This window comes from Streptomyces sp. NPDC002640 (genome assembly GCF_053592575.1).
The window spans coordinates 115344-173014 of the sequence record NZ_JBSFVZ010000014.1; the positions used below are offsets into that span (position 1 = coordinate 115344).

The window sequence follows — 57671 nt, forward strand, 5'->3', positions numbered from 1 at the left end:
GTGAAGAACCAGGAGAAGACGTCCCAGCGGATGTCGGCGAGGAGGAGGGCGGTCTCGTCCCGTTCCAGCGCGGTGCGCAGGCCCGCCAGGGCGTGCGCGGGCTCCATGCGGAGGACGCCGTGGCGTTCGAGCACGTCGCCGAAGGTGCCGTCGGCCATGCCGGCGCCCGCCCATGAGCCCCAGGCCACGGAGGTCGCGGTCAGGCCCTGGGCACGGCGGTACTGCGCGAAGGCGTCCAGGAAGGCGTTGCCGGGGGCGTAGTTGCCCTCGCCGGCCGAGCCGAAGACGCCGGCCAGGGACGAGAACAGCACGAAGGCCGACAGGTCCAGGTGCGCGGTGAGCCGGTGCAGGTTGAGGGCGCTGGCGGCCTTGGCGCGCAGGGCGGTCTCGACGCGGTCCGGGGTGAGCGAGTCCACGATGCTCGAGTCGACGACTCCGGCGGCGTGGAAGACGGCGGTCAGCGGGCGGTCGGCGGGCAGGTCCGCGAGGACGGCAGCGAGCGCGTCCTGGTCGGCGGCGTCCACCGCGGCGACGGTGACCTCGGCGCCCGACTCCCGCAGCTCGGCGGCGAGTTCGGCCGCGCCGGGGGCGTCGGGGCCGCGTCGGCTGAGCAGGAGCAGGTGCTCGGCGCCCGAGGCGGCGAGCCAACGGGCGACGTGCGCGCCGACGCCGCCGGTGCCGCCGGTGACGAGCACGGTGCCGGACGACTGCCAGGTGCCGCCGGGCGGGGCCGGCTCGGCCCGGCGCAGGCGGGGCACGAAGACGCCGGTGGGGCGGATCGCGGCCTGGTCGTCGCCGGTGCCGGCGAGGACGGCCGCCAGGCGGGACAGGGCGCGCGGTCCGGGGTCGGCGGGCAGGTCGACCAGGCCGCCCCACTGGGTGTACTCGTGGGCGGCGACCCGGCCGAGCCCCCAGGTCAGGGCCTGTGCCGGACGGGTGACGGTGTCCCCGGGGCCGGCGGCGACGGCGCCGGAGGTGGCGCACCACAGGCGCACCGCCTCACCGGTGTCGTGCACGGCGTGCAGCAGGGTGATGCCGGCGGCGAACCCGGCCGGGGTGGCGGGGTGTCCGGGGGCGGGGTCCTCGGCGAGGGCGAGCAGCGACAGCACGCCGTCCGCACCGCGCAGCCGCTCGGCGAGGGCGGCGCGCTCGTCCTCGGGGGCGACGGTGAGGAGTTCGGGGGTGGCGCCCGCCTCTTCGAGGGCCGCGACGACGGCGGTGGTCAGCGGGTGGGAGTGGTGGTCCGGGTGCACGGCCACCATCCAGCGGCCGTCGAGCCGCCCGGCGGGGAGCTGCGCGGGGGTCCACGCGGTCCGGTAGTGCCAGCTCTCGGCGCGGCTCCGTTCCCGGTCACGCCGGTGCCAGGAGGAGAGCGCGGACAGGGCCTCGGCGAGCGGGGTCCGGCCGCTGACGTCCAGCATCCGCTGGAGGGCCGGCAGGTCCTCGTTCTCGACGGCGGACCAGAACCAGTCCTGCGCGGCGTCGGACGCGGGCAGTTCGGGCTCGACGGTGTCCAGCCAGTAGCGGCGTCGCTGGAAGGCGTAGGTGGGGAGGTCGACGGGGCGGGCTTCCGGCAGGACGGTGGCCCAGTTGACCGCGACGCCGGCCACATGGGCTTCGGCGAGCGCGGTCAGCCAGCGGGTGGCGTCACCGCGGTCGCGGTGCAGGGAGGCCAGGGTGACTCCGGGGAGTCCGGACTCCTCCAGCGTCTGCTCGATGCCGGGGGTCAGAACGGGGTGGGGGCTGCTCTCCAGGAACACCGAACGCCCGTCGGCCAGCAGCGCGTTGGTCGCCTCGCCGAATCTCACCAATGAGCGGAGGTTGTCGTACCAGTACTGCGCGCCCATCTCGGCGGTGTCGAACCGGCCACCGGTCAGCGACGAGTAGAGCGGGATCGTCGACGACGCGGGCGTGATCGGGGCGAGGTCGGCGAGGATCTGCTCCCGCAGCTCCTCCACCTGCACCGAGTGCGAGGCGTAGTCCACCGGTATCCGGCGGGCCCGGACCCCTCGTTCCTCACACGCCGTCATCAGCGCGTCCAGCGCTTCCGGCTCACCCGAGACCACCGTCGAGCCGGGACCGTTGACCGCAGCCAGGGACACGCGGCCGTCGAAGGCCGCCGCCAGTTCCTCGGCGACGTCCGAGCCGGCGGCCAGGGACACCATGCCCCCACGTCCGGCCAGCGCCCGCAACGCACGCGAACGCAGAGCCACCACACGCGCGCCGTCCGCCAGCGACAGGCCACCCGCGACCACGGCGGCGGCGATCTCACCCTGCGAGTGCCCCACCACCGCCGACGGCGTCACACCGGACGCCCGCCACAGCTTGGCGAGCGAGACCATCAGCGCCCACAGCACCGGCTGGACCACGTCCACCCGGCCCCACAGCGCCTCGTCCTCGCTCTCCAGCACCTCCCCCAACGACCAGTCCACGAACGGCTCCAACGCCGCCGCGCACTCCTCCAAGGACGCCCGGAACACCGGCGACCACTGCGCCAGCTCCCGCCCCATCCCCAGCCACTGCGACCCCTGCCCCGGGAACACCAGCACCGGTGCGCCCTGGCCCGAGCCGCGGACGCTGGTGACCACGCCGGGCACCTCGCGGCCCTCGGCCAGCGCCGCCAGCCCCCGCCGGAAGTCCGCCAGGTCGGAACCCAGCACCACCGCACGGTGACCGAGAGCCGCACGCGTGGTCGCCAGCGAGAAACCGATCTCACCGACCGTCGCCCCACCGTCGACGTCCTCGACATGCGCCAGCAGACTCGCCGCCTGCCCCCGCAACGCCTGCTCCGTCCGACCCGACACCACCCACGGCACCGGACCGGAGACGTGCGACTCCGGGGTGTCGGCGGGCGCGTCGGCGGCGGGTTCGGCGGGGCGGTACTCCTCGAGGATCACGTGGGCGTTCGTGCCGCTCACGCCGAACGAGGACACGCCGGCCCGGCGGGGCTCCTCGCCCTCGGGCCAGTCCCGCGCCTCCGTCAGCAGCTCCATCGACCCCGCGGACCAGTCCACGTGCGGCGTCGGCTCGTCGACGTGCAGGGTGGCCGGCAGCACGCCGTGGCGCATCGCCTCCACCATCTTGATCACGCCGCCGACACCGGCGGCGGCCTGCGAGTGCCCGATGTTGGACTTCAGCGACCCCAGGTAGGCCGGTCGTCCGTCCGGCCGTCCCTGCCCGTAGGTGGCGAGCAGCGCCTGGGCCTCGATCGGGTCGCCGAGGTTCGTGCCGGTGCCGTGCGCCTCGACCACGTCGACGTCGGCCGGGGTGAGCCGCGCCGCGTCCAGCGCGGCACGGATCACCCGTTGCTGCGAGGGTCCGTTGGGGGCCGTCAGCCCGCTGGAGGCGCCGTCCTGGTTGACGGCCGTGCCGCGCACGACGGCGAGCACGCGGTGCCCGTTGCGCACCGCGTCCGAGAGCCGCTCCACCAGCAGCACGCCGACGCCCTCGGCCCAGCCCGTGCCGTCGGCATCCGAGGAGAACGCCCGGCAGCGGCCGTCGGAGGAGAGCGCGCCGGACATGCCGAAGTCGATGAAGGTGTTGGGGGTGATCATGACGGTGACGCCGCCCGCCAGCGCCAGGGAGCACTCCCCGCTGCGCAGGGACCGCACCGCCAGGTGCAGGGCGACCAGGGACGAGGAGCACGCCGTGTCCACCGTCAGCGCGGGGCCCTCCAGGCCGAGGGTGTAGGACACCCGGCCGGAGACGACGCTGCCGCTGCTGCCGGTGCCGAGGTGTCCGGCGACCTCCTCGGGGACGGACAGGGCCCGGGAGGCGTACTCGTTGTACATGACGCCGGTGAAGACGCCGGTGCGGCTGCCGCGCAGGGACAGCGGGTCGATGCCGGCTCGTTCCACCGCCTCCCAGGAGGTCTCGAGCACCAGGCGCTGCTGCGGGTCCATCGCCAGGGCCTCGCGCGGCGAGATGTTGAAGAGCGACGGGTCGAAGTCGGCGAGGCCGTCGATGAAGCCGCCCTCGCGGGTGAACTCGACTCCGGCGGCTGCCCCGGCGTCGAAGGGCGCCATGTCCCAGCCCCGGTCCACGGGGAAGCCGGAGACGGCGTCGACGCCGTCCCGGACGACGCGCCACAGGTCCTCGGGCGAGGCGACGCCGCCGGGGTAGCGGCAGGCCATGCCGACGATGGCGATCGGCTCGCGTTCGGCCGACTCCGCGGCGCGCAGCCGTCGCCGCACCGCGGCGAGGTCGGCGGTGGCCCGCTTCAGGTAGTCCCGCAGCTTGTCCTCGGTGGATGCGGCACGTGCGCCGGCTGTCGTGTCCTGCACGGCCTCAGACTCCTGTTTCGTTGTCGATGAAGGCGAAGAGTTCCTCGTCCCCTGCCGCGTCGAGGTCCATGGCGACGCCGGCCGCGTCCGCGTCGTCGCCGGCGTCGTACCGGGCGAGGAGCGCGTGCAGCCGGGAGACGACGCGGGCGCGGGTCTCGTCCCCCGGGCCGGTGCCGGAGAGGGCGCTGTCGAGCCGGTCCAGGTCGGCCAGCAGCGCGGCGGGGCCGGTCGCGGTGTCCTCGACGGCCAGGTTCTCCAGCAGGTGGTCGGCGAGGCGTGCGGCGTTCGGGTGGTCGAAGATCAGCGTGGTGGGCAGCTTCAGGCCGGTGGCGGTGTTGAGCCGGTTGCGGATCTCGACGGCCGTGAGGGAGCTGAACCCCAGGTCGGTGAAGCCCTGTTCGGGTGCCACGGCCTCGGTCGAGGCGTGCCCGAGGACCGTGGCGGCGTGGCCGCGGACGAGGTCGAGCACGGCCTGCCGTCGCCCGGCCGGGTCGAGGGCGGCGAGGCGGGTGACGAGCGCCGCCGCGCCCTCCCCCGCCTCCGCGGCCCGCCGCGCGGGCTGCGGGACGAGGGCGTGGAGCAGCGGCGGCACCGGGACGCTGCCGGCGCGGGCCCGCAGCGTCGCCAGGTCCAGGCGGGCGGCCACCAGGTGCGGCCGGTCGCTGGTGAGGGCGGCGTCGAGCAGGGCGACGCCGTCCGCGTCGGAGAGGGCCGTGCCGTCGCCGGTCGCGCGGCCCCGTACGTCGTCCGAGAGGTGGCCGGTCATGCCGGTGGCGGTGGCCCACATGCCCCAGCCGATGGAGAGGGCGGCGCGGCCCTGGGCCCGCAGGCGGGCGGCGAGCGCGTCCAGCAGGGCGTTGGCGGCGGCGTAGTTGGCCTGGCCGGCGGTGCCGAAGGTACCGGAGGCGGAGGAGAAGAACACGAACGTGTCGGCGTCGGTCAGTTCGGTCAGGTGGAGCGCCGCGTCCGCCTTGGGACGCAGCACGGTGGCCACGCGCTCGGGGGTCATCGCGGTGAGGACGCCGTCGTCGAGGACGCCCGCCGCGTGCACGACGGTCCCGATCCGGCGGCCGGCGAGCACCTGCGCGAGGCCGTCCCGGTCGGCGGCGTCGCAGGCCACGATCTCCGCTCGGGCGCCGACCGCGGCGAGGTCGTCGGCGAGCGCGGCGGCGCCGGGCGCCTGGGGGCCGGAGCGGCTGAGCAGGAGGAGGTCGGTGACGCCGTGCGTGGTGGCGAGGTGCCGGGCCACCAGGGCGCCGAGGCCGCCGGTGCCGCCCGTGATCAGGACGGTGCCGTGTTCCTGGACCCGGACGGGTGTCGTGGGGGCGTCGGCGGCACGGGCGCGGACGAGGCGCGGCACGTGCGGGGTGCCCTTGCGCAGGGCGGTCTCCGGCTCGCCGGGCAGGAGTGCTTCGGTCAGCCCGTCGAGGCCGGCGTCGGCGTCGACGGCGGCGAAGCGGCCGGGGTGCTCGGAGTGGGCCGTGCGCAGCAGTCCGCGGGCGGCCGCGCCGGGCAGGTCGGTGACGTCCTCGCCGTCGTGGACGGCGACGGCCCCGGAGGTGAGCAGGACGATGCGGGACCCGTCGAACCGTTGGTCGGCGAGGAGGGTCCGGGCCGCGGCGAGCACCTCGGTGACGCGGCGGTGCACCTCCTCGGGGGTTCCGCCGTGTCCCGCGGTCCCGGAGAGCAGGACGATCTCGGGCACGGTCATGCCCGCGTCGACGGACTCGATCAGGGCGTCCGGGTCGGCGTGCCACTCGACGGCGTAGGTCTCCTCCGCCAGCCGGTCGGCGGCTACGAGGTCGTCGGCGCCGACCACGGCCCACGAGACGGGGGCCACGCCGGCGGTGGCCGGCGTCCACTCGACGGTGAACAGGGCGTCACGCGGCCCCTGAGCGGAGGCCAGTTGCGCGGCGGTGACCGGGCGGAGCTCCAGCGTCTCGACCTGGACGACGGGGGTGCCCGAGGCGTCCACGGCGTCCAGGTGGAGGGCGTCGCGTCCCTCGGGGCGGCTGATCCTGACCCGCAGCTCGGTGGCGCCCGCCGCGTGGACGGTGACGCCCTGCCAGGCGAACGGAACGCGCACCTCCTCGGAGTCGGGGAACAGGCGGCCGGCTCCGGCGGCGTGCAGGGCGGCGTCGAACAGTGCGGGGTGCAGGCCGAAGCCTGCGCCGGCGGTGCGGGCCTCCTGGGGAAGCGCGATCTCCGCGAAGACCTCGTCCTTCCGGCGCCAGACGGCGCGCAGGCCCTGGAAGGCGGGGCCGTATCCGTAGCCGCCTTCGGCCACGGCCGCGTAGAAGCCGCTCGGGTCGACCGGTTCGGCGTCCCGGGGCGGCCACGGGACCGGTTCCGGGGCGGGCCCGGCCGGGGTGGCCCGCAGGGTGCCGGTGGCGTGGCGGGTCCAGGGACCCTCGTCGCCCTCGGCGCGGGAGTAGACGGTGACGGCACGGCCGTCGTCCGGGGAGGCGTTGTCCGGGGAGGCGCCGTCACCGACGGCGACCTGGAGGACGACCGCCCCGTCGCCGGGCAGGGTGAGGGGCGCTTCCAGGGTCAGTTCGTCCAGGTGCGGGAGGCCCGCCGACTCCCCCGCGCGCAGGGCGAGTTCGACCAGGGCGGTGCCGGGCAGCAGGACCGTGCCGAGCAGGACGTGGTCGGCGATCCACGGGTGGGTGGCGGCGGAGATCCGCCCGGTGAGCAGGACGCCGTCGCCGCCGGCCACGGGCACGGCGGCGCCGAGCATCGGGTGGTCGGCGCGGCCGAGCCCGACGGCGGAGACGTCGGCGGGCAGCGCCCGCTTCTCGGGCCAGAAACGTGCCCTCTGGAAGGCGTAGGTGGGGAGTTCGACCTCGTGGCCCGTGCGGTCCTGAAGGACGGTGGTCCAGTCGACGGGGACGCCGGCCACGTGCGCCTCGGCGAGCGCGGTCAGCCAGCGGGTGGCGTCACCGCGATCGCGGTGCAGGGAGGCCAGGGTGACGCCCGTGCGTCCGGACTCCTCCAGGGACTCCTCGATGCCGGGGGTCAGCACCGGGTGCGGGCTGCTCTCCAGGAAGACGGTCCGCCCGTCGGCCAGCAGCGCGCTGGTCGCCTCGCCGAACCGGACGAGGGAGCGGAGATTGTCGTACCAGTACTGCGCGCCCATCTCGGCGGTGTCGAGCCGGCCACCGGTCAGCGCCGAGTACAGGGGCACCGCGGAGGACACGGGCTTGATCGGGGCGAGGTCGGCGAGGATCTGCTCCCGCAGCTCCTCCACCTGCACGGAGTGCGAGGCGTAGTCCACCGGTATCCGGCGGGCGCGCACGCCCTGCTCCTCACACGCCGTCATCAGCGCGTCCAGTGCGTCGGGCTCACCGGAAACCACCGTGGAACCGGGACCGTTGACCGCGGCGACCGACACGCGGCCGTCGAAGCGGGCCACCAGCTCACCGACCACCTCGGCCCCGGCGGCCAGGGAGACCATGCCCCCGCGTCCGGCCAGAGCGCGCAGCGCGCGGGAACGCAGGGCCACCACGCGGGCGCCGTCCTCGAGGGACAGGCCGCCCGCGACGACGGCGGCGGCGATCTCGCCTTGGGAGTGCCCGACCACGGCCGAGGGCGTCACGCCGGACGACCGCCACAGCTTCGCCAGGGACACCATCAGCGCCCACAGCACCGGCTGGACCACGTCGACGCGGCCCCACAGGGCCTCGTCCTCGCTCTCCAGCACCTCCGACAACGACCAGTCGACGAACGGCTCCAGAGCCGCCGCGCACTCCTCCAAGGACTCCCGGAACACCGGCGACCACGCCGCCAGTTCCCGTCCCATTCCCAGCCACTGCGAGCCCTGCCCCGGGAAGACGAGCACCGGGGAACCACCGGACCGCGCCACTCCCCGCACCACACCCGGGTGCGCCACGTCCCGCGCCAGCGCGCGCAACGCCCCGGCACGGTCCTCCCCCACCACCACCGCACGGTGCTCCAGCACCGCACGGCCGGTGAGCAGGCTCCAGGCGACGTCGGCGGGGTCCTTCTCGTCCGTCAGGGACACGAGCCGCGCTCCGGCCTCCTGGAGCGCACCGGCGCTCCTGCCGGAGAGCAGCCAGGGCGCGGGAACGCCGGAAGGCTGCTCGGCCACGGGCGCGTCGGCGGGCGTGACGACGGGCGTGGCGGCGGCGGAGCGGTACTCCTCGAGGATCACGTGGGCGTTCGTGCCGCTCACGCCGAAGGAGGAGACACCGGCCCGGCGCGGTTCCTCGCCCTGGGGCCAAGCCCGCGCCTCCGTCAGCAGTTCGACCGATCCGGCCGACCAGTCCACGTGCGGCGTCGGCTCGTCCACGTGCAGGGTGGCCGGCAGCACGCCGTGGCGCAGCGCTTCCACCATCTTGATCACGCCGCCGACGCCCGCGGCGGCCTGGGTGTGGCCGATGTTGGACTTCAGCGACCCGAGGTACAGCGGCTCCTCGCGATCCTGCCCGTAGGTGGCGAGGAGGGCCTGGGCCTCGATCGGGTCGCCCAGCTTGGTGCCGGTGCCGTGCGCCTCGACCGCGTCCACGTCGGCCGTGGTGAGCCGGGCGGCGTCCAGCGCGGCACGGATCACCCGCTCCTGGGAGGGCCCGTTCGGCGCGGTCAGGCCGTTCGACGCGCCGTCCTGGTTGACGGCGGAGCCCCGGACCACCGCGAGCACCTGGTGGCCGTTGCGGCGGGCGTCCGACAGCCGCTCCACCAGCAGCACGCCCACGCCCTCGCCCCAGGCCGTGCCGTCGGCATCGGCGGAGAACGACCGGCAGCGGCCGTCCGCGGAGAGGCCGCCCTGCCGGCTGAAGTCGACGAAGACACCGGGGGTGGAGAGCACGGTGACGCCGCCCGCCAGTGCCATGTCGCACTCGCCCGCGCGCAGGGCCTGGCAGGCCAGGTGCAGCGTGACCAGGGAGGACGAGCAGGCGGTGTCCACCGTCATGGCCGGGCCCTCGAGCCCGAAGGTGTAGGAGACGCGGCCGGCCAGCACGCTGCCGGAGGTGCCGGTGCCGAGATAGCCCTCGACGCCCTCGGGCAGCACGGTGATGGTGGAGCCGTAGTCGTGGTACATGAGTCCGGCGAAGACGCCGGTGCGGCTGCCGCGTTGCGAGGTCGGGTCGATGCCGGCCCGTTCGAACACCTCCCAGGAGGCTTCCAGCAGCAGCCGCTGCTGCGGGTCCATCGCCAGCGCCTCGCGCGGCGAGATCCCGAAGGGCACGGGGTCGAAACGGTCGGCGTCGTGGACGAAGCCGCCTTCGAGGACGTACGACGTCCCCGGTCCGTCGGGGGAGGGCACGTCGATGCTGTCGATGTCCCAGCCGCGGTTGTCGGGGAACGGGCCGATCGCGTCGGAGCCCTCGGTCACCAGCCGCCACAGGTCCTCGGGGCTGTTCACCCCGCCGGGGTAGCGGCAGCTCATCGCGACGATCGCGATGGGCTCGTCGTTCCCGGCGGGCGTCCGGGGGCCGCGGCCCGCGGTGGTGGGGGCCGAGCGGCCCGCGTCGGTCAGGAGGGAGAGCAGGTGGGCGGTGAGCGCCTGCGGTGAGGGGTGGTCGAAGACCAGGGTCGCGGGCAGCCGCAGGCCGGTCACGGCGCCGAGCCGGTTGCGGAGTTCCACGGAGGTCAGCGAGTCGAAGCCCAGGTCCTTGAACGACCGGTGGTCCTCCACCTGGTCGGTGCCGGTGTGCCCCAGCACGCCGGCCACCTCGGACCGGACGAGTTCGGCGAGGACCTCGGTGCGCTCCGCCTCGCCGAGCCCGCCGAGGCGCTCGCCGAGCGGGGTGGCGGCGCCGGCGGCGGTGCGCGCCGCCGCCGCCCCCGGCCGTGTGCCGTGGACGACCAGGCCGCGCAGCAGCGGGGGCGCCTGGGCGGCGGGGTCGTCGTCCAGGGCCTTGCGGAGTCCGGGGAGGTCGAGGTGGAGGGCGACCAGGTGCGGGGTGTCGCCGGTGCGGACGCCGTCCAGGATCGCCAGTGCCTCGGCGGTGGTGAGCGGCCCGCCGGCGCGGGTGATCCGGGCCCGGCCCGTCTCGTCCAGTCCGGCGGAGATGCCGGAGGTCTCCTCCCACAGTCCCCAGCCGACGGAGACGGCGCCCGGCCTGCGCGTGGCGAGGGCGTCGAGCACCGCGTTGGCCGCCGCGTACCCGGCCTGGCCGGCGGAGCCGAAGGTGGCCGAGGCGGAGGAGAACAGCACGAACAGCGGAACGTCCCCGACCAGCGCGTCCAGGTGCAGCGCGGAGGTCGCCTTGGCCTCCAGGACGGCGTCGATCCGCTCCGGGGTCAGGCCGGTGACGACGCCGTCGTCCACGATGCCGGCGGCGTGCACCACTCCGGTCAGCGGCCGGTCCTTGGGGACGGTGGCGAGCACCGCGGCGAGCGCCGCGCGGTCGGCCACGTCGCAGGCGACGGCCCGCGCGCGGGCTCCCAGTCCGGCCAGTTCGGCGACCAGCTCGTCGGCGCCGGGGGCGGCGGGGCCGCTCCGGCTCAGCAGCAGCAGCTCGCGCACACCGTGCTCGGCGGCGAGGTGCCGGGCGACGCGGGCCCCGAGGACACCGGTTCCGCCGGTGACGAGCACGGTGCCGTGGGCGGGCGTCGCCTCGGTGGCGGACGTCGCCTCGGTGGCGGGCGGCGTTTCCGCAGTGGGCGTCGTCTCCGCAGTGGGCGTCGTCTCCGCAGCGGGCGTCGTCTCCGCAGCGGGCGGCGCGGAGGCGGTGGCGCGGGCGAGGCGCGGGGCGTGCCACCGGCCGTCGCGCAGCGCGAGTTGCGGTTCGTCGGTGCCGGCCGGTCCCGCGGCGGGCACGGCGCTGTCCGCGGGGTCCAGGTCGAGGAGGACGAAACGGCCGGGGTGTTCGGTCTGCGCGCTGCGGACCAGGCCCCACACGGCCGCGCCGGCCGGGTCGACCGGGGCCGGGCCGGCGGGCACGGCGCCGCGGGTGAGCAGGACGAGGGTGGAGTCGGTGAAGCGCGGGTCGGCCAGCCAGGTCTGGACGCATTCCAGGGCGCGGTGGGCGGCGGCGCGGACCCGGGCGGGCTCGTCGCCGTCGTCCCCGGCCGCCGGGCCGGCGTGCACGGCCACCAGGGCGGGGACCTCGGGCAGCGCCGCCAGGTCCGTGAGTTCGGCCGGTCCGGTGAGGACCGTCCAGGGCCGGTCGTCCGTCGCGGGAAGCGCGGTCCACCTCACCTGGAAGAGCGTGTCGGGCCGCACGGAGCCGCCGGTGGCCCCGGCGGGGCGCAGGGTCAGGGAGGCGACGGAGGCGACCGGCTGCCCCTCGGGGTCGGCGAGGTCGAGGGCGACGGCGTCCGGGCCGGCCGGGGCCATGCGGACGCGCAGGGCGGTCGCTCCGGTCGCGTGCAGGCTGACGCCGGACCAGCTGAACGGCAGCCGGACGGACGGCCCGCCCCGCGCCGTGTCGCCCTGGCCCGCGCTGCCCCGTGCGCCGTCGCCGTGGCCCGCGTCGTACAGGGCCGCTCCGTGGAGGGCGGCGTCGAAGAGGGCCGGGTGCAGGCCGAAGCCGCCGGGCTCCGGGGCGCCCGCGCCGGCGGGCGCGGGCAGCGTGACCTCGGCGTACACCGTTCCGTCGGCGCCGCGCCAGGCGGCGTGCAGGCCCTGGAAGAGAGGACCGTACTGCAGTCCCACCGCGGCGGTGGCGGCGTAGAAGTCGTCGAGGCGCACCGGCTCCGCGTCCTGCGGCGGCCACGCGACGAGCGGGGTCCCGGCGGTGGGGGCGGTGGAGAGGACGCCGCTCGCGTGCCGGACCCAGTCGCCGTCCGCCTCGGGGGCTCCGGTCAGGTCGTCGGGCCGGGAGTAGAGGGCGATCTCCCGGGAGCCGTCGGCGAGGGGCGCTCCCACCTCGGCCTGGATGCGGACGCCGCCCCGCTCGGGCAGCACCAGCGGTGTGTCGAGGGTGAGTTCGTCGACGACGGGGCAGCCGACCTGGTCGCCCGCGTGCAGGGCCAGGTCGACCAGCGCGGTGCCCGGGACCAGGATCGTGCCGGCCACCCGGTGGTCGGCGAGCCAGGTGTGGGTGGCCCGGGAGAGCCGCCCGGTGAGGACCAGGCCGTCGCCGCCGGCCACCGTGACGACCGCGCCCAGCAGCGGGTGCCGGGTGCCGCGCAGCCCCACGGCCCCCAGCGCGGCCGCGCCGCCGAGGGCCGGCCAGTAGCGCTGGCGCTGGAAGGCGTAGGTGGGCAGGTCGATCCGGCCAGGCGTCCACGGGGTGTACACGGCGGCCCAGTCGGGGGTGACGCCGGCGGTGTGGGCGTGGGCGAGGGCGGTCAGCGCGGACTCGGTGTCGTCGCGGTCGCGGCGCAGGAGCGGCACGGCGGGCGTGCCGTCGTGCAGGTGCGGAACCAGCGCCGACAGCACGCCGTCGGGGCCGAGTTCGAGGAAGACCCGCACGTCGGTGAGCGGCGCGACCGCGTCGGCGAACCGGACGGGCTCGCGGATCTGGCCCACCCAGTAGCCGGGGGTCGTGATGTCGCCGGAAGCAGTCGTCACGACCGGGATCGCCGGGGCGTGGTACGTCAGCGACTCGGCGACGGCGGCGAACTCCGCCTGCATGGGCTCCATCAGCCGCGAATGGAACGCGTGCGAGACGACCAGCCGCTTCACGCGGACGCCCTCGGCGCGCAGCCGCTCCTCCAGCGCGTCGACCGCGTCCGCGTCGCCGGAGACCGTGACGGAGGTCGGCCCGTTGACGGCCGCCAGGTCGACACCCTCGGGCAGCTCCAGCCCGTCCTCGGCAGCCTCCACGGCCAGCATCGCGCCCCCGGACGGGAGCGCGTCCATCAGCCGGCCGCGCGCCGACACCAGCCGGCACGCGTCGTCCAGCGACAGCACCCCGGCGCAATGCGCCGCCGCGAGCTCGCCGATGGAGTGACCCACCAGGACGTCCGGGGTCACGCCCCACGACTCCAGCAGCCGGAACAGCGCCACCTCGACCGCGAACAGCCCCGCCTGCGTATACACCGTCCGCGCCAGCAGCTCCGCGTCGTCCCCGAACACCACGTCACGCAGCGGCAGTTCGAGATCGACCCGGGCGCACACCGCGTCGAAGGCCTCGGCGAACACCGGGAAGACGTCGTACAGTTCGCGCCCCATCCCGGCGTACTGGGCGCCCTGCCCGCTGAAGAGGAAGGCGGTGAGTCCCGGCCGGACGGCACCGGTGAGCACGCCGGGGCCGGGCGTGCCGTCCTCGACGGAGCGCAGGCCGGCCCGGACGTCCTCCGGGGTCGAGGCGAGGACGACGGCGCGGTGCTCGTGGGACTGGCGGGTCGCGCCGAGGGAGTAGGCGAGGTCGACGAGTTCGGCGGAGGCGGCGGGGGCGGCGGAGGCGGCGGAGTCGTCCCCCGCCTCGTCGAGGAAGGCGCGCAGGCGTGCCGCCTGGGCGGCCAGGGCCTGCGCGGTGCGTCCGGAGACGGTCAGCGGCACGACGCCGGGGCCGGTGCGGCGCGGGGCGGACGCCGCAGCCGCGGCGGCGGCCGGGGGCGCCTCCTCCACGATCACGTGCGCGTTGGTGCCGCTGATGCCGAAGGACGAGACGGCCGCCCGGCGCGGGCGCTCGCCCGGCTCCCAGGGGCGCGGCTCGGTGAGCAGTTCGATGCTGCCCGAGGACCAGTCCACGTGCGGGGTGGGCACCTCGGCGTGGAGGGTGCGGGGCAGCAGGCCGTGGCGCAGCGCCAGGACCGTCTTGATGACGCTGGCGACTCCGGCGGCGGACTGGGTGTGCCCGATGTTGGACTTCAGCGAGCCGAGCAGCAGCGGCCGGTCGCGGTCGCGGCCGTAGGTCGCCAGCAGCGCCTGGGCCTCGATCGGGTCGCCGAGCGCCGTGCCGGTGCCGTGGGCCTCGACGACGTCGATCTGGTCAGGGGTCAGGCGGGCGTTGGCGAGGGCGGCGCGGATGACGCGTTCCTGGGCGGGGCCGCTGGGGGCGGTGAGGCCGTTGGAGGCGCCGTCCTGGTTGACGGCGGAGCCGCGGACCACCGCGAGCACCGGGTGGCCGGCGGCCCGTGCGTCGGCGAGTCTCTCGACCAGAATCATCGCCACGCCCTCGGCCATGCCCATGCCGTCGGCGTCGGCGGAGAACGCCTTGCAGCGGCCGTCGGAGGCCAGGCCGCTCTGGCGGCTGAACTCGTGGAAGCCGACCGGGTGGGGCATGACGGTGACGCCGCCGACGAAGGCGAGGGTGCAGTCGCCGTTGCGGATCGCCTGCAGGGCGAGGTGCAGGGCGCTCAGCGAGGACGAGCAGGCGGTGTCCACGCTGACCGCGGGCCCTTCCAGGCCCAGCGTGTAGGCGATGCGCCCGGAGAGCACGGAGGTGGCGGCGCCGGTGAGCTGGTAGCCCTCGGTGCCGGCCAGGCCCGCCTGCATGCCGTCGCCGTAGCCCTGCCCGTTGGTGCCGACGAAGACGCCGGTGCGGCTGCCGCGGAGGGTGCCGGGGTGGATGCCGGCCCGTTCCATCGTCTCCCAGGCGGCCTCGAGGATCAGCCGCTGCTGCGGGTCCATGGCCAGCGCCTCGCGCGGGTTGATGCCGAAGAACGCGGGGTCGAACAGGCTCGCCTCGTGCAGGAAGCCGCCCTGGGAGGCGGTGGCGTCGGCGACGCCGTCGGCCGCCGCCAGCGGCACGTCGTCCCAGCCCCGGTCGTCGGGGAAGGGCGTGACGCCGTCCCCGCCGGCGGCGAGCAGCCGCCACAGGTCCTCGGGTGAGCGCACGCCGCCGGGCAGGTTGCACGCCATGGCGACGACGGCCATGGGCTCCGGGTCCCGGGCGCCGGCTTCGCGCAGCTGCCTGCGGGTGTCGTGCAGTTCGGCGATCACGCGGCCCAGGTAGTCGCGGAGTTTGCGCTCGGTGGGGCTCGTGGCGGCTTTGTCGGTCATCGTGTTCTCCTGATGGCCCTCGGGGCGGCGGCGGTCACTTGAGTCCCAGGTCCCTCTCCACCAGGGCGAAGAGTTCGTCGTCCGTGGCGTTGCCGAGCCGGTCGGCCAGTGCGGCCGCCTCGGCGAGGCCGTCGCCGCCCGTGGCGTCGGCGGAGGCGGCCGCGGTGGGCCCGTTGGCGGTCCGGGACAGCAGCGACTCCAGGCGCATCACGATCCGGACCCGGTCGAGGTCGTCGTCCGGGCGTCGGGCGAGCGCCGCCTCGAGTCGGTCGAGTGCGTCGGCCGACGGCAGGGCGTCGGCGTCCTCGGGTGTTTCCGGCAGCAGCAGGCCGCCGAGGTGTTCCGCCAGCGCGACGGGGGTCGGCTGGTCGAAGACGAGCGTGGCGGGCAGGTCCAGGCCGGTCGCCCGCCTGAGCCGGTCGCGCAGGGCGACGGCGGTGAGCGAGTCGATGCCGAGGTCCCGGAAGGTGCTGTCGGGCTCGACCTCCTCGGCCCCGGTGTGGCCGAGGGCGACGGCGGCGTGCGTGCGCACCAGTTCCACCAGGGCGCGTCCGCGTTCCGCGGCGGACAGGGCGGCCAGCCGGTCGCGCAGTCCGTCCTCGTCGCCCGCCGCGTCGTCCGCAGGGTCCTCGTCCGGCCGTCCCGCCGACAGAGCCCGGACCTCGGGCAGGTCGGCCAGCAGCGGGCTGGGCCGCAGCGCGGTGAAGGAGGGCGCGAAGGCCGCCCAGTCCACCTCGGCCGCGGCCACCACCGGTTCCGGGGCGTCGAGTGCCTGGCTCAGCGCGGCCAGGGCGAGCGCGGGCCGCAGCAGGGGGACGCCCCGTCGCCGCATGGTCTCGGCGGCGCCGGCGTCGACCATGCCGCCGCCGTCCCACGGTCCCCAGGCGACGGAGCGGACGGGGACGCCTTCGTGCGCGCGGAGTTCGGCGAGCGTGTCGAGGTAGGCGTTGGCCGCGGCGTACGCCCCGTGGTTCGCCACGCCCCAGACGGCGGAGACGGACGAGAAGTGGACGACGGCGTCGAGTGCCGCGGGGTCGAGGAGTTCGTCGAGGTGCCGGGCGCCGGCGGCCTTGCCGCCCATCAGGCGGGCCAGGTCGGTGACGCCCGTGTCGGCGAGGGGGGCGAGTTCGCCCAGGCCGGCGGTGTGCATGACGGTCCGGACGGTGACGCCGTCGGCGGCGAGTCGCGCGAGGACGCGGGCGACGTCGTCGCGGTCCTGGAGGTCGCAGGCGAGGACGGTGACGCGGGCGCCGAGCGCGGTGAGGTCGGCGGTGAGGCCGTCGGCGCCGGGGGCGTCGGGTCCGCGCCGGCTGAGGAGGACGAGGTGGTCGGCTCCGTCGGCGGCCAGCCGGCGGGCGACGTGGCCGCCGATGGCTCCGGTGCCGCCGGTGATCAGCGCGGTGCCGGTGGGGCGCCATCCGGCGCCGGGCCGCGCGGTGGCGGGTCCGGCGTGGCGCAGCCGCCGTCCGTAGGCGCCACGGGCGCGGAGGGCCATCTGGTCCTCGCCGTCGGTGCGGGTCAGGGCGGCCGCGAGCCGGGCGGCCGTGCGGGGGTCGTCGTCCACGCCGTGGGCGGGCAGGTCGACGAGGCCGCCCCAGTGGGAGGGGTGTTCGAGTGCGGCGACCCTGCCCAGTCCCCAGACGGCGGCCTGGCCGGGGCTGGCGGGCGCCTCGTCGTCGCTGGCGCCGACGGCGCCCGCGGTGAGGGCCCACAGCGGGCCGGGGTCGGTGTCGAGGGCGGCGTGCAGCAGGTGCAGGGTGGCCGCCTGGCCGGCGGTGAGGGACGGGTGGCCGGGGCAGGGCGTCTCGTCGAGGGCGAGCAGCGAGATCACGCCGCGCAGGCGTTCGCCGGGGGCGACGTGGTCGCGGAGCAGGTCGGCGAGTTCGTCCGCGTCGGTGCCGGCCGGGTCGACGAGGAGCAGGTCGGTGTCGCCGTCGCGTTCGGCGAGGGCCCGGCGGCAGGCTTCGGTGGTGGCGGCGGTGGCGGCGGTGTCGGGGGCCACCAGGAGCCAGCGTCCGGCGCACGAGGGCGCGGGCTGTTCCTCCAGGGCGGTCCAGTCGACGCGGTAGCGCCAGGCGGCGACGGTCTCCTGCTCACGGCTGTCGCGGTGCCAGGACGACAGGGCGGGCAGCAGGGGCGCGAGCTGGGCCGGGTCCAGGCCGGCGGCGGCGGCCACGGCCTCGGTGTCCTGGTCGTCGACGGCCGCCCAGAAGCGGGACTCGGCCGGCGAGGCGGTGGCCGTGGGCGCGGTGGCCGGGCCGGTGTCGCGTGCCTTGGGCCAGTAGCGGGTGCGCTGGAAGGGGTAGGTGGGCACGTCGGTGAGGCGGGCGGCGGGCCAGGGTTCCAGCGTGGTGCGCCAGTCGACCGGCGCGCCGAGGACGTGGGCCTCGGCGAGGCCGGTCAGGAGGCGTTCGCGGCCGCCCCGGTCGCGGTGCAGGGTGCCGAGGGCGGCGACGGTGCGGCCCGCCTCGGCGGCGGTCTCCTGGACGGCGGCGGTGAGGACGGGGTGCGGGCCGACCTCGATGAGGAGGGTGTGGCCGTCGCGGAGCGCGGCGGTGGTGGCGCGGTCGAAGCGGGCGGTCTCGCGAAGGCCGGTGAACCAGTAGTCGGCGTCGGCGCCGGCGGTGTCGAAGCGGTCGCCGGTGAGCGACGAGTAGAAGGGCACCTCGGAGGTGCGCGGGCTGCCGGCCGCGGCGGCCAGCGCGGCGGTGACGCCGGTGCGGACGGCCTCCATCTGGGCGGAGTGCGCGGCGTAGTCGAAGGGCAGCCACCGGCACCGGACGCCGTCGGCGGCGAGCCGCGCCTCGAGGTCCGCGAGGGCGGCGGGCTCGCCGGAGACCACGGCGGAGCCGGGCCCGTTGACGAGGGCGAGGGAGATCCGGCCGTCGTAGGGGGTCAGGTACCGCTCGGCGCGTTCGGCGGGCAGCGCCACGGCCAGCATGCGGCCCTGCCCGGCGACCTGGGTGAGGGCCTTGGCGCGCAGGGCGACCACGGCGGCGCCGTCGGTCAGGGACAGCGCGCCGGCGACGACGGCGGCGGCGATCTCGCCCTGGCTGTGGCCGATGACGGCGGACGGGGTGACGCCGTGCGCCCGCCACACCTCGGCGAGCGACACCATCACCGCCCACAGCAGCGGCTGGACGACGTCCACGCGCTCCAGGTCGGGGGCGCCGGGGCGGCGGCGGAGCACGTCGGCGGGCACGAAGTCGACGTGCGGCGCGAGGGCGTGCGCGCACTGCGCGAACCGTGCCGCGAACACCGGTGACTCGTCGAGCAGCCGGGCCGCCATGCCCTCCCACTGGGTGCCCTGGCCGGGGAAGACGAAGGCCACCTTGGGGGTGGTGTCGCGGCCGGTGACGGCGGCCGGGTGGGGCCGGTCCTCGGCCACCGCGGCGAGGGCGTCGAGGAGTTGGCGCCGGTCGGCGCCGACGACCACGGCGCGGTGCTCCGCGGCGGTGCGGGCGGTGGCCAGGGTGAACGCGGTGTCGGCCGGTACGGCCGCGTCGTCGCCGCCGGACAGGTGGGTGTGCAGGGCCGCGGCCTGGGCGCGCAGGGCCTTGGCGGTGCGGGCGGAGAGCACGAGCGGGAGCGCGGCGCCGGTGTCCTCGGGGGCGGGCACGCCGCCCGTGTCCGCGTCGGCGGGCGTGTCGGCGGTGTCCCCGGAGGCGGGCACGTCGCCCGTGTCCCCGGGGGCGGGCAGGTCGCCCGTGTCCTCGGGGGCGGGGGCCTCCAGGAGGACGTGGGCGTTGGTGCCGCTGACGCCGAAGGAGGAGACGCCCGCGCGTCGCGGCCGCCCGGTCTCCGGCCAGGGGCGGTCCTCGGTGAGGAGGGCGACGTTCCCGGCGGTCCAGTCCACCTTGGTGGTGGGCCGGTCCACGTGCAGGGTGCGGGGCAGCAGTCCGTGGCGCATCGCCAGGGTCATCTTGACGATGCCGGCGATGCCGGCGGCGGCCTGGGTGTGGCCGATGTTGGACTTCACGCTGCCGGTCCACAGGGGCTCGGCGCGGTCCTGCCCGTAGGCGGCGAGCAGCGCCTCCGCCTCGATCGGGTCGCCGAGCGCGGTGCCGGTGCCGTGGGCCTCGACGGCGTCCACGTCGGCGGGGGCGAGGCCGGCGTCGCGGAGCGCGGCGCGGATCACCCGCTGCTGGGCGGGCCCGCTGGGCGCGGACAGCCCGTTGGAGGCGCCGTCCTGGTTGACGGCGCTGCCGCGGAGCACGGCGAGGACGGGGTGGCCGTTGCGGCGGGCGTCGGAGAGGCGTTCCAGCAGCAGCACGGCGGCGCCCTCGCCCCAGCTGGTGCCGTCGGCGCCGTCGGCGAACGCCTTGCAGCGGCCTTCGGGGGCGAGTCCGCCGAGGGTGCCGAACTCGGTGAACGGGCCGGGGGTGCTCATCACGGTCACGCCGGCGGCCAGCGCCAGGGAGCATTCGCCGTCGCGCAGGGACCGCAGGGCGAGGTGGACGGCGACCAGGCCGGAGGAGCAGGCGGTGTCGACGGTGACCGCGGGGCCCTCCAGGCCGAGGGTGTAGGAAAGCCGGCCGGACAGGACGGCGCCGGTGACGCCGGAGGTCAGGTGTCCCTCGACGTTCTCGCCGGAGCCGAGCAGCAGGTAGCCGTAGTCCTGGCCGTTGCTGCCGACGAAGACGCCGGTGTCGCTGCCGCGCAGGGAGCCGGGGGCGACCCCGGCGCGTTCGGCGGCCTCCCAGGCGGTCTCCAGGAGGAGCCGCTGCTGCGGGTCCATGGCCAGGGCCTCGCGGGGCGAGATGCCGAACATGGCGGCGTCGAAGCCCGCGACGTCGTCGATGAAGGCGCCGAAGCCGGCCGATCGGGTGCCGTCGCCGGTGTCGAGGAGCGCCCCGAGGTCCCAGCCGCGGTCGGTGGGGAACGGGGTGACGGCGTCCTCGCCGCGGGCGATCAGCTGCCAGAAGTCGTCGGGGGTCCGGACGCCGCCGGGGAAGCGGCAGCCGATGCCGACGACGGCGACGGCTTCGTCGGGGCCCGCGGACGTCCGGGCCCCGGCGGGGGCGGACGGGGCGGACGACGGCGACGTGGGGGCGACCTCGCCCAGCAGCCGGGCGGCGAGGTGTTCGCCGAGGGTGAGGGGCCGGGAGTGGTCGAAGACCAGGCCGGCGGGGAGGGTCAGTCCGGTGCGGGCGGCCAGCCGGTCGCGCAGTTCGACGGCGGTGAGCGACTCCAGGCCGAGGTCGCGGAAGGGGGTGCGCAGGCCGATCGGGTTCACGGACGGGTGCCCGAGCACGGCCGCGGTCTCCTCGCGGACCAGCTCGGTCAGCGGGGCGGAGCGGTCCCGCGCGGGCAGCCCGGCGAGGGTGCGGGCCCATGCGGCCCGTACCGCCGCGGGGTCGTCGGCGGCGGGGGCGGCCGACTCGCCCGCCTCCGGGATCTCCCCGAAGAGGCGGGTGGGCCGGGTCACCTGGAAGGCGGGGGCGAAGCGCCGCCAGTCGACGTCGGCGACGACCAGGGTGGTCTCGTCGCGGTCGAGGGCGGCTCCCAGCGCGGTGGCGGCGAGCTCGGGCGGCATGGGCCGCAGCCCGCGCCGGGCGAGGTGTTCGCGGGTGTCCCCGTCCGCGGCCATGCCGGCCCCGTCCCAGGGGCCCCAGGCGATCGAGGTGGTGGGCAGCCCGGCGGCGCGGCGGCGCTCGGCCAGGGCGTCCAGCTGGGCGTTGGCCGCGGCGTAGGCGGCCTGCCCGCCGCTCCCCCACGCTCCGGCGACGGAGGAGAAGAGCACGAGGCGTGCGGCGCGCGCGGTGTCGGAGAGGAGTTCGTCGAGCACCTCGGCGCCGCGCACCTTGGCGTCGAGGACGCCGGCGAAGGCGTCGGGACCGGTGGTCTCCAGGGCCTCGGCGCCGGTCACGCCGGCGGCGTGCACGACCGTGCGGACGTCGTGCTCGGCGAGGAGCGCCGCCATGGCCGTGCGGTCGGTGACGTCGCAGGCGACCGCGGTGATCCGGGTGGCGGGCGCGAGTTCGGCGGCGAGTTCGGCCGTTCCGGGCGCGTGCGGGCCGCGGCGGCCCGCCAGGACCACGTGGGTGGCGCCCCGTTCGGCGAGGAGCCGTGCCGTGCGGAGGCCGAGGGCGCCGGTCCCGCCGGTGACGAGGACGGTGCCGTCCGGGCGCCAGGAGCCGTCGGGTGCGGCGCTCCCGGTGGCGGGGGTGACGCGCCGGGCGAAGACGCCCGAGGGCCGCAGGGCGGTCTGGTCCTCGCCGGTCGTGCCGGTGAGGAGGGTCACCAGGAGGGCGGCCGACTTCTCGTCGAGGGCGGCGGGCAGGTCGATCAGTCCGCCCCAGCGGCCGGGGTGTTCGAGGGCCGCGACCCGTCCGAAGCCCCACAGGGCGGCCTGGCGGGGGCTGCCGACCCGCTCGGCGGGCCCGACGGCGACGGCGCCGCGGGTCAGCGCCCACAGCGGCGCGTCGATCCCGGCGTCGCCGAGGGCCTGGGTGAGCAGCACGGTCCCGGCCAGGCCCGCGGCGAGGGCGGGGTGCTCGGCGGACGGCGTGTCCTCCAGGCCGAGCAGCGACACCACCCCGGTGCAGGGGCCGTCGGCGGCGAACTGGTGGAGCAGTTCCGCGAGTTGTCCGCGGTCGGTCCCCGTGAGGAGGCCGACGGGCAGTTCGGTGACCTCGGCCCCGGCGTCGCGGAGCGCGGCGGGCACCGCGGCGGTCAGGGGGTCGTGGCCGCGTTCCGCGGGCAGCACGGCGAGCCAGCGGCCGTGGGCCGGGGCGGGGGCGGGGCCGGTGAGGGGCCGCCAGGTCACCCGGTAGCGCAGCGCGTCGGCGCGGACGCGGTCGCGGTGGTCGTGCCGCCAGCGGGTGAGGGCGGGCAGCAGGGGTTCGACGGCGGCCGGGTCGGGCAGGCCCACGGTCTCGGCGAGCAGGCCGGCGTCGCCGGTCTCGACGGCGTTCCAGAACCGCTCCGCGGCCGGGTCGGTGGTCCGGTCCTCGGCCCGGTCGGCGGTGGCGGGCCCGGCGGGGCGCGCGGTGCCGGGCTCGATCCAGTAGCGGTCGCGGCGGAAGGCGTAGGTGGGCAGCGGCACCGGGCGTCCGCCCCAGGAGCCGAAGACGGCCCGCCAGTCGACGGCCGCGCCGGCCGTGTGGGCCGCGGCGAGGGCGGTGAGCAGGGCCTCCGGTTCGGGGCGGCCGGGGCGGAGCGCGGCGGCGACCGTGGGACCGCGCGGCGTCGAGCCGGGCGCCGGCAGGACGTCGCGGGCGGCGGCGGCGAGGGCGCCGCCCGGGCCGAGCTCGATGAAGACCGAGGCGCCGTGCTCGTGGGTCCAGGAGACCGCGTCGGCGAACCGCACGGTCCGGCGGACCTGCCGCACCCAGTACTCCGGGTCGCACACGGTGTCCGCGGTGGCGGGGCCGCCGGTCAGCGTGGAGACGAGCGGCAGCACCGGCGGGTGGTACGTCAGCGAGCGGGCGACGGCGGCGAAGTCGTCGAGCATCGGCTCCATCAGGCGCGAGTGGAACGCGTGGGAGACGGCGAGCCGCTTCACCCGCACGCCCTCGGAGCGCAGCCGTGTCTCCAGCGCGTCGATCGCGTCCGCGTCGCCGGAGACCGTGATCGCGGCCGGCCCGTTCACGGCGGCCAGGTCGACGCCGTCGGGGAGTTCCAGCGCGTCCTCGGCGGCCTCGACGGCGAGCATCGCGCCGCCCTCCGGCAGCGCGTCCATCAGCCGGCCGCGGGCGGCGACGAGGGCGCAGGCGTCGTCGAGGGAGAGCACTCCGGCGACGTGGGCGGCGGCCAGTTCTCCGACGGAGTGACCGACGAGCTGGTCGGGGGCCACGCCCCAGGACTCCAGCAGCCGGAACATCGCGACCTCGAGCGCGAAGAGCCCGGCCTGGGCGTGGACCGTCCGGTCGAGCGCGCCACCGCCGTTCCCCCCGCTCCGGCTCCCGCTCCCGCCGTCTTCCTCGCTCTCGCCGTCGCCGAGGACGAGGTGGCGCAGGCCGGGACCCGTTCCGGTGTCGAGGCGGGCGCAGATCTCGTCGAAGGCGCGGGCGAACACCGGGAACGCGGCGTGGAGTTCGCGGCCCATGCCGGTGCGCTGGGAGCCCTGGCCGGTGAAGAGGAAGACCGTGCGGGCGTCCTCGGGTGCCTCGCCGCGGACAAGCCCCGCGGGGGCGCGGCCCGCGGCCAGCGCCTCCAGGCCGGCGGCGAGACCGGCGCGGTCGCCGGCCAGCACGACGGCGCGGTGTTCCAGCGGCGAGCGGGTGGTGGCGAGGGTGTGGCCGATGTCCAGCAGGTCCAGGTCCGGCCGCGCCCCGAGCGCGGCGCCGAGCCGCCGCGCCTGCTCGGCGAGCGCCTCGGCGGTCCGGCCGGAGACGGGGCAGGGCACCACGGCGGGGGCGGGGGCCGGGGAGGCGGCGCGCGCCGTCCCGTCGAGGTCGGAGCCGGAGCCGGAGCCTGCGTCCGAGTCGGAGTTGGAGCCGGAGCCGGAGTCGGAGCCGGAGTTGGAGCCGGGGTCGGGCGCGGGCGCCTCGCCGAGGATGACGTGGGCGTTGGTGCCGCTCAGCCCGAAGGACGAGACGCCGGCGCGTCTGGGCCGTCCCGTCGAGGGCCACGGTCTCTCCTCGTGCAGCAGCCGCACGGCGCCCGCGGCCCAGTCGATGTGCGGGGACGGTTCGTCGGCGTGCAGGGTGCGGGGCAGGACGCCGTGGCGCAGCGCCTCGACCATCTTGATGAGCCCGGCCATGCCCGCGGCGGCCTGGGCGTGGCCGATGTTCGACTTCATCGAGCCGAGCCAGAGCGGTTCCTCGCGGTTCTGGCCGTACGTGCCGAGCAGCGCCTCCGCCTCGATCGGGTCGCCGAGCCGGGTGCCGGTCCCGTGCGCCTCGACGGCGTCCACCTCGGAGGGGAGCAGTCCGGCGTCGGCGAGCGCGGCGCGGATGACGGCGCGCTGGGCGCGGCCGTTGGGGGCGGTCAGGCCGTTGGAGGCGCCGTCGGAGTTGACCGCGGATCCGCACAGGACGGCGTGGACGTGGTGGCCGTTGGCCCGTGCGTCGGAGAGCCGTTCCAGCAGGACGACGCCCGCTCCCTCGGCCCAGCCGGTGCCGTCGGCGCCCGCGCCGAAGGACTTGCAGCGGCCGTCGGCGGCGAGGCCCCCGTGGCGTCCGAACTCGCCGAACATGCCGAGGTCGGCGAGGACGGCGACGCCGGCGGTGACGGCGAGGTCGCACTCGCCTCCGCGCAGGGCCCGGGCGGCCTGGTGCACGGCGACCAGGGACGACGAGCAGGCGGTGTCGACGGTGACGGCGGGCCCTTCGAGCCCGAAGGTGTAGGCGATCCGGCCGGACAGGACGCTGCCGGCCATGCCGGTCATCAGGTGGCCCTCGGAGCCTTCGGGCAGCTGGGCGCCTCCGCCGTAGCCGGAGGAGCCGGCGCCGACGAACACCCCGGTCCGGGTGGCGCGCAGGGAGAGCGGCGGGATGCCGGCCCGTTCCAGCGCCTGCCACACGGTCTCCAGCAGGACGCGCTGCTGGGGGTCCATGGTGAGTGCTTCGCGGGGGCTGATCCCGAACAGCGCCGCGTCGAAGCGGTCGGCGTCCTCGATGAAGCCGCCCTTGAGGGCGGAGAGCGCCTGGTGTCCCTCGGGCAGGCCCCAGCCGCGGTCGGCGGGGAGGCCGCCGACGGCGTCGCGGCCCTCGTGGACGAGCCGCCACAGCCCGTCGGGGTCGTCTGCGCCGCCCGGGTAGCGGCAGGCCATGCCGACGACGGCGAGCGGTTCGCGGGCCTGGTTCTCGGCGTCGGCCAGCCGCTGCCGGGTCTCGGCGAGGTCGGCCGTGACGCGCTTGAGGTACCGGAGGAGTTTCTGGTCGTCCGCCGTGCCCGCTCCCTGCGCGGGTGCGGTGCGGTCGGTCGTGTGGCGGGAGTTCACGACAGTCCCAGCTCCTTGTCGATGAAGTCGAAGACGTCGGACGCGGAGGCGTCCTCGAGCCGGTCGGTGACGACCGTCCGCACGCCCGCCGGGTCCGTCTCGCCCTCGGCCATCCGGGCCAGCAGGGCGCGCAGCCGGTCGGCGACGGCCCGGCCGTCGGCGCCGGACGCGGTGAGCCGGGCGACGGCTTCCTCGAGCCGGTGCAGTCCGGCCAGTACGGCGCCGGTGTCCTCCTCCTGCTCCGGTTCGGCGGTCCCGGCCAGTTCGGTCCACAGGTGCGTGGCGAGCGCGGTCGGCGTGGGATGGTCGAACACCAGGCCGGCGGGCAGGCGCAGCCCGGTCGCCCTGGTGAGCCGGTTGCGCAGTTCGACGGCGGTGAGCGAGTCGAAGCCGAGCTTGGTGAAGGCCTGGTCGGCGGCGACCGCGTCGGGGCCGTCGTAGCCGAGGACGGCGGCGGCCTGGGCGCGCACCAGGTCGAGGACGGTGCGCCGCTGTTCGGGCGCGGGGAGCCGGGCGAGGTCGGCGGCCAGGCTGCGTTCGGGCGCGGCGCCGGCCCGGGCGCGGGTGGCGGAGGCGCGGACCAGTCCGCGCAGCAGGGCCGGTACCTCCTGCCCGTGCGCCTCCTCGCGCAGCCGGGCGTGGTCGAGGGCGACGGGCACGAGGTGGGCGTGGGGCAGGCCGCGGGCCGCGTCGAACAGGGCCATCCCCGTCTCCGCGCCGATCACGCCGGCCCTCGTCGCCCGGTGGCCCTCGCGGCCGAAGCCGGCCGCCATGCCGTCCTCGGTGTCCCACAGGCCCCAGGCCAGGGACTGGCCGGCCAGTCCGCGGACCCGGCGGCGGTGGGCCACGGCGTCCAGCACGGCGTTGGCGGCGGCGTAGCTCGCCTGTCCGGCGGCCCCGAAGGTGGCGGCGGCCGAGGAGAACAGGACGAAGAAGGCGAGGTCCTGGTGGGCGGTCAGTTCGTCCAGGTGCAGGGCGGCGTCCGCCTTGGGGGCCAGGACCCGGTCGGCGCGCTCCGGGGTGAGCGCGTCGAGCACGCCGTCGTCGAGGATTCCGGCGGCGTGGACGACGCCGGTGAGCGGGCGGTCGAGGCCGGCGAGCAGGGCGGTGAGGGCGTCGCGGTCGGCGACGTCGCAGGCTTCGATCCGGACGGTGGCTCCGGCTTCGGCGAGGTCGGCGGCGAGCCGGTCGGCGCCGGGCGCGGCGGGGCCGCTGCGGCCGGCCAGCACCAGGTGGCGTACGCCGTGTTCGGCGACCAGGTGGCGGGCGAGCAGGCTCGCCAGCGCTCCGGTGCCGCCGGTGATGAGGACGGTGCCGTCGGGGTCGGGGGCGGCGGGCAGGGTGAGGACGTTCTTGCCGATGTGGCGGCCGCGGCCCATGTACCGGAAGGCCTCGGCGGCGTCGCGCAGGTCCCAGGCGGTGAGCGGGAGGAGTTCCAGGACTCCGCTGTCGAACAGGTCGACGATCTCGGTGAAGATCTCCGCGATCCGGCCGCGGTCGCCGGTCATGAGGTCGAAGACCTCGTAGTGGACGCCCGGGTGGGCGGCGGTGACCTGTTCGCCGTCACGGATGTCCGTCTTGCCCATTTCGACGAACCGGCCGCCGGGGGCGATCAGCCGCAGCGAGGCGTCGATGAAGGCGCCTTCCAGCGAGTTCAGCACGATGTCGACGCCGCGTCCGCCGGTGGCTTCGCGCACCCGCTGCTCGAAGTCGGTGGTGCGGGAGGAGGACAGCCGCTCGTCGGGCAGGCCGGTGGCCGGCCACTTGCCCGGGGAGGCGGTGCCGTGGATCTCCAGGCCGAGGTGGCGGGCGAGCTGCACGGCGGCCATGCCGACGCCGCCCGCCGCGGCGTGGACGAGGACGCTCTCGCCCGGGGTGGCGCCGGCGACGTCCACCAGGCCGTAGTAGGCCGTGAGGAAGGGGGTGGGCACGGAGGCGGCCTCCGCGTAGGTCCACTCCTTCCGCATGCGGGCCAGCATCCGCCGGTCGGTGACGGCGGTGGGTCCGAAGGCTCCGGCGAAGAGGCCGAACACGCGGTCGCCGGGGGTGAGGTCGGTGACCTCCGCGCCGGTCTCCAGGACGACGCCGGCTCCTTCGGTGCCCATGCCGCGCTGGCCGGGGACCATGCCGAGGGCCATCACCACGTCGCGGAAGTTGACGCCCGCGGCGCGCATCGCGACCCGGACCTGGGTGGGGCCGAGGTCGGCGAGGGCCTCGGGGGCGGGCACGAACGCCAGCCCCTCCAGGGTGCCTTCCCCGGTGGTGTCCAGGCGGGTCCCGGGGACCGGCTCCTCGGCGAGTGCTGGGCCGGCGCCCTGGGCGAGGCGGGGGGCGAGCAGGGCGCCCGCGCGGATCGCGAGCTGGGGCTCGGGGGATCCGAGGGCGGTGGGCAGCGCGGCGGCCGAGTCGGGGTGTCCGTCCAGGTCGACCAGGGCGAAGTGGTCCGGGTGCTCGCTGTGCGCCGAGCGCAGCAGGCCGTGGACGGCGGCTCCGGCGAGGTCGGGGACGTCCTCGCCCGCGCCGACGGCGACCGCCCGCGTGGTGAGCACGGTGAGCCGGGAGCCGGCGAAGCGCGCGTCGGCCAGCCAGGTCCGGGTGGCGTGCAGCGCCTCGTGGACGGCGGCGTGCACGGCGGCCGGGGTGGCGTTCCCGCCGCCGGGCCGGGAGCCGCACCACAGGACGGTCTCCGGCAGCGGCTCGCCCGCGTCGACGGCGGCGCCGAGGGCTTCCAGGTCGTCGTAGCGGGTCGCCGCCGCGGGGGCGAGGGAGGCGGGCGGCGGGCCGACCAGGACGAGCGGCTGGGCCGTCCCTTCGGCGGCGGGGGTCCAGTCCACACGGTGGAGCGCGTCGAGGTCCGCGGCGCGGGCCGCCCGGCGCAGCGCGTCGGCGGCCATCGGCCGCAGGGTGAGGGAGGCGACCTCGGCGACGGGGGTCCCGGAGGCGTCGTCGGCGCGGAGCGAGACGGCGTCCGGGCCGGCCGGCGACAGCCGCACCCGCAGGGTGTCGGCGCCGGTCGCCCGCAGCCGGACGCCCTCCCAGGCGAAGGGGAGCAGGCCGGGCCGCGTGAGCAGTCCGCCAACCCCGGCCGCGTGCAGGGCGGCGTCGAGGAGCGCGGGGTGGAGTCCGAAGCGCTCGGCGTCCGCGCGGGCTCCGTCGGGGAGCGCGACCTCCGCGCAGAGGTCGTCCCCGGCCCGCCAGAGGGTCCTGAGTCCGCGGAAGGTCGGCCCGTAGGCGTAGCCGGCGGCGGCGAGGTCCTCGTAGCAGCCGTCGACGGGCACCGGTACGGCTCCGGCGGGCGGCCACGGCGCCGGGCCGGCGGGCTCGGGCGGCGTGGCCGCGGAGCCGTCTCCGGCGAGGAAGCCGGTGGCGTGCGTGGTCCAGGCGGGCCCGGCCTCGCCGAGGTCGTCCGCGGTCTCGGGCCGTGCGGAGATCGTGACGGGTCGGCGGCCGTCCGCGGCGGTCTCCCCCACGAGCATCTGCAGGGTGACGGCCGCGCCGGCCGGCACCACCAGGGGTGTCTGGAGGGTGAGTTCGTCGAGTCCGTCGAGGCCGGCCCGCAGGGCCAGTTCCACGAAGGCGGTGCCGGGCAGCAGCACGGTGTCCCCGACGGCGTGGTCGGCGAGCCAGGGGTGGGTGGCGGTGGACAGCCTGCCCGTCCACAGGGTGCCGCCGCCGGCGAGCGGGGCCGCCGCGCCGAGCAGCGGGTGCCGTACGCCGGAGAGTCCGGCGGCCGCGACGTCGGCGGTGGGGCGGATGTCGGGCCAGTAGCGCCGCTGCTGGAAGGGGTAGGTGGGCAGGTCGAGGACGTTCCGGCCGGCGGGGCCGCCGAGCACGCCGGGCCAGTCGACGCCGACGCCCGCGCAGTGGGCCTCGGCGAGGGCCAGGACCCAGCGGCGGACCTCGTCCTCGCCCCGGCGCAGGGTGGTGAGGACCGCGCCCGGGGTGTCGATGTCGTCGAGGATGTCGGTGATGCCCGGGGTCAGCACGGGGTGCGGGCTGATCTCGAGGAAGGCGGTGTGGCCGTCGGCCACGGCGGCGCGGACGGCCTGGTCGAACCGTACGGTGTCGCGGAGGTTGCGGTACCAGTAGCCGGGGGCGAGGTCGTCGCCGGTCAGCGCGGCGCCGGTGACCGTCGAGTAGAACGGCACGTCGCCGGCGGTGGCGGGCGCGCCGGGCAGCGCGTCGAAGACCGGCCGCAGCGGCTCGACCAGGACGGTGTGGGAGGCGTAGTCGACGTCGATGCGGCGGGCTCGGATGCCGCGCCGCTCGCACTCGGCGGCCAGGTCGGCGAGTGCGGCGTTCCCGCCGCCGACCACGGTGACCCGGGGGCCGTTGAGCGCGGCGATCCACGCCGGGCGGTCCAGCGTGGCGAGGAGTTCCGCCGCGTCGGCCTCGGGCATCGGCAGGGACACCATGCCGCTCCGTCCGGACAGTTGGTCGGCGACGGCCCGGCTGCGGGCGGCGACGATCCGCGCGGCGTCCTCCAGCTCCATGGCTCCCGCCACGACGGCGGCGGCCAGTTCGCCCTGGGACGCGCCGATCACGGCGGCGGGCTCGACGCCCGACGCGCGCCACAGCTCGGCCAGCGACACCATCACCGCCCACAGCAGGGGCTGCACCACGTCGACCCGGTCGACGCCGTCGTGCTCGGGGTCCTCGCCGCGGATCACGGCGATGGGCGAGAAGTCGAGGTAGGGGGCGAGGGCGCGCTCGCACTCCTCCAGCCGGGCCCGGAACACCGCTTCGGTGTCGATCAGCCGGGCGGCCATGCCGCTCCACTGGGCGCCCTGCCCGGGGAAGACGAAGACGGGCGCCCCGGTGCGGCGGGCCGTGCCGCGGCGCAGCTGGGGCGACTCGCCGTCCGCGGCGAGGGCGGTCAGCCCTTCGGGTCCGAGGACGACGGCGCGCTCGGTGAGCGTGGCCCGGGCAGTGGCCAGCGTCCAGGCCACGTCGAGCGGGTCGTGGTCCGCCCCGGTGACCGGGTCGGACGCGGCGAGCCGGCGGGCCTGGTCGCGCAGCCCGGCGGGGGTGTCGGCGGAGAGCAGCCACGGCACGGGCGGCGCCTGGTCCGTGGGGGCGGGGGCCGTGGCGGGCGCGGCGGGGGCGCGGCGGGCCTTCTCGGCCTCGGCGGTCTCCTCGGCGGGGGCCTGTTCCAGGATCACGTGGGCGTTGGTGCCGCTCATGCCGAACGACGAGACGCCCACGCGGCGCGGACCGGACCGGTCGGGCCAGGCCCGTTCCTCGTCGAGGAGCCGGACGTTCCCGGACGTCCAGTCGACCTGGGTGGTGGGGCGGTCGGCGAAGAGCGTGCGCGGCAGCCGGCCGGCGCGCATGGCCATGGCTCCCTTGATGACGCCGGCGATGCCGGAGGCGGCCTGCGTGTGGCCGATGTTGGACTTGACGGAGCCCAGCCAGAGCGGCTCGTCGCCGGGCCGGTCCTGGCCGTAGGTGGCCAGCAGGGCCTGCGCCTCGATGGGGTCGCCGAGCCGGGTTCCGGTGCCGTGGGCCTCGACCATGTCCACGTCGGCGGCGGCGATCCCGGCGTCGGCGAGGGCGGCGCGGATGACGCGCTGCTGGGAGGGCCCGTTGGGGGCGGTGAGGCCGTTGGAGGCGCCGTCCTGGTTGACGGCGGAGCCGCGGACCACGGCGAGGACGCGGTGGCCGTTGCGGCGGGCGTCGGAGAGGCGCTCCAGCAGCAGGACGCCGGCGCCCTCGCCCCATCCGGTGCCGTCGGCGTCGTCGGAGAACGCCTTGCAGCGGCCGTCGGCCGCCATCGCGTCCTGCTTGCCGAACTCGGCGAAGACGCCGGGGGTGGACATGGTGACGACGCCGCCGGCGAGGGCCAGGGAGCATTCGTCGCGGCGCAGCGCCTGGGACGCGAGGTGCAGGGCGACCAGGCCGGAGGAGCAGGCGGTGTCGACGGTGACGGCCGGGCCCTCCAGGCCGAAGGTGTAGGAGATCCGGCCGGAGAGGACGCTGGCGGAGCCGCCGGTGGCGAGGTAGCCCTCGCCGCCCTCGGGGGTCTCGCCGGGCAGCGAGGTGTAGTCGTGGTTGTTGGCGCCCGCGAAGACGCCGGTGCGGGAGCCGCGCAGCGACAGCGGGTCGATGCCGGCGCGTTCGAAGACCTCCCAGGCGGTCTCCAGCAGCAGCCGCTGCTGCGGGTCCATCATCACGGCTTCGCGGGGCGAGATGTTGAACAGGCCGGCGTCGAACGAGGCGATGTCCGCCAGGAAGCCGCCCTGGAGCGGGCGGGGCCCCTCGGCGTCGGTCGCGGGCCGCAGCGGCCAGCCGCGCTCCGGCGGGCAGTCGCCGACCGCGTCGACACCGCCGGTGACCAGGTTCCACAGGTCCTCGGGGGAGCGGACGTCGCCGGGGAAGCGGCAGCTCATGCCGATGACGGCCAGCGGCTCGTCGTGCGCGGCACGGGTGTCCGGGCCGGCGGGCACCGCGGCGGCACCGGGGGCGTCCTGCCGGTCCTCGGCCGCCAGGGGCAGGTCCGCGGCGAGCAGGGCGGCCAGATGGGTGGTGAGGTCCTGGGCGGTGGGGTGGTCGAAGACCAGGGTGGCGGGCAGGTCCAGGCCGGTGGCCTCGCTGAGCCGTCCCCGCAGTTCCACCGCCATCAGCGAGTCGAAGCCCAGGTCGGAGAAGGCTCGCAGCGGTGCGACGGCGTCGCTGCCGCTGTGGCCCAGGGTGGCGGCCGCCTCGTCGCGGACGAGGGCCAGCAGGACCCGTTCCCGCTGCTGCGCGCCGAGTTCCGCGACGCGCCGCCGGAAGGGGGCCGCCGCGGTGGGGGCCGTCGTCTCGGTCGCCTGGCGGGCGGCTTCGGGGAGTTCGGCGAACAGCGTCGACGGCCGGACGGCGGTGAAGCTGCCGGAGAAGCGCTGCCAGTCGAGGTCGGCGAAGGTGAGGCAGCCGAGGTCGTGGGTGACCGCCTGCTCCAGCGCGTTCACGGCGAGACCGGGCTCGAGCGGCAGCAGGCCGCGGCGGCGCAGGTGCTCCTCCGCCTCGCCGTCGACGAGCATGCCGGCTTCGGCCCACGGGCCCCACGCCACCGAGGTGGCGGTCAGGCCACGGGCGCGGCGCCGCTCGGCCAGTGCGTCCAGGTGGGCGTTGGCCGCCGCGTACGCGGACTGCCCGCCACTGCCCCACACACCCGCGATCGACGAGAACAGCACGAACGTCTCGGCGTCGGGCACCAGTTCGTCCAGGTGCCGCGCACCGAGCGTCTTCGCCCGCAGCACCTCGGCGAACTGCTCCGGACCGACCCCGACCAGCGGAACGGTGTCCACGACTCCGGCCGCGTGGAACACCCCGGTGACCGGGTGTTCCGCGAGCAATGCCTCCAGGGCCTCGCGGTCGGCCACGTCACAGGCCACGACGGTGACACGGCAGCCCAGGGCCTCCAGCGACGCGGCGAGTTCGTCCGCGCCCGGCGCCTGGGGGCCGCGCCTGCCGGTGAGCACCAGGTGCTCGGCGCCGGCCTCGGCGAGCGAGGCGGCCACGCGCGAGCCGAGACCGCCGGTGCCGCCGGTGACCAGGACGGTTCCGTTCGGCCGCCAGGGGCGGACCGGGGCACCGGTGGGGCCGGTGGACCGGACGAGTCTGCGGGCGAAGGTGCCGGAGGCCCGCAGGGCCACCTGGTCCTCCGTCCCCGCGAGGACCCGGGCCAGCCGCACACCGGCCCGCTCGTCCAGCACCGCGGGAACATCCACCAGCCCGCCCCAGCGCTGCGGGAACTCCAGCGCCGCCACCCGGCCCAGACCCCACACCTGCGCCTGCTCCGGATCCACCGCACCGTCCGCACGGCCCGTGGACACCGCACCCGACGTCACACACCACAACGGCGCGTCGATCTCCGCATCGCCCAGCGCCTGCACGAGCGCCAGCGACCACGCCACCGACACCGGAAGCCCCTCAGGAACCCCCGGCACCCCCACCCGCGCATCCAGCGCAGCCAGGGACAACACCCCAGCGACACCTCCGCCGAGGGATTCCTCCTCGGTCAGACGCGCAGCCAGCTCCCAACGGTCCAGCTCACCGTCGTCCAGCAGCACGACGAACGGCTCCGCACCCGCACCCTCCAGAGCCGCCACACACTGCTCGACCCGCTCGTCGGACACCCCCTCGGTCTGCAGCACGAGCCAACGCCCACCCGCAGCGGCGGAGTCCTCCTCCGTCACGCGCCAGCTGACGCGGTAGCGCATCCCGTCCGCACGCGAACGGTCCACGCGCTCACGACGCCACCCGGCCAGAGCCGGCAGCACCGCCTCCGCCTCACCGGCACCCACCCGCAGCACCTCGGCCAGCGCCTGACTGTCACCAGCCTCGACCACCGACCAGAACGCCTCGTCACCAGCGGCAGCGGCCACGTCATCCGCGACCCCCACCGCCTCCAGCCAGAACCGCTCACGCTGAAACGCGTACGTCGGCAGACCCACACCCGGCCCCGACAGATACCGGCCCCACTCGACGGGAACGCCGCGGGTGTGCAGCCGGGCCAGCGCGCGCACGAAGGTCGCGGCCTCGGGCCGGTCCGCGCGCAGGGCGGGCACGGCGGCCAGACCGTCGGCCTGCTCGGCCACCAGGGCGGAGAGCACCCCGCCGGGGCCCAGCTCCAGCGCCGTCCGCACACCGCCGAGGGAGGCGATCGCGTCGGCGAACCGGACGGGCTGCCGGATCTGGCTCACCCAGTAGCCCGGGGTGGCGATGTCGCCGGTTGCCGTGGTCACGATCGGGACGGTCGGGGCGTGGTAGGTCAGCGACTCGGCCACGGCGGCGAACTCCGCCTGCATGGGCTCCATCAGGTGGGAGTGGAACGCGTGCGAGACGGTCAGCCGCTTCACGCGCACGCCCTCGGCACGGAGCCGCTGCTCCAGCGCGTCGATCGCCTCGGCGTCACCGGAGACCGTGATCGAGGTCGGGCCGTTGACGGCCGCCAGGTCCACCCCGTCGGGCAGGCCCAGGGTGTCCTCGGACGTCTCGACGGCGAGCATCGCGCCGCCCTCGGGCAGCGCGTCCATCAGCCGACCGCGCGCCGACACCAGCCGGCACGCGTCCTCCAGCGACAGCACACCCGCACAGTGCGCAGCCGCGAGTTCACCGATCGAGTGACCGATCAGGACACTCGGGGCCACACCCCACGACTCCACCAGCCGGAACAGCGCCACCTCGACCGCGAAGAGCCCGGCCTGGGCGTACACGGTCCGGTTCAGCGCCTCGCCGTCCTCGAAGACCACCTCGTGCAGCAGCCGCTCGAGGTCCACCCGGGCGCACACCGCGTCGAAGGCGTCGGCGAAGACCGGATAGGCGTCGTAGAGCTCACGCCCCATCCCGACCCGCTGCGCGCCCTGACCCGAGAACAGCAGGGCCGGACCACCGTGTACGGCCTCGTCGTGGAGCACGGACGGCGCGGCACTGCCCTCGGCCAACGCCCGCAGGCCGACCAGCAGTTGCTCCCGGTCGTCACCGAGCACGACCGCCCGGTGCTCCAAGGCCGCGCGACCGGTCGCCAGCGTGTGTGCCACCGCCGCGGCATCCACCTCGGGACGCTCGGCGAGGAAGGACGCCAACCGCCCGGCCTGCGCGACCAGGGCACCCCGCGACCGGGCCGACAGCACCCACGGCCCCGCGGCACCCGGTCGCACCGGAGCCACCTCGGCGGCCTCGGCGGGCTGCTCCAGAATGACGTGCGCGTTGGTCCCGCTCACGCCGAACGAGGACACGCCGGCCCGGCGCGCGTGTCCGGTCTCCGGCCACGCGCGGTCCTCGGTCAGCAGCGACACGGCGCCCGCGGACCAGTCCACGTGCGGCGTCGGCTCGTCCACGTGCAGTGTCCGGGGCAGCTTGCCGTGGCGCATGGCCTGCACCATCTTGATGACACCGGCGACACCCGAAGCGGCCTGTGTGTGACCGATGTTGGACTTCACCGAGCCCAGGTACAGCGGCTCCTCACGGTCCTGCCCGTAGGTGGCGAGCAGGGCCTGGGCCTCGATGGGGTCACCCAGCCGGGTGCCGGTGCCGTGCGCCTCCACCGCGTCCACCTCGGACGCCTGCAGCCCGGCGGCGGCCAGCGCGGCCCGCACCACCCGCTGCTGCGCCGGACCGTTCGGCGCGGTCAAACCGTTCGACGCACCGTCCTGATTGACGGCCGAACCCCGCACCACGCCGAGCACCTCGTGCCCGTTGCGCCGCGCGTCCGACAGCCGCTCCAGCAGGAGCAGACCCACGCCCTCGCCCCAGCCGGTGCCGTCCGCGGCGGCCGCGAACGCCTTGCACCGGCCGTCCGACGCCAGACCGTCCTGCCGGTCGAACTCGGCGAAGATGTCAGGACCGACGATCACGGTGACACCGCCGGCGAGCGCCATGGAGCACTCCCCGGTACGCAGCGACTGGGCGGCCAGGTGCAGCGCGACCAGCGACGACGAGCACGCCGTGTCGACGGTGACGGCCGGGCCCTCCAGGCCGAAGGAGTAGGCGACGCGGCCGGACAGCACGCTTCCGGCCATGCCGGTCATGAGGTGGCCGTCCGCGCCTCCGGTCTGTCCGCCGGTGCCGTAGCCGGACGTGGAGGCGCCGACGAAGACGCCGGTCGACGTGCCCTGGAGCGCGCGCGGGTTCATGCCCGCCCGCTCCAGCGTCTCCCAGGCGGTCTCCAGCAGCAGCCGCTGCTGCGGGTCCATCGCCAGCGCTTCACGCGGCGAGATGCCGAACAGGTCTGCGTCGAACTCCGTGGCGTCGTGGACGAAGCCGCCCTCGGTGGCGAAGGCTCCCGACTCCTGGAGGGCCGAGAGGTCCCAGCCGCGGTCGGAGGGGAAGGGCGTGAGGCCCTCGGCGCCGAAGGCGACCAGGTCCCACAGGTCTTCCGGCGACCGGACTCCGCCGGGGAAGCGGCACGCCATGGAGACGATCGCGATCGGCTCGTCCGGGTCGGCCGCGGCGTGCGTCGCGGTGGCCGTCACCGTGTCGCCGGGCGCGGAGGAGGGCAGCAGTCCGGCGAGGTGGCCGGCCAAGGCCTGGGCGGTGGGGTGGTCGAAGACGAGGGTCGCGGAGAGCGACAGGCCGGTCGCCGTCGTCAGCCGGTCCCGGAGATCGACGGCGGTGAGCGAGTCGAAGCCCAGGTCGGAGAAGGGCAGCTCGACCGGGATGCTGTCGGCGTTGGCATGGCCGAGGACGGCGGCGGCACCGGCCCGCACCGTCTCCAGCAGCAGGGCCCGGCGCTCGGCGGCGCCCTTTCCGGCGAGCGCGGCCATGAGGGGGTGGGCGTCGGAGTCCCCCGCCTGGGTGGAACCGGCGGCGGACGGGGCCGCGGCCTCGGGCACGTCGTCGAAGAGGGTGGTGGCACGGCCGGAACCGAAGGCGGGCGCGAAGCGCGCCCAGTCGGCGTCGGCGGCGACGAGGCAGCCCAGGTCGCGGGCGACCGCGTCCTCCAGGATGGTCACGCCGAGCTCCGGCGGGAGCGGGGTCAGGCCGCGGCGGCGCAGGTAGTCCTCGGCGTTCTCCTCGACGAGCATGCCGGCTTCGGCCCACGGGCCCCACGCCACCGAGGTGGCGGCGAGGCCACGGGCGCGGCGCCGTTCGGCCAGCGCGTCCAGGTGGGCGTTGGCCGCCGCGTACGCGGACTGCCCGCCACTGCCCCACACACCGGCGATCGACGAGAACAGCACGAACGTCTCGGCGTCGGGCACCAGTTCGTCCAGGTGCCGCGCACCGAGCGTCTTCGCCCGCAGCACCTCGGCGAACTGCTCCGGACCGACCCCGACCAGCGGAACGGTGTCCACGACACCGGCCGCGTGGAACACACCGGTCACCGGGTGCTCCGCCAGCAAGGCGACCAGGGCCTCGCGGTCGGCCACATCACAGGCCACGACGGTCGCCTTGGCGCCCAGAGCGGCCAGTTCGGCCGCCAGTTCGGAGGCGCCGGGGGCCTCGATGCCCCGTCTGCTGGTCAGCACGAGCTCGGTGACGCCGCGCCGGGCGAGGCGACGGGCGACGGCGGCGCCGAGGGCGCCGGTGCCACCGGTGACGAGGACCGGTCCGGTGGGGGTGAACTCACCGGGGGCGTCGGGGTGGGGCGCGATGCGGACGAGTCTGCGGGCGAAGGTGCCGGAGGCCCGCAGGGCCACCTGGTCCTCCGTCCCCGCGAGGACCCGGGCCAGCCGCACACCGGCCCGCTCGTCCAGCACCGCGGGAACGTCCACCAGGCCGCCCCAGCGCTGCGGGAACTCCAGTGCCGCCACCCGGCCCAGACCCCACACCTGCGCCTGCTCCGGATCCACCGCACCGTCCGCACGGCCCTTGGACACCGCACCCGACGTCACGCACCACAACGGCGCGTCGATCTCCGCGTCGCCCAGCGCCTGCACGAGCGCCAGCGACCACGCCACCGACACCGGAAGCCCCTCAGAAACCCCCGGCACCCCCAGCCGCGCATCCAGCGCCGCCAGGGACAACACGCCAGCGACACCGCCGCCGAGGGATTCCTCCTCGGTCAGACGAGCCGCCAGCTCCCAACGATCCAGCTCACCGTCGTCCAGCAGCACGACGAACGGCTCCGCACCCGCACCCTCCAGAGCCGCCACACACTGCTCGACCCGCTCGTCGGACACCCCCTCGGTCTGCAGCACGAGCCAACGCCCAACCGCAGCGGCGGACTTCTCCTCCGTCACGCGCCAGCTGACGCGGTAGCGCATTCCGTCCGCACGCGAACGGTCCACGCGCTCACGACGCCACCCGGCCAGAGCCGGCAGCACCGCCTCCGCCTCACCGGCACCCACCCGCAGCACCTCGGCCAGAGCCTGACTGTCACCAGCCTCGACCACCGACCAGAACGCCTCGTCACCAGCGACAGCGGCCGCGGCATGCTCGACCCCCACCGCCTCCAGCCAGAACCGCTCACGCTGGAACGCATACGTCGGCAGACCCACACCCGGCCCCGACAGATACCGGCCCCAGTCCACGGCGGTGCCCTGGGCGAACAGTCCGGCCAGGGCCCGTGCGAAGGCGGCCGTCTCCCCCGCTCCCTTACGCAGGGCGGGGACGGCGGTGGCGTCCTCGCTGATGTGCGGGACGAGCGCGGCGAGGGTGCCGTCCGGGCCGATCTCGAGGAAGGTCCGGGTCTCGGCGTCGGTCAGGGAGGCGATCGCGTCGGCGAAGCGGACGGGCTCGCGGATCTGGCCCACCCAGTAGTCGGGGGTGGCCAGGTCACCGGAAGCGGTGGCGACGACGGGGACGGTCGGAGCGTGATAGGTCAGCGACTTCGCGACGGCGGCGAACTCGTCGAGCATCGGCTCCATCAGGTGCGAGTGGAACGCGTGCGAAACGGTCAGCCGCTTCACGCGCATGCCCTCGGCACGCAGCCGCTGCTCCAGCGCGCCGACCGCGTCCGCGTCACCGGAGACGGTGATCGAGGTCGGCCCGTTCACCGCCGCCAGGTCCAGACCCTCAGGCAGCTCCAGCTCTTCGGCAGCCTCGACGGCCAGCATCGCGCCACCCTGGGGCAGCGCGTCCATCAGCCGCCCACGCGCCGACACCAGCCGGCACGCGTCGTCCAGCGACAGCACACCCGCACAGTGCGCAGCCGCGATCTCGCCGATCGAGTGGCCGACCAGCACGTCCGGGGTCACGCCCCAGGACTCCACGAGGCGGAAGAGCGCCACCTCGACGGCGAACAGCGCGGGCTGCGTGTACGCCGTCCGCGCCAGCAGCTCCGCGTCGTCCCCGAACACCACGTCACGGAGCGGCAGTTCAAGGTCGACCCGCGCGCACACGTCGTCGAAGGCGTCGGCGAAGACGGGAAAGGCGTCGTAGAGCTCACGCCCCATCCCGACCCGCTGCGCGCCCTGGCCCGAGAACAGGAATCCGGTGCGTCCGCTGCGTGCCGTGCCGGTGACGACGCCCTGTGAGGGTTCGTCGGCGGCAAGGGCGCGGAGTCCGGTGAGCAGGTCGTCACGGTCGTCGCCGAGCACGACCGCCCGGTGTTCCAGCGCGGCACGACCGGTCGCCAGCGTGTGGGCCACCGCCGCGGCATCCGCCTCGGGACGCTCGGCGATGAAGGACGCCAACCGCCCGGCCTGCGCGACCAGGGCACCCCGCGACCGGGCCGACAGCACCCACGGCCCCGCAGCCCCCGGTCGCACCGGAGCCGCCTCGGCGGCCTCGGCGGCCTCGGCGGCCTGCTCCAGGATGACGTGCGCGTTGGTCCCGCTCACGCCGAACGACGACACACCCGCTCGACGCGGACGCCCCGCCTCGGGCCACGGCCGGTCCTCGGTGAGCAGCGACACGGCGCCCGCGGACCAGTCCACGTGCGGCGTCGGCTCGTCCACGTGCAGCGTCCGCGGCAGCACGCCCCGGCGGAGCGACTCCACCATCTTGATCACGCCGGCGACGCCCGAAGCGGCCTGCGTGTGACCGATGTTGGACTTCACCGAGCCCAGGTACAGCGGCTCCTCACGGTCCTGCCCGTAGGTGGCGAGCAGCGCCTGCGCCTCGATCGGGTCACCCAGCCGGGTGCCGGTGCCGTGCGCCTCCACCGCGTCCACCTCGGACGCCCGCAGACCGGCGGCGGCCAGCGCGGCCCGCACCACCCGCTGCTGCGCCGGACCGTTCGGCGCGGTCAGACCGTTCGACGCACCGTCCTGGTTCACCGCGGAACCCCGCACCACGGCCAGCACCTGGTGGCCGTTGCGGCGGGCGTCCGACAGCCGCTCCACGAGCAGCACGCCGACGCCCTCGCCCCAGCCGGTGCCGTCCGCGGCGGCGGCGAACGCCTTGCACCGGCCGTCCGAGGCCAGACCGTCCTGCCGGTCGAACTCGGCGAAGACTCCGGGGGTGCTCATCACCGCGACGCCGCCCACGACCGCCATGGAGCACTCGCCGGCGCGCAGCGACTGGGCGGCCAGGTGGAGTGCCACCAGCGACGACGAGCAGGCCGTGTCGACGGTGACGGCGGGGCCCTCCAGGCCGAAGGTGTAGGCGACGCGGCCGGACAGGACGCTGCCCGACATGCCGGTCAGGAAGTGCCCCTCGGAGCCGGAATCGGTGGCCCCCACGCCGTAGCCGGAGGGGGAGGCGCCGACGAAGACGCCGGTCGACGTGCCCTGGAGCGCGCGCGGGTTCATGCCCGCCCGCTCCAGCGCCTCCCAGGCGGTCTCCAGCAGCAGCCGCTGCTGCGGGTCCATCGCCAGCGCCTCGCGCGGCGAGATGCCGAACAGTCCGGCGTCGAACTCCGTGGCGTCGTGGACGAAGCCGCCCTCGAGGGCGAAGTCGACGCTCGCGCCGGGAGCCGCCCGCCAGCCTCGGTCGCTGGGGAAGGCGCCGACGCCGTCCCGGCCCTCGGCGACGAGGTCCCACAGGGCCTCGGGCGAGTCCACGCCGCCGGGGTAGCGGCAGGCCGTCGAGACGATGGCGAGCGGTTCGTCGGACGCCACGGCCGTCGTGCCGGTCGTGGCGTCCGCGCGCTCGTCCTCGCTGATCAGCGACAGCAGGTGGCGTGCGACCGCGGCGGGGGTGGGGTGGTCGAAGACGAGGGTCGCGGGCAGGGGCAGACCGACGGCGTCGGCGACGTGCTTGCGGACCTGGAGCGCGGTGAGGGAGTCCACGCCCAGGTCCTTGAACGGCCGGTCGGCCTCGACGGGCTCGGGGTAGCCGAGGACGGTGGCGGTCTCGCGCCGGACCAGGTCGGCGAGGGTGCGGCCGCGTTCCGACGCGGGCACCCCGGCCAGCAGGGAGCGCACGGCCGCGGAGGCGCCCGGGGCGTCCGACGAGGTCTCGCTGCCGTCCGCGGTCTCCGCGAGGGCGTCGACCGCCTCGGGCAGCGCGGTCAGCAGCGGGCTGGGCCGGCGGCTGGTGAAGGCGGGCGTGAAGCGTGCCCAGTCCACGTCCGCGACGGTCAGGCAGGCGTCCTCGGAGTCGATCGCGCGTTCCAGCGCGGCGATGCACAGGGCCGCTGCCATGGGGCGCAGCCCTCGGCGTCTGAGGTATTCGTCGGCGCCGTCCCGCGCGGCCATGCCGGCCTCCGCCCAGGAGCCCCAGGACACGGCGGTGGCGGCCCGGCCGGCCGCCCGGCGGGCGGTGGCGAGGGCGTCGAGCTGGGCGTTGGCGGCGGCGTAGGCGCCCTGTCCGCCGCTGCCCCAGATGCCGGCGATGGACGAGAACAGGACGAACAGTTCGGCGTCGGGGAGGAGCGCGTCGAGGTGTTCGGCACCGAGGGCCTTGGCCCTCAGGCCGTCGGCGAGCTCGGGCACCGACGTGGCGTCGAGCGGGAGGACCGGGTCGAGTCCCGCGGCGTGGACGACGCCGGTGACCGGGTGTTCTGCGAGCAGCGCGGCGAGTGCGTCGCGGTCGGCGACGTCGCAGGCGACGACGGTCGCCGCCGCCCCGAGACCGGCCAGTTCGGCGACGAGGTCGGCGGCGCCGGGGGCGTCGCCGCCCCGTCTGCTGCACAGCACCAGCTTCCGGGTGCCCCGGCGTGCGAGCATCCGGGCGGTTTCCGCGCCCAGCGCGCCGGTGCCGCCCGTGATCAGGACGGCTTCGGGTGCGGCGGGCCGGGGGGCGGGCTCACCGGTGGCGGTGGCGGGGGCGTGGAGCAGGCGGCGTACGTAGACCCCTTCGGCCCGGACGGCCACCTGGTCCTCGGCCCCGGTCAGCACGGTGGCGAGGCGGGCCAGCGCGCGGGGTTCGGCGTCGGCGGGCAGGTCGACGAGACCGCCCCAGCGCTCGGGGTGTTCCAGGGCGGCGACGCGGCCGAGTCCCCAGACGCGGGCGGCGGCGGGGTCGGTGATCCGGTCGGCGCGGTGCGCGGCGACGGCGCCGCGGGTGAGGCACCACAGCGGTGCCGTGATCTCGGCGTCGGCCAGCGCCTGCACGAGAGTGAGGGTGGCGCCGAGTCCGACGGAGACCGCCGGGTCCTCGGGGTGCGGCCTGCGGTCGTCGGCGGCCAGCGACAGGACGCCGGTGATCCGTGCGGCGGATTCGGCAGCCCCGCGCAGGAGTTCGCTGAGGCCCCACCGGTCGAGGCCGGCGTCGGGCACGGTCAGTTCGGTCAGGTCCGCGCCGGCTTCGCGCAGCGCCTGGGCGCAGCGCGCGGCGTGGTCGGCGTCCGACCCCTCCGTGCGCAGCAGCAGCCAGTGCCCGTCGAGTGCGGTGGCGGGGGCCCGCTCGGCGGGCTGCCAGGCGACGCGGTAGCGCCAGGCGTCGACCGTGGAGCGTTCGGCGCGGCCGCGCCGCCACACCGAGAGGGCGGGCAGCACGGTCTCCAGACCGTCGCCGGACTCGAGGTGCAGGGTGCCGGCGACCTGGTCGTAGTCGAGTCGGTCGACGGCGTCCCAGAACTCCGTCTCGTCCGCATCGCCGCCGCCCGTGGCCGCGTCCAGGGCGCGGGCGACCTCGGGGGGTTCGGTCATCCAGTAGTGGGTGTGCTGGAAGGCGTAGGTGGGGAGGTCGACGGGCCGGGCTTCAGGCAGGAGGGTGGTCCAGTCGACGGGGACGCCGGCCACGTGCGCCTCGGCGAGCGCGGTCAGCCAGCGGGTGGCGTCACCGCGATCGCGGTGCAGGGACGCCAGGGTGACGCCCTGTCGATCCGACTGCTCAAGGGTCTGCTCGATGCCGGGGGTCAGCACCGGGTGCGGGCTGCTCTCCAGGAAGACGGTCCGCCCGTCGGCCAGCAGCGCGGCGGTCGCGTCGCCGAACCGGACGAGGGAGCGGAGGTTGTCGTACCAGTACTGCGCGCCCATCTCGGCGGTGTCGATCCGGCCGCCGGTCAGCGACGAGTAGAGCGGGATCGTCGACGACGCTGGCGTGATCGGGGCGAGGTCGGTGAGGATCCGCTCGCGCAGCTCCTCCACCTGCACGGAGTGCGAGGCGTAGTCCACCGGAATGCGGCGGGCGCGCACCCCTCGTTCCTCACACGCCGTCATCAGCGCGTCCAGCGCTTCCGGCTCACCCGAGACCACCGTCGAGCCCGGGCCGTTGACCGCAGCCACGGACACCCGGCCGTCGAAGGCCGCCGCCAGTTCCTCGGCGACGTCCGAGCCGGCGGCCAGGGACACCATCCCGCCGCGTCCGGCCAGCGCCCGCAGCGCACGCGAGCGCAGTGCCACCACACGCGCCCCGTCCTCAAGCGACAGGCCGCCCGCGACCACAGCGGCGGCGATCTCGCCCTGCGAGTGCCCCACCACCGCCGACGGCGTCACACCGGACGCCCGCCACAGCTTGGCGAGCGAGACCATCAGCGCCCACAGCACCGGCTGGACCACGTCCACCCGGCCCCACAGCGCCTCGTCCTCGCTCTCCAGCACCTCCCCCAACGACCAGTCCACGAACGGCTCCAACGCCGCCGCGCACGCCTCCAACGACTCCCGGAACACCGGCGACCACTGCGCAAGCTCCCGCCCCATCCCCAGCCACTGCGACCCCTGACCCGGGAACACCAGCACCGGGGAACCACCGGACCGCGCCACACCCCGCACCACACCCGGGTGCGCCACGTCTCCCGCCAGCGCGCGCAACGCCCCGGCACGGTCCTCCCCCACCACCACCGCACGGTGCTCCAGCACCGCGCGCGAGAGGAGGGAGCGGCCCACGGAGGCGGGGTCGGCGTCGGCGAGGGCGGTGAGACGGGCGGCCTGGGCGGCGAGGGCTTCGGCGGTGTGTCCGGACAGCACCCACGGGACCACGGGGAGCACCGGCCGGCCGGCGTCGGCGGTCGTCGCCGGGGCGCTGCCGCTCCGGTTCTCCTCGCCGCCCGCGGCGGCGTCGGTGCCCTCGGCCTCGTCCGCGTCGTCGGCGGCCTGTTCGGCCGTCGCGTCGGGGCCCTCCAGGATGATGTGGACGTTGGTGCCGCTGATGCTGAACGAGGAGATGCCCGCACGGCGGGGCCGTTCCGGGTCCTGGGGCCAGGCGACCGGTTCGGTGAGCAGCTGGACCTGGCCCTGGGACCAGTCGACGTGCGGGGTGGGTTCGGCGGCGTGGAGGGTGGGCGGCAGCTCCTCGTTGCCGAGGGCGAGCACCATCTTGATGAGCCCGGCGACGCCGGAGGCGGCCTGCGCGTGCCCGATGTTGGACTTGACGGAGCCCAGGAGCAGCGGCTCGCGGCGGCTGCCCTGCCCGTACGTGGCGAGCAGCGCCTGGGCCTCGATCGGGTCGCCCAGTGTCGTGCCGGTGCCGTGCGCCTCGACGGCGTCCACGTCGCCGGGGCTCAGGCGGGCGTTCTCCAGGGCGGCCAGGATGACCCGCTCCTGGGAGGGGCCGTTGGGGGCGGTCAGGCCGTTGGAGGCGCCGTCCTGGTTGACCGCCGATCCGCGGATCACCGCGAGGATCCGGTCGCCGCGCCGCTCGGCGTCGGCGAGGCGCCGCAGGACGATCGTGCCGGAGCCCTCGGCCCATCCGGTGCCGTCGGCGTCGGCGGAGAACGGCTTGCACCGGCCGTCCGCGGCCAGGCCGCGCTGCCGGCTGAACTCCGTGAAGATGCCGGGGCTGGTCATCACGGTGACGCCGCCGGCGAGGGCGGCGTCGCACTCGCCGGACCGCAGTGCCTGCACGGCGAGGTGGATGGCCACCAGCGACGACGAGCAGGCGGTGTCGACGGTGACGGCGGGGCCTTCGAGGCCCAGGGCGTAGGAGACCCGCCCGGAGACGACGCTGGGGGCGCTGCCGGTCAGCAGGTGTCCCTCGACACCCTGCGGCAGGGCGCGCAGCCCGGCGCCGTAGGCGGACGAGGAGGAGCCGACGAAGACGCCGGTGCGGCTGCCGCGCAGGGACAGCGGGTCGATGCCCGCCCGCTCCAGGGCCTCCCAGGAGGTCTCCAGGAACAGCCGCTGCTGCGGGTCCATCGCGAGCGCCTCGCGCGGCGAGATGTTGAACAGGCCGGCGTCGAACTCGGCGGCCTCGTGGACGAATCCGCCCTCGCGCACGTAGGTGGTGCCGGCGGCGTCCGGGGCCTCGTCGTAGATGGCGGCGGTGTCCCAGCCGCGGTCCACGGGGAAGGCGGAGATGCCGTCGCGGCCCTCGGAGACCAGCTTCCAGAGGTCCTCCGGGGAGCTCACGTCCCCGGGGTAGCGGCACGCCATGCCGACGACCGCCACGGGTTCGCTGCCGCGTGCCTCGGCGATCCGCAGGCGGCGACGCGTCTGCCGCAGGTCCGCGGTGAGCCGCCTGAGATAGTCGAGGTACTTCTGGTCGTCGGCCACTCGCTGTCACCTTCTCCGGACCCCGCAGCGCACTTTCGCGGCGGAAATTCGCTGAATTACCAGGACCGCGCGACAAAAGAATTCCGGCTGCTGTTTCCCCGATACCGAAAGGGCGTTTTCGGCGGGCATTCGAAATTCCGTGCGGAAACTCTCGCTGAGCCTACGAACGGCTCCGAGGAGTGGACAACCCCTAGCCCGACCCCTTAGGGGGCCGGGCCGGCCGGTGGCTTCGGCGGGGTTGCCGGAGCGGACGGGAATGGGGCTCAGTCGTCCGGATTCTCCAACGCGGTCTGGATGAGGGCGTCGACGTCCATCAGGTCGATGTCGTACTCCGACGGCCCCTCTTCGGGGTCGTCCGCGGGGATATCCGTGGCGGCGGGCGGGGCCGGGTCGGCGCCTCCCGCGGCGTCGGCGGCGATCTCCTCCGACAGGTGTGCGGCGAGCGCCGCGGGCGTCGGGTAGTCGAAGATCATCGAGTTGGGGAGTGCCAGCCCGGTGGCCGCGGCGATCCTGCCCCGGATCTCGACGGCGGTGAGCGAGTCGAAGCCGAGGTCGGCGAAGCCGCTCCTGGCGGCGACGCCGTCCAGCCCCTGATGGCCGAGCACGTCGGCGACCTGCCGGCGCACCAGGTCGAGCAGGGCGCGTTCGCGCCGTGCCGGGGAGAAGCCGGCGAGTCCGACGGCGTAGGCGGTGAGGCCTTCCTCCGCGGCCTGCGCGCCCTGTCCGTCGCCCTCGCCCTCGGCGAGCGCGGCGAACAGCGGGGCGGGGCGGCTCGCCGTGAAGGCGGGCAGGAAGCGGCTCCAGTCGACGTCGGCGACGGTGACGCAGGTGTCCTGAGCGCCGAGCGCGTCGGCCAGGGCCCGCAGTGCCGTGGCGGGTTCCATCGCGCCCAGTCCGCGGCGGGCGAGGTAGGCGGCGGCGTCGCCGTCGCCCCCGCCGAGTCCGGCGGCGGCCATGCCTTCGCCGGCCCAGGGGCCCCAGGCGACGGAGAGGGCCGGGCGGCCCTGGGCTCGGCGGCGTTCGGCGAGCGCGTCGAGGGAGGCGTTGCCGGCCGCGTAGGCGGCCTGGTCGCCGCTGCCCCACACTCCGGCGATGGACGAGAACAGCACGAACTGTTCGGCGTCGGGGAGGAGTTCGTCGAGGTTCCGGGCGCCGAGGACCTTGGCGCGGACGACCTCGCGGTAGGTGTCGGCGTCGAGTTCCTGGAGCGGGCGGGCGGTGTCGGTTCCGGCGGTGTGGACGACGGCCCGGACGGGGTGCCGCGCCAGCAGCGCGGCGAGCTCGTCGCGGTCGGCGACGTCGCAGGCCTCCACGGCGGCGCTGCAGCCCAGTTCGGCGAGTTCCGCGACCAGGGCCGCGGCGCCCCGTGCCCGGGGCCCGGACCTGCTGGTGAGGACCAGCTTCTCGGCGCCCTGCCGGGCGAGCAGGCGGGCGACGTGCCCGCCGAGGGCTCCGGTGCCTCCGGTGACGAGCGTGGCGCGGGCGGGGCTCCACGCCCCGCCGGGCGCCAGCGGCGCGCGGTCCAGACGTCGGGCCAGGATCCGGCCGTCGCGGAGGGCCACCTGGTCCTCGGTGCCGCCGAGGACGGCGGGGATCAGGGCGAGGGTGTCCGCGCCGGGCTGCTCCGGCAGGTCGAGGAGACCGCCCCAGCGGCGCGGGAGTTCGAGGGCCGCGACCCGGCCCAGACCCCACACCTGTGCCGCCCGGGGGTCGGCGGCGGTGCCGGCGGCGCCGACGGCCGACGTCGTCACGCACCACAGCGGCGAGCCGAGGCCGGTGCGGACCACGGAGAGCACGGTCTCCGGGTCGCCGGACAGCAGCAGCACCCCGTCGGCGGGGTCGGCCGCGGACAGGTCGTCCGGGGTGCAGACGGTCGCCCCGGTGCCGCCGTCCCGCAGGGCGGCGGCGACGCCCGCGGCGAGGCCGGTGTTCTCCTCGTCGGCGGCGACCAGCCAGTGGCCGCCGGCGGGCCGGGCCGCGGGGACGTCGGCCCAGGTGACGCGGTACCGCCAGCCGGCCGCGGTCCCGCTCAGCGCGCGGGTGCGGCGCCAGGTCGCGAGGGCGGGCAGCGCCTCGGCGAGCGCGGCGGCCGTGGCCGGGTCGAGGCCGGCCAGGGAGCCGAGGTCGCCGGAGTCGACGGCGGCCCAGAACTCGGTGTCGGCCGTGCCGGTTTCCTCCGTGCGGGGCTCCGGCCAGTAGCGGGTGCGGTCGAACGCGTAGGTGGGCAGCGCGGCCCGGGGGCCGGAGCCGAGGACGGCCTGCCAGTCGACGCGGGTGCCGCGGGTGTGCGCGGTGGCGACGGCGGTCAGCAGGGTGACCGGTTCGGCGCGGCCCGGCCGCAGGACGGGCACCGCGGCGACGTCCTGGCCGACGGTGGCGCCGGCCAGCGCGGAGAGCACGCCGTCGGGGCCGAGCTCGACGCAGGCGCCGACGTCCCGGCGTCCCAGTTCGGCGACGGCGTCGGCGAACCGGACCGGTTCGCGGACCTGGCGCACCCAGTACTCGGGGGTCGCCGGGTCGCCCGGCGCCGTGCAGATCAGCGGGACGGACGGCGCGTGGTAGGTGAGCCGCGCGGCGACCTCGTGGAAGGCGTCCAGCATCGGCTGCATGCGGTGCGAGTGGAAGGCGTGCGAGACGACGAGCCGCCGCACCTTGCGGCCCTCCGCGCGCCAGCGCTCCTCGCAGTCGGCGATCGCGTCCTCGTCGCCGGAGACGGTCAGCGCCTTCGGGCCGTTGACCGCCGCGAGGTCCACGCCGTCGGGCAGCGTGATCTCGTCCTCGGCGGCCTCGACGGCGAGCATGGCGCCGCCGGCGGGCAGGGCCTGCATGAGCCGCGACCGGGCGGCCACCAGGGTGCACGCGTCGTCCAGGGACAGCACGCCGGCGACGTGCGCGGCGGCCAGTTCGCCGATCGAGTGGCCGACCAGGACGTCCGGCCGGACACCCCACGACTCCACGAGCCGGAACAGCGCCACCTCCAGCGCGAACAGGGCGGGCTGGGTGTACTCGGTCCTGGCCAGCACGTCGTCGTCGTCGCCGAACACCACGTCCCGCAGCGGCCGGCCGAGCTCGAAGCGGGAGCAGACCGCGTCGAACGCCGCGGCGAACGCCGGGTGCGTCTCGTACAGTTCCCGGCCCATGCCGGAGCGCTGCGCGCCCTGGCCGGCGAAGAGGAACGCGGTGCGGGAGGCGTCCGCCCTGCCGACGGGGGCGCCCGGGGCGCCTTCGGTGAAGGCCCGCAGGGCGGCGAGCAGCGCCTCGCGGTCGGTGCCGAGGAACGCCGCGCGGTGGGTGAGCTGCGCGCGGGATCCGGTGAGGGCGCGGGCGACGTCCGCGGCCGGGACCTCCGGGTGGGCGTCGGCGAAGGCGAGCAGCCGCGCCGCCTGGCCGCGCAGGGCGGCGGGCGAACCGGCCGAGAGCAGCCAGGGCAGCACGGCGGGCACCTCGCCCGGGCCGGCCGGGCCGGCCGGCGTGGACGGGTCGGCCTGAGCGGCCGGGTCGGTCGGGGCGGTCGGTTCCGGCCGCTGCTCGGGCGGGGCCTCCTCGACGAGGACGTGGGCGTTGGTGCCGCTGATCCCGAACGAGGAGACGCCCGCCCGGCGCGGACGGCCGGTGCTCGGCCAGGGCCGGGCCTCGGTGAGCAGTTCCACCGCGCCGGCCGTCCAGTCGACCTCGGGGGTCGGCTCGTCGACGTGCAGCGTCTTCGGCAGGATGCCGCGGCGGATCGACTCGACGGTCTTGATGACGCCGGCGACTCCGGCGGCGGCCTGGGTGTGGCCGATGTTGGACTTGACCGATCCGAGCCGCAGCGGCTCCTCGCGGTCCTGGCCGTAGACCTCGAACAGGGCCTGGGCCTCGATCGGGTCGCCGAGCCGGGTGCCCGTGCCGTGCGCCTCCACCGCGTCGATGTCGGACGGCCGCAGTCCGGCGGCGGCCAGCGCCTCGCGCATGACGCGCTGCTGGGAGGGGCCGTTGGGCGCGGTGAGGCCGTTGGAGGCCCCGTCCTGGTTGACGGCGGAGCCGCGGACCACCGCGAGCACCTGGTGGCCGTTGCGGCGGGCGTCGGAGAGCCGCTCCAGCAGGACCAGGCCGACGCCCTCGCCCCAGCCGGTGCCGTCGGCCGCGGCGGCGAACGCCTTGCAGCGGCCGTCGGCGGCCAGGCCGTTCTGCCGGTCGAAGCCGATCAGGACGTCCGGGGCGGCGACCACGGTGACGCCGCCGGCGAGCGCCATGGTGCACTCCCCGGCGCGCAGCGCCTGCGCGGCCAGGTGCAGCGCGACCAGCGACGCCGAGCAGGCGGTGTCCACGGTGACGGCGGGACCCTCCAGCCCGAACGTGTAGGAGATGCGGCCGGAGGCGACGCTGCCGGCGCTGCCGGTGACCAGGTGGCCCTCCGCGTCCTCGGGCATCCGCAGGCCCGTGCCGTAGCCGGAGCCCATGGCGCCGGCGAAGACGCCGGTGCGGCTGCCGCGGAGGGCGGCGGGGTCGATGCCGGCGCGCTCGAAGGTCTCCCAGGCGGTCTCCAGCAGGAGGCGCTGCTGCGGGTCCATGGTGAGGGCCTCGCGCGGGGAGATACCGAAGAGCGCCGCGTCGAAGTCGCCCGCCGTGTCGACGAACGCGCCGCCGCGGGCACGGACGTCGCCGCGGCCCGTGGCGCCGAGGTTCCAGCCGCGGTCGGTGGGGAACGGTCCGACCGCGTCCCGTTCCTCGGCCATCAGCCGCCACAGGTCCTCGGGCGAGTCCACCCCGCCCGGGTACCGGCAGGCCATCGCGACGATGGCGATCGGCTCGCCCGCCGGCGCCTCGGCCGACGGGGACGGGACGGATGCGGAAGCGGTCGCGGAGGCGGAGGCGGTCGAGGCGGCGGTCGCGGTCGCCGCGGTGCCGACGGCGACGGCGAGCCGCTCGCGCAGGTGTTCCGCCAGCGCCCGGGGCGCGGGGTGGTCGAAGACCACGGTGGCGGGCAGCTTGAGGCCGGTGGCCGCCGAGAGCCGGTTGCGCAGTTCCACGGAGGTGAGCGAGTCGAAGCCCAGCTCGCGGAAGGCCCGGTCGGGGGCGACCCGTTCGCCCGGGGCGAGGACCAGGACCGCGGCGACCTCGTCGCGGACCAGGTCGAGCAGGAGCGTGGCCGGGTCGGCGGCGGCCGCCAGCCGCTGCGCGAGGCCGTTCCCACGGTCCGCGCCGGACGCGCCGGCCTTGCGGAGCCGGGCGGGGACACGGACCAGCGCGCGCAGCAGGGGCGGCACTTCGTGCGCCGCGCGTACCGGGGCGGGCGCGAAGCGGGTGGGCACCAGGTGGGCCCGTCCCGCGGTCAGCGCGGCGTCGAAGAGGGCCAGGCCCTCCTCGGCGCCCAGCGCGTCGCCGAGCCGGGTGAGCCGGGCGACGGCCGTGCCGTCGAGGTGCTCGGCCATCGCGCCCGGCTGCTCCCACAGCCCCCAGCCCAGCGAGACGGCGGGCAGGCCGCGGTGGGCGCGGTGCGCGGCGAGCGCGTCCAGGACGGCGTTGGCGGCCGCGTAGTTGGCCTGCCCGGCGGCTCCGACGGTCGCCGCGAGGGAGGAGTACAGGACGAACAGGGCGAGGTCCTGGCCCGCGGTCAGTTCGTGCAGGTGGAGGGCGGCCTCGGCCTTCGGCGCGAACACCGTGGCCAGCCGCTCGGGTGTCTGCGCCTCCAGCACGCCGTCGTCGAGGACGCCGGCGGTGTGCACCACGCCGGTCAGCGGGTGCGCGGCCGGGATCCCGGCGAGCAGCGCGGCCAGCGCCTCGCGGTCGGCCGCGTCGCAGGCGACGACGCGGGCGTCGGCGCCGCGGTCGGCGAGGTCCTGGACGAGTTCCCGCGCCCCGGGGGCGTCCGGGCCGCGGCGGCCCGTCAGCAGCAGGTGCCGGACGCCGTGGTTCGTGACCAGGTGCCGGGCCAGCATCGCGCCCAGCGCACCGGTGCCTCCGGTGACCAGCACGGTGCCGTCGGGGTCGAGGCGCACGGCGGTGGCGGTGCCGTCGGCGGTGCCCGTGCCGTCGGCGGGAGTGTCGGCGCCACCGGCGTCGGGCCGGAACCGCGTCAGCCTGGGCACCAGGACGCGGCCGTCGCGGACCGCCGCCTGCGGTTCGTCCGCCTCGGCGAGGGTGCCGAGGACCGCGGCCGCCTGCTCGTCGGTGTCCGCGTCGACCAGGGTGAAGCGGCCGGGGTGTTCGGTCTGCGCCGTGCGCACCAGGCCCCACGCGGCGGCGGTGAGCGGATCGGCGATGTCGTCACCGGGGACGGCGGCGACCGCGCCGCGGGTGCGCACCACCAGGCGCGCGTCGGCCGTGCGGTCGTCGGCGAGCCAGGCCCGCACCCCGGCGAGCACCGCCGCCGGGTCGGCCGGGGCCCGCCACAGGGCGACCGGTGGCACCTCGGCGAGACGGCCGGGGTCGTCCACCGTCACGTACGCCGTGCCGGTGCCGGTGCCGGTGTCGGTCGTGCCCTGCCGGTCGGGCCCGGTCCACGTGACCTCGAACAGGGAGTCGTCCGCGGGTGCCGGGGTGATGCTCCCGGCGGCCTCCCGCAGCGTCAGCGACGCGACCGACAGCACGGGCAGGCCCGCCTCGTCGAAGGCGTCGAGCGTCACGGCGTCCGGGCCTGCGGGGGTGAGGCGCACCCGCAGCGTGCCCGCGCCGACCGCGTGCAGCGCGACCCCGGACCAGGAGAACGGCAGCCGCGGTCGCGGCGGTCCGTCGCCCTCGGGGCCGGCCAGGGCCAGCGCATGCAGCGCGGAGTCCAGCAGCGCGGGGTGGGCGGCGTAGGCGCCGCCGCGCTGCTGCTCCGGGAGGGCGACCTCGGCGTGCAGGACGTCGCCGGACCGCCAGGCGGCCCGCAGTCCGCGGAAGGCCGGCCCGTACTCGAGGCCCGCCGTCTCCAGCATTGCGTAGTGCCCGTCGAGGTCGACGGGTTCGGCGTCCGCCGGGGGCCACACCGTGGCCGGTTCCGGCTCCGCCGGCAGGTCGGGCGCGAGCATGCCCGAGGCGTGCCGGACCCAGGGGCCGTCGGCGCCGGACTCGGGGCGGGCGTAGACGGCGACCTCGCGGCCGCCGGCCGTGCCGTCCTCGGCGCCGACGACGACCTGGAACCTGACGGCGGTCCGCTCCGGCAGCACCAGCGGCGCGTGCAGGGTCAGTTCGTCGACGAGCCGTCCGCCGGTCGCCCGGGCCGCCTGCAGGGCGAGTTCGAGGAGTGCGGTGCCGGGGACGAGGACGGTGCCGCGGAGCCGGTGGTCGGCGAGCCAGGGGTGCGCGGAGGTCGACAGCCGGCCGGTGAGCAGCAAGCCGTCGTCGGTCGCGGACGCCACCGCGGCGCCCAGCAGCGGGTGGTCGACGCCGGCCAGGCCGGCGCCCTCCACGTCGGCGGGGCCGGACTCGGGCAGCGCCCAGTAGCGGCGGTGCTCGAAGGCGTAGGTGGGCAGGTCGGCGCCCTCGACCGGCTCCAGCGGCCAGTCGACGCGGGCGCCGGAGACGTGCAGCCCGGCCAGCGTCCGCAGCAGGGCCTCGGACTCGGGCAGGTCGGGCCGCAGCGTCGGCACCGTGACCGCGTCCTCGACCAGTTGCTGGACCATCGCCGACAGGCCGCTCTTGGGGCCGATCTCGACGAACCTGCGCACACCGTCCAGGCGGCGCACGGCGTCGGCGAAGCGGACGGTGCGCCGCATCTGCCCGACCCAGTACTCCGGTGTGTCGAGCCGGCCGGGGCCGGTGGCCACCATGGGGACGGCGGGCTCGTGGTGGGTGAGGCCGGCGGCCACGGCGGCGAGCGGGGCGAGGGCCGGGTCGACGTGGTGGGAGTGGGCGGCGAGGGAGACGGAGACGTCCTTCACGCGCCGGCCCTCGTCGCGCCAGCGGGCCGCGAGCGTCTCCAGGACGTCCGCGTCGCCGGAGACGACCAGCGCCTCGGGCCCGTTGACCACGGCGAGGTCGGCGCCGTCGGGCAGCGGGAGCACGTCCTCCTCGCGCGCCTCGACGGCGAGCATCCTGCCGTCCTCGCGCAGGTCGAGCAGGAGCCGGGCGCGTGCCTCCACGAGGGTGCAGGCGTCGTCGAGGGAGAGGATGCCGGCGATGTGCGCGGCGGCCAGCTCGCCGGTGGAGTGGCCGAGGACGGCGTCGGGTGTGACGCCCCAGGACTCCAGCAGCCGGGCCAGGGCCACCTGCAGGGCGAAGGTGCAGGCGTGGGCGTTGCCGGCCCGCTCGAAGCGGTGGCCGTCCCCGAAGAGCAGGTCGGCGAGCGGGGTCCCGATGTCGATCCGGGCCGCGACCGCGTCGAAGGCCTCGGCGAACGCCGGGTACGCGGTGTGGAGTTCGCGCCCCATGCCCGCGTACTGGGCACCCTGGCCGGTGAAGACGAACGCGGTGCGTCCCTGGACGGCGGTGCCCTGGACGACGGAGTCGGCCGGGGTCTGCGCGGCGAGCGCGTCGAGTCCGGCGAGGAGGCCGTCGGTGTCGTCGTGGCGGCCGATCACCACGGCCCGCTGGTCCAGCGCGGCCCGGGCGGTGACCAGGGTCCGGGCGATCCGCGCCGGATCCGGCGCGGACTGCTCGGCGGTGTGCGCGCGCAGGCGGGCGGCCTGGGCGCGCAGGCCCTCGGTGCCGCGGGCGGAGACCGGCCAGGCGACGGGCCGCGCGGCCTCGGCGCCGCCGGGCGCCGTCGCGGGCCGCGGGGCGGGCGGCAGCGCGCGCGGGGCCGGGGCCTCCTCGAGGATGACGTGCGCGTTGGTGCCGCCGATGCCGAAGGAGGAGACGGCGGAGCGGCGCGGCCGCTCCCCGCGGTGCCACGGCCGCTCCTCGGTGAGCAGCGCGACGGAGCCGGCGGACCAGTCCACCTGCCCGGTCGGCGCGGAGACGTTGACGGTCCGCGGCAGGACGCCGTGCCGCATCGCCTCCACCATCTTGATGACGCCGCCGACGCCCGCCGCGCACTGGGTGTGTCCGATGTTGGACTTCAGCGAGCCGAGCCAGAGCGGCTGGTCGTCCTCCCGCTCCTGCCCGTATGTCGCCAGCAGGGCCTGGGCCTCGATGGGGTCGCCGAGCCGGGTGCCGGTGCCGTGGGCCTCGACCGCGTCCACGCCCGAGGGGGCGAGGCCGGCGGCGTCCAGCGCGGCGCGGATGACCCGCTGCTGGGCGGGGCCGCTGGGCGCGGTGAGGCCGTTGGAGGCGCCGTCCTGGTTGACGGCGGTGCCGCGGACCACGGCGAGGATGCGGTGGCCGTTGCGCCGGGCGTCGGAGAGGCGCTCGACGACGAGCATGCCCGCGCCCTCGGACCAGCCGGTGCCGTCCGCGTCGTCCGAGAAGGACTTGCAGCGGCCGTCGGGGGCGAGCCCCTTCTGCTTGCTCAGTTCGGTGAAGACGTCCGGGGCGCCGAGCACGGTCGCGCCGCCCGCGAGGGCGAGGTCGCACTCGCCGTTGCGCAGCGACTGCACCGCCAGGTGCAGGGCGACCAGCGACGCCGAGCAGGCGGTGTCCACGGTGACGGCGGGACCCTCCAGCCCGAAGGTGTAGGCGATCCGGCCGCAGACGACGCTTCCGGACATGCCGGTGAGCAGGTGCCCGTCCACCTCCTCGGGGAGGTTGGGGCCGCTGGCGTAGCCGACGTTGGTGGCGCCGACGAAGACGCCCGCCTGGGTGCCGCGCAGTCCGGCGGGGTTCAGGCCGGCCCGCTCGAAGGCCTCCCAGGAGGTCTCCAGGAGGAGCCGCTGCTGCGGGTCCATGGCGAGCGCCTCGCGGGGCGAGATGCCGAACAGGCCGGCGTCGAAGTCGCCGGCGCCGTCGAGGAATCCGCCGAGGCGGACGTCGGAGCTGCCGCGGCGCGTCGGGTCGGGGTCGTAGAGCGCCTCGAGGTCCCAGCCGCGGTCCTCGGGGAAGGGCATGGCGACGCTGTCGCCGGCCGTGACGAGCCGCCACAGGTCCTCGGGGGAGGCGATGCCGCCGGGGTAGCGGCAGGCCATGCCGATGATGGCGATCGGTTCGTCGTCGCGGACGGGGGTGGCGCGGCGCTTCGCGACGGTCTCCCGGGCGCCGCCGCCGAGCTGGACGAGGAGGTGTTCGGCGAGGGCGGTGGGGTTGGCGTAGTCGAAGACGAGGGTGGCGGGGAGTCTGAGGCCGGTGGCCGTGTTGAGGCGGTTGCGCAGTTCGCCCGCGGTGAGCGAGTCGAAGCCCAGCTCGCGGAAGGCGCGGTCGGCGGTGACCTCGTCGGCGGAGGCGAAGCCGAGCACGGCGGCGCTCTCGGCCCGCACCAGGTCCAGCAGCAGGCGCACCGGGTCCGCGGCGGTGGCCAGGGTCGCGGCGAGTCCCTCGCCGCCGCGCCGGCCGTCGGCCCGTCCGGCCTGGCCGCGGGTGACGCCCGCCAGGGCGCGCAGGATCGCGGGGACCTCGGTGGCGGCGCGCAGCCGGGCCCGGTCCACGGCCGCCGCCACCAGGTGCGGGCGGGCGGCCGTGAGGGCGGCGTCGAAGAGGGCGAGGCCCTGCGTGTCGGTCAGGGGCGCGCCGAGCCGGCTCGCCCGGGCGAGGGCCTGCGCGTCGAGGTGACCGCTGATGGCGCTGGAACGGGCCCACAGGCCCCAGGCCACCGACACGGCGGGCAGGCCGAGCGCGGCCCGGCGCAGCGCCACGGCGTCCAGGACGGCGTTGGCCGCCGCGTAGTTGGCCTGTCCGGGGGTGCCGAGGGTGGCGGCCACGGACGAGTAGAGGACGAAGAACGCCAGGTCGAGGTCCCGGGTCGCCTCGTCGAGCACGATCGCGGCGTCCGCCTTGGGGGCGAGGACCGCGCGCAGCCGTTCGGGGGTCAGGGCGTCGGCCATGCCGTCGTCGACGACGCCGGCGGCGTGCACGACGCCGGTGAGCGGGTGCTCCGCGGGCACGTCGGCCAGCAGGGCCGTGAGGGCGTCGCGGTCGGCGGTGTCGCAGGCCGCGAACCGCACCGAGGCTCCCGCGGCCGCCAGTTCGGCGGCGAGTTCGGCGGCGCCCGGGGCGTCGGCGCCGCGGCGGCCGGTGAGCAGCAGGTGCCGTGCTCCGTGCCGTTCCACCAGGTGGCGGGCGAGCAGGGAACCGAGGGCGCCGGTGCCGCCGGTGACGAGCACGGTGCCCTCGGGGTCGAGCGCGGGGCGCGGCCCGGGCGGCTCCTCCGGGGTGCGCACCCGGGTGATCCGGGGCGCCAGCAGGGCGCCGTCGCGCAGGGCCGCCTGCGGCTCGCCCGAGTCGACCAGCCTGGCGGCGGCCGTGGTCAGGCCGTCCTCCGTGTCCGCGTCCAGCAGGACCAGTCGTCCGGGGTGCTCGGTCTGCGCGGAGCGGACCAGTCCCCAGACGGCCGCCCGCGCCGGGTCGGCGATCTCGCCGCCGTCCGAGACGGCGACGGCGCCACGGGTGAGCACCACGAGGGGCGCGTCGTCCAGCGGCTCGGCGGCCAGCCAGGCCTGCAGGCCCGCCAGCGCCTCCACGGCGTCGGCGGGCGCCCGCCACACCACCGGACCGTCCGCGTCCCGATCCGTGGGGTCGTCGACGACCACCGGGGCCGGTTCCGTCCGCGCGGTGGGTTCCTCCTTCGCCCCCAGCGGTGTCCACGTCACCTCGTACAGGGGGGCGGACGCCTGCGCGGGCGGCCCGTCCAGGGTGCGCAGGGTCAGCGTGTCGGCGGTGAGCACCGGCAGGGCCGTCTCGTCGAAGGCCGCCACCGACACCGTGTCCCGGCCCGCCGGGGTCAGGCGCACCCGCAGCACGGAGGCGCCCGTGGCGTACAGCGAGACGCCGCCGAACGCGAACGGCACCCGGGCCGCCCCGTCGTCGCCGAGCGGGCCGGCGGCGAGCGCCTGGAGCGCGGCGTCGAGCAGGGCCGGGTGCAGGCCGTACCCGTCCGGGGTGCCCTGTCCGGGCAGCGCGACCTCGGCGTACAGCACGTCCCCGGACCGCCAGGCGGCCCGCAGCCCCTGGAAGGCGGGGCCGTAGGACAGTCCGGCGTCCGACAGGGCGGAGTAGTGGCCGTCGAGGGCGACTGGCTCCGCGCCGGCGGGGGGCCAGGCGGTGTCGTGGGCCGGGAGTGCGGGGTCCTCGGCGGTGAGCAGGCCGCTCGCGTGCCGGGTCCAGGGGCCGTCCTCGTCGGCCTCGGGCCGGGCGTGGACGTCGACCGCGCCGTCGGCCGCGACCCGCACCTGGACCTGCACTCCCCCGCGCTCGGGCAGGACGAGCGGGGTGTGCAGGGTCAGGTCGTCGAGCCGCGCGAGTCCGGCGGACGCGCCGGCGTGCAGGGCGAGTTCGACGAAGGCGGTGCCGGGCAGCACGATGCCGCCGTGCACGACGTGGTCGGCCAGCCAGGGCTGGACCGCGGTGGACAGCCGGCCGGAGAGCAGCAGTCCGCCGCCGACGGCCGGGGAGACCTCCGCCCGCAGCAGGGGGTGCCCCGCGGCCCGCATCCCGGCGGCGCCGAGGTCGCCGGCGCC

At 76.5% G+C, this 57671-nt stretch carries 3 protein-coding genes and 2 pseudogenes (2 of these 5 cut by a window edge); all 5 read right to left on the reverse strand.

The annotated features are described in order from the left end of the window. Positions 1-4283 carry the start of a type I polyketide synthase gene (locus tag ACWD3O_RS19995; RefSeq protein ID WP_451416796.1) on the reverse strand. Its footprint begins 14722 nt before the window's first position, so only the first 4283 of its 19005 coding nucleotides appear in the window; the start codon lies at positions 4281-4283; its stop codon lies off the left edge, out of view. 4 nt (positions 4284-4287) lie between these two features. Continuing rightward, positions 4288-15090 (reverse strand): annotated as a pseudogene (locus ACWD3O_RS20000) (type I polyketide synthase); the annotation flags it as partial. 91 nt (positions 15091-15181) lie between these two features. Further along, on the reverse strand, positions 15182-25036 hold the full coding sequence (locus tag ACWD3O_RS20005; protein WP_451416797.1) for a type I polyketide synthase: 9855 nt from the start codon (positions 25034-25036) through the stop codon (positions 15182-15184). Continuing rightward, positions 25033-45201, reverse strand: a pseudogene (locus ACWD3O_RS20010) (type I polyketide synthase); the annotation flags it as partial. The gene ACWD3O_RS20005 and the pseudogene ACWD3O_RS20010, both read right to left, overlap by 4 nt. 284 nt (positions 45202-45485) lie before the next feature. Then, positions 45486-57671: the 3' portion of a type I polyketide synthase gene (locus tag ACWD3O_RS20015; protein WP_451416798.1), read on the reverse strand. 17583 nt of this gene lie beyond the right edge of the window; only the last 12186 of its 29769 coding nucleotides appear in the window; the start codon falls outside the window, past its right edge; its stop codon occupies positions 45486-45488.